Source organism: Streptomyces sp. NPDC041968, assembly GCF_055589025.1.
The window spans coordinates 57,672-113,935 of sequence record NZ_JBVJCB010000009.1; the positions used below are offsets into that span (position 1 = coordinate 57,672).

At 73.5% G+C, this 56,264-nt stretch carries 48 protein-coding genes and 3 pseudogenes (2 of these 51 cut by a window edge); 22 read left to right on the forward strand and 29 right to left on the reverse strand.

Annotated elements, in window-relative coordinates; genetic code table 11:
- From ACZ6EG_RS22105 to ACZ6EG_RS22125, 5 genes are all read right to left on the reverse strand, one after another.
- Window positions 1-1,274 carry the 5' portion of a glycoside hydrolase family 43 protein gene (locus ACZ6EG_RS22105; protein ID WP_391970433.1) on the reverse strand. The gene continues 229 nt to the left of window position 1, outside the view, so the window shows 1,274 of its 1,503 coding nt (coding positions 1-1,274); it begins with the start codon at window positions 1,272-1,274; the stop codon falls past the left edge of the window.
- A gap of 139 nt (window positions 1,275-1,413) precedes the next feature.
- Window positions 1,414-2,448 (reverse strand): ABC transporter permease, encoded by a 1,035-nt coding sequence (locus ACZ6EG_RS22110; protein ID WP_391970434.1) that lies wholly within the window; start codon window positions 2,446-2,448, stop codon window positions 1,414-1,416.
- Entirely contained in the window at window positions 2,445-3,407 is a 963-nt protein-coding gene (locus ACZ6EG_RS22115; RefSeq protein WP_391970435.1) for an ABC transporter permease, read from the reverse strand. The genes ACZ6EG_RS22110 and ACZ6EG_RS22115 overlap by 4 nt, the downstream gene beginning before the upstream one ends.
- The gene (locus ACZ6EG_RS22120) at window positions 3,400-4,959 is read right to left on the reverse strand and encodes a sugar ABC transporter ATP-binding protein (RefSeq protein WP_391970436.1); all 1,560 of its coding nucleotides are present in this window, start codon (window positions 4,957-4,959) and stop codon (window positions 3,400-3,402) included. Before ACZ6EG_RS22120 ends, ACZ6EG_RS22115 begins: the two co-directional genes overlap by 8 nt.
- A 71-nt stretch (window positions 4,960-5,030) precedes the next feature.
- Entirely contained in the window at window positions 5,031-6,125 is a 1,095-nt protein-coding gene (locus tag ACZ6EG_RS22125; protein WP_391970437.1) for an ABC transporter substrate-binding protein, read from the reverse strand.
- 467 nt (window positions 6,126-6,592) lie between these two features.
- On the opposite strand from ACZ6EG_RS22125, the gene ACZ6EG_RS22130 reads away from it, so the two are divergent.
- Window positions 6,593-7,027, forward strand: coding sequence for a VOC family protein (locus ACZ6EG_RS22130; RefSeq protein ID WP_391970438.1), 435 nt, complete (start codon window positions 6,593-6,595; stop codon window positions 7,025-7,027).
- Window positions 7,028-7,087: 60 nt separating this feature from the next.
- On the opposite strand, the gene ACZ6EG_RS22135 is transcribed toward ACZ6EG_RS22130, so the two are convergent.
- The gene (locus tag ACZ6EG_RS22135) at window positions 7,088-8,101 is read right to left on the reverse strand and encodes a LacI family DNA-binding transcriptional regulator (protein WP_356610298.1); all 1,014 of its coding nucleotides are present in this window, start codon (window positions 8,099-8,101) and stop codon (window positions 7,088-7,090) included.
- 293 nt (window positions 8,102-8,394) lie between these two features.
- On the opposite strand from ACZ6EG_RS22135, the pseudogene ACZ6EG_RS22140 reads away from it, so the two are divergent.
- Window positions 8,395-8,774: pseudogene (locus ACZ6EG_RS22140) on the forward strand (TetR/AcrR family transcriptional regulator); the annotation flags it as partial.
- 76 nt (window positions 8,775-8,850) lie between these two features.
- On the opposite strand, the gene ACZ6EG_RS22145 reads toward ACZ6EG_RS22140, so the two are convergent.
- Window positions 8,851-9,198 carry a VOC family protein gene (locus tag ACZ6EG_RS22145; protein ID WP_391970439.1) on the reverse strand — a complete coding sequence of 116 codons (348 nt, stop codon included), beginning with the start codon at window positions 9,196-9,198 and terminating at the stop codon, window positions 8,851-8,853.
- Window positions 9,199-9,324: 126 nt separating this feature from the next.
- Window positions 9,325-10,215, reverse strand: coding sequence for an SDR family oxidoreductase (locus tag ACZ6EG_RS22150; RefSeq protein WP_391970440.1), 891 nt, complete (start codon window positions 10,213-10,215; stop codon window positions 9,325-9,327).
- A 570-nt stretch (window positions 10,216-10,785) separates the two neighbouring features.
- Between ACZ6EG_RS22150 and ACZ6EG_RS22155 the strand changes: the two genes are divergently transcribed.
- Window positions 10,786-12,075: a hypothetical protein gene (locus ACZ6EG_RS22155; RefSeq protein WP_469606821.1), complete on the forward strand. Its 1,290-nt coding sequence runs from the start codon at window positions 10,786-10,788 to the stop codon at window positions 12,073-12,075.
- A 108-nt stretch (window positions 12,076-12,183) separates the two neighbouring features.
- Here ACZ6EG_RS22155 and ACZ6EG_RS22160 read toward each other — a convergent pair whose 3' ends face one another.
- The 3 genes from ACZ6EG_RS22160 to ACZ6EG_RS22170 form a co-directional block, all read right to left on the reverse strand.
- Entirely contained in the window at window positions 12,184-12,750 is a 567-nt protein-coding gene (locus ACZ6EG_RS22160; RefSeq protein ID WP_469606824.1) for a hypothetical protein, read from the reverse strand.
- Window positions 12,751-12,883: 133 nt separating this feature from the next.
- Complete coding sequence (locus ACZ6EG_RS22165) at window positions 12,884-13,735, reverse strand: phosphotransferase enzyme family protein (RefSeq protein ID WP_469606827.1); 852 nt, start codon at window positions 13,733-13,735, stop codon at window positions 12,884-12,886.
- 88 nt (window positions 13,736-13,823) lie between these two features.
- On the reverse strand, window positions 13,824-14,300 hold the full coding sequence (locus ACZ6EG_RS22170; RefSeq protein WP_469606832.1) for a MarR family winged helix-turn-helix transcriptional regulator: 477 nt from the start codon (window positions 14,298-14,300) through the stop codon (window positions 13,824-13,826).
- Between the two features lie 37 nt (window positions 14,301-14,337).
- On the opposite strand from ACZ6EG_RS22170, the pseudogene ACZ6EG_RS22175 reads away from it, so the two are divergent.
- The 6 genes and pseudogenes from ACZ6EG_RS22175 to ACZ6EG_RS22200 all read left to right on the forward strand — a co-directional run.
- Window positions 14,338-14,760, forward strand: a pseudogene (locus tag ACZ6EG_RS22175) (sigma-70 family RNA polymerase sigma factor family protein); the annotation flags it as partial.
- 161 nt (window positions 14,761-14,921) lie between these two features.
- Window positions 14,922-15,815, forward strand: coding sequence for an SDR family oxidoreductase (locus ACZ6EG_RS22180; RefSeq protein ID WP_391970445.1), 894 nt, complete (start codon window positions 14,922-14,924; stop codon window positions 15,813-15,815).
- A 106-nt stretch (window positions 15,816-15,921) separates the two neighbouring features.
- Entirely contained in the window at window positions 15,922-17,445 is a 1,524-nt protein-coding gene (locus ACZ6EG_RS22185; protein WP_391970446.1) for an SDR family oxidoreductase, read from the forward strand.
- 62 nt (window positions 17,446-17,507) lie between these two features.
- Window positions 17,508-18,881 (forward strand): cryptochrome/photolyase family protein, encoded by a 1,374-nt coding sequence (locus tag ACZ6EG_RS22190; RefSeq protein WP_469606836.1) that lies wholly within the window; start codon window positions 17,508-17,510, stop codon window positions 18,879-18,881.
- A gap of 157 nt (window positions 18,882-19,038) precedes the next feature.
- Window positions 19,039-19,350: pseudogene (locus ACZ6EG_RS22195) on the forward strand (cryptochrome/photolyase family protein); the annotation flags it as partial.
- A gap of 138 nt (window positions 19,351-19,488) precedes the next feature.
- Window positions 19,489-20,631: a polyprenyl synthetase family protein gene (locus ACZ6EG_RS22200; protein WP_391970448.1), complete on the forward strand. Its 1,143-nt coding sequence runs from the start codon at window positions 19,489-19,491 to the stop codon at window positions 20,629-20,631.
- A gap of 51 nt (window positions 20,632-20,682) precedes the next feature.
- Here the strand turns inward: ACZ6EG_RS22200 and ACZ6EG_RS22205 are convergent, their stop codons facing one another.
- The 4 genes from ACZ6EG_RS22205 to ACZ6EG_RS22220 all read right to left on the reverse strand — a co-directional run bounded on the left by ACZ6EG_RS22205 (window position 20,683) and on the right by ACZ6EG_RS22220 (window position 25,006).
- Complete coding sequence (locus tag ACZ6EG_RS22205) at window positions 20,683-22,254, reverse strand: FAD-dependent oxidoreductase (RefSeq protein ID WP_469606839.1); 1,572 nt, start codon at window positions 22,252-22,254, stop codon at window positions 20,683-20,685.
- Window positions 22,251-22,982, reverse strand: coding sequence for a class I SAM-dependent methyltransferase (locus ACZ6EG_RS22210; protein WP_391970450.1), 732 nt, complete (start codon window positions 22,980-22,982; stop codon window positions 22,251-22,253). Before ACZ6EG_RS22210 ends, ACZ6EG_RS22205 begins: the two co-directional genes overlap by 4 nt.
- Window positions 22,979-24,196, reverse strand: coding sequence for a lycopene cyclase family protein (locus ACZ6EG_RS22215; protein WP_469606844.1), 1,218 nt, complete (start codon window positions 24,194-24,196; stop codon window positions 22,979-22,981). The genes ACZ6EG_RS22210 and ACZ6EG_RS22215 overlap by 4 nt, the downstream gene beginning before the upstream one ends.
- Before the next feature lie 513 nt (window positions 24,197-24,709).
- Entirely contained in the window at window positions 24,710-25,006 is a 297-nt protein-coding gene (locus ACZ6EG_RS22220; protein ID WP_469606847.1) for a B12-binding domain-containing protein, read from the reverse strand.
- 709 nt (window positions 25,007-25,715) lie between these two features.
- Between ACZ6EG_RS22220 and ACZ6EG_RS22225 the strand changes: the two genes are divergently transcribed.
- Together ACZ6EG_RS22225 and ACZ6EG_RS22230 are read left to right on the forward strand one after the other, a co-directional pair.
- The gene (locus tag ACZ6EG_RS22225; protein WP_391970454.1) at window positions 25,716-26,375 is read left to right on the forward strand and encodes a hypothetical protein; all 660 of its coding nucleotides are present in this window, start codon (window positions 25,716-25,718) and stop codon (window positions 26,373-26,375) included.
- Window positions 26,376-26,510: 135 nt separating this feature from the next.
- Window positions 26,511-27,872 (forward strand): APC family permease, encoded by a 1,362-nt coding sequence (locus ACZ6EG_RS22230; RefSeq protein WP_391970455.1) that lies wholly within the window; start codon window positions 26,511-26,513, stop codon window positions 27,870-27,872.
- A gap of 16 nt (window positions 27,873-27,888) precedes the next feature.
- Here ACZ6EG_RS22230 and ACZ6EG_RS22235 read toward each other — a convergent pair whose 3' ends face one another.
- Window positions 27,889-28,680: a VOC family protein gene (locus ACZ6EG_RS22235; protein ID WP_391970456.1), complete on the reverse strand. Its 792-nt coding sequence runs from the start codon at window positions 28,678-28,680 to the stop codon at window positions 27,889-27,891.
- 97 nt (window positions 28,681-28,777) lie between these two features.
- Window positions 28,778-30,139 carry a phosphatase PAP2 family protein gene (locus ACZ6EG_RS22240; RefSeq protein ID WP_469606851.1) on the reverse strand — a complete coding sequence of 454 codons (1,362 nt, stop codon included), beginning with the start codon at window positions 30,137-30,139 and terminating at the stop codon, window positions 28,778-28,780.
- Window positions 30,140-30,347: 208 nt separating this feature from the next.
- Between ACZ6EG_RS22240 and malX the strand changes: the two genes are divergently transcribed.
- Window positions 30,348-32,006: a maltose/glucose-specific PTS transporter subunit IIBC gene (gene malX / locus ACZ6EG_RS22245; RefSeq protein WP_391970458.1), complete on the forward strand. Its 1,659-nt coding sequence runs from the start codon at window positions 30,348-30,350 to the stop codon at window positions 32,004-32,006.
- A 2-nt stretch (window positions 32,007-32,008) separates the two neighbouring features.
- A complete protein-coding gene (locus tag ACZ6EG_RS22250) occupies window positions 32,009-33,265 on the forward strand; it encodes a MalY/PatB family protein (RefSeq protein ID WP_391970459.1) in 1,257 nt (418 codons plus the stop codon).
- Here the strand turns inward: ACZ6EG_RS22250 and ACZ6EG_RS22255 are convergent.
- Complete coding sequence (locus ACZ6EG_RS22255; protein WP_469607328.1) at window positions 33,249-33,629, reverse strand: DUF2267 domain-containing protein; 381 nt, start codon at window positions 33,627-33,629, stop codon at window positions 33,249-33,251. The genes ACZ6EG_RS22250 and ACZ6EG_RS22255 overlap by 17 nt on opposite strands.
- A 260-nt stretch (window positions 33,630-33,889) precedes the next feature.
- Window positions 33,890-34,327: an Hsp20/alpha crystallin family protein gene (locus tag ACZ6EG_RS22260; RefSeq protein ID WP_469606861.1), complete on the reverse strand. Its 438-nt coding sequence runs from the start codon at window positions 34,325-34,327 to the stop codon at window positions 33,890-33,892.
- Between the two features lie 120 nt (window positions 34,328-34,447).
- Between ACZ6EG_RS22260 and ACZ6EG_RS22265 the strand changes: the two genes are divergently transcribed.
- Entirely contained in the window at window positions 34,448-35,119 is a 672-nt protein-coding gene (locus ACZ6EG_RS22265; protein WP_469606863.1) for a type III effector protein, read from the forward strand.
- 86 nt (window positions 35,120-35,205) lie between these two features.
- On the forward strand, window positions 35,206-36,003 hold the full coding sequence (locus ACZ6EG_RS22270; protein WP_469606866.1) for an alpha/beta fold hydrolase: 798 nt from the start codon (window positions 35,206-35,208) through the stop codon (window positions 36,001-36,003).
- An 81-nt stretch (window positions 36,004-36,084) separates the two neighbouring features.
- On the opposite strand, the gene ACZ6EG_RS22275 is transcribed toward ACZ6EG_RS22270, so the two are convergent.
- The 4 genes from ACZ6EG_RS22275 to ACZ6EG_RS22290 all read right to left on the reverse strand — a co-directional run bounded on the left by ACZ6EG_RS22275 (window position 36,085) and on the right by ACZ6EG_RS22290 (window position 39,519).
- Entirely contained in the window at window positions 36,085-37,101 is a 1,017-nt protein-coding gene (locus ACZ6EG_RS22275) for a DUF2891 domain-containing protein (protein WP_391970464.1), read from the reverse strand.
- Complete coding sequence (gene pcp / locus ACZ6EG_RS22280; protein WP_391970465.1) at window positions 37,101-37,751, reverse strand: pyroglutamyl-peptidase I; 651 nt, start codon at window positions 37,749-37,751, stop codon at window positions 37,101-37,103. Before pcp ends, ACZ6EG_RS22275 begins: the two co-directional genes overlap by 1 nt.
- Window positions 37,752-37,828: 77 nt before the next feature.
- On the reverse strand, window positions 37,829-38,803 hold the full coding sequence (locus ACZ6EG_RS22285; RefSeq protein WP_469606871.1) for a DUF979 domain-containing protein: 975 nt from the start codon (window positions 38,801-38,803) through the stop codon (window positions 37,829-37,831).
- Complete coding sequence (locus ACZ6EG_RS22290) at window positions 38,800-39,519, reverse strand: DUF969 domain-containing protein (protein WP_391970467.1); 720 nt, start codon at window positions 39,517-39,519, stop codon at window positions 38,800-38,802. The genes ACZ6EG_RS22285 and ACZ6EG_RS22290 overlap by 4 nt, the downstream gene beginning before the upstream one ends.
- 212 nt (window positions 39,520-39,731) lie before the next feature.
- Here ACZ6EG_RS22290 and ACZ6EG_RS22295 point away from each other — a divergent pair, with 212 nt between their 5' ends.
- The 4 genes from ACZ6EG_RS22295 to ACZ6EG_RS22310 all read left to right on the forward strand — a co-directional run bounded on the left by ACZ6EG_RS22295 (window position 39,732) and on the right by ACZ6EG_RS22310 (window position 42,517).
- Window positions 39,732-40,484 (forward strand): LamB/YcsF family protein, encoded by a 753-nt coding sequence (locus ACZ6EG_RS22295; RefSeq protein ID WP_391970468.1) that lies wholly within the window; start codon window positions 39,732-39,734, stop codon window positions 40,482-40,484.
- Entirely contained in the window at window positions 40,481-41,143 is a 663-nt protein-coding gene (locus tag ACZ6EG_RS22300) for a 5-oxoprolinase subunit B family protein (protein WP_391970469.1), read from the forward strand. Before ACZ6EG_RS22295 ends, ACZ6EG_RS22300 begins: the two co-directional genes overlap by 4 nt.
- The gene (locus ACZ6EG_RS22305; RefSeq protein ID WP_469606877.1) at window positions 41,140-41,994 is read left to right on the forward strand and encodes a 5-oxoprolinase subunit C family protein; all 855 of its coding nucleotides are present in this window, start codon (window positions 41,140-41,142) and stop codon (window positions 41,992-41,994) included. The genes ACZ6EG_RS22300 and ACZ6EG_RS22305 overlap by 4 nt, the downstream gene beginning before the upstream one ends.
- A gap of 100 nt (window positions 41,995-42,094) precedes the next feature.
- Window positions 42,095-42,517 (forward strand): DUF6003 family protein, encoded by a 423-nt coding sequence (locus tag ACZ6EG_RS22310; RefSeq protein WP_391970701.1) that lies wholly within the window; start codon window positions 42,095-42,097, stop codon window positions 42,515-42,517.
- A gap of 39 nt (window positions 42,518-42,556) precedes the next feature.
- On the opposite strand, the gene ACZ6EG_RS22315 is transcribed toward ACZ6EG_RS22310, so the two are convergent.
- From ACZ6EG_RS22315 to ACZ6EG_RS22325, 3 genes are all read right to left on the reverse strand, one after another.
- Window positions 42,557-45,148 carry an MXAN_6230/SCO0854 family RING domain-containing protein gene (locus ACZ6EG_RS22315; protein WP_469606881.1) on the reverse strand — a complete coding sequence of 864 codons (2,592 nt, stop codon included), beginning with the start codon at window positions 45,146-45,148 and terminating at the stop codon, window positions 42,557-42,559.
- Between the two features lie 294 nt (window positions 45,149-45,442).
- Window positions 45,443-47,020 (reverse strand): amidohydrolase, encoded by a 1,578-nt coding sequence (locus ACZ6EG_RS22320; RefSeq protein ID WP_469606884.1) that lies wholly within the window; start codon window positions 47,018-47,020, stop codon window positions 45,443-45,445.
- A 6-nt stretch (window positions 47,021-47,026) separates the two neighbouring features.
- Window positions 47,027-47,239 (reverse strand): MbtH family protein, encoded by a 213-nt coding sequence (locus ACZ6EG_RS22325; protein ID WP_356610260.1) that lies wholly within the window; start codon window positions 47,237-47,239, stop codon window positions 47,027-47,029.
- 89 nt (window positions 47,240-47,328) lie between these two features.
- Here ACZ6EG_RS22325 and ACZ6EG_RS22330 point away from each other — a divergent pair, with 89 nt between their 5' ends.
- From ACZ6EG_RS22330 to ACZ6EG_RS22340, 3 genes are all read left to right on the forward strand, one after another.
- Window positions 47,329-48,417 (forward strand): alpha/beta hydrolase-fold protein, encoded by a 1,089-nt coding sequence (locus ACZ6EG_RS22330; protein WP_469606888.1) that lies wholly within the window; start codon window positions 47,329-47,331, stop codon window positions 48,415-48,417.
- A gap of 158 nt (window positions 48,418-48,575) precedes the next feature.
- The gene (locus ACZ6EG_RS22335) at window positions 48,576-49,121 is read left to right on the forward strand and encodes a DUF6328 family protein (RefSeq protein ID WP_391970474.1); all 546 of its coding nucleotides are present in this window, start codon (window positions 48,576-48,578) and stop codon (window positions 49,119-49,121) included.
- Window positions 49,122-49,153: 32 nt separating this feature from the next.
- A complete protein-coding gene (locus tag ACZ6EG_RS22340; protein ID WP_469606894.1) occupies window positions 49,154-49,561 on the forward strand; it encodes a thiol-disulfide oxidoreductase DCC family protein in 408 nt (135 codons plus the stop codon).
- Window positions 49,562-49,638: 77 nt separating this feature from the next.
- On the opposite strand, the gene ACZ6EG_RS22345 is transcribed toward ACZ6EG_RS22340, so the two are convergent.
- The 3 genes from ACZ6EG_RS22345 to ACZ6EG_RS22355 form a co-directional block, all read right to left on the reverse strand.
- A complete protein-coding gene (locus tag ACZ6EG_RS22345; RefSeq protein WP_372486533.1) occupies window positions 49,639-49,716 on the reverse strand; it encodes a 50S ribosomal protein bL37 in 78 nt (25 codons plus the stop codon).
- A 153-nt stretch (window positions 49,717-49,869) separates the two neighbouring features.
- The gene (locus ACZ6EG_RS22350) at window positions 49,870-51,570 is read right to left on the reverse strand and encodes an ABC transporter transmembrane domain-containing protein (RefSeq protein WP_469606897.1); all 1,701 of its coding nucleotides are present in this window, start codon (window positions 51,568-51,570) and stop codon (window positions 49,870-49,872) included.
- A protein-coding gene (locus ACZ6EG_RS22355; RefSeq protein WP_469606900.1) for a non-ribosomal peptide synthetase crosses the window boundary here: on the reverse strand, window positions 51,557-56,264 show its final stretch. The gene runs 6,209 nt beyond the window's last position; the window shows 4,708 of its 10,917 coding nt (coding positions 6,210-10,917); its start codon lies beyond the right edge, outside the window; its stop codon occupies window positions 51,557-51,559. The genes ACZ6EG_RS22350 and ACZ6EG_RS22355 overlap by 14 nt, the downstream gene beginning before the upstream one ends.

Below are 56,264 nucleotides of genomic sequence, written 5' to 3' on the forward strand. Positions count from 1 at the left end.
GCCCGGCCCAGGACGACCCTGCCGTCGGGGCCGATGCCCGCGTAGTAGCCGGAGTAGCTGTCCCAGCCGATCGACGGCCGTGTCACCCGGAAGGCCAGACCTGCGTCGCCGCCGCCCGAGGTGACCGTGACGTCGGCGTCCTGGGTGAAGTCCGCGAAGTTCGTGTCGAGGAGCGCCTTGCCGCCCTGGGAACGGTTCACCCGGTAGCTTCCGTCACCGGCCGACCAGGAGCCGCCGTACGTCTTCCAGCCCAGCGCGTTGCGGTCGGCGAAGTTGTCCTTCACCTGCATCCGCACCCGGCGGATGGTTCCGTCCTCGTTGAAGTACAGGCGGTCGTAGGCGAGTTGCCGGTGGTTGCCGTCGGTCTCGCTGAGGGGGCGGCGGTGGTAGACGATGTACCACACGTCGGTGCCCGGCACGTTGACGACGGAGTGGTGGCCTGACCCCTTGGCGACGGCCGGGTCCTGGGCGAGCACTCGGTCGATCTTCCTGAAGGGGCCGGTGGGCGAGTCGGACATGGCGTAGGACACCGAGTAGTCCGGGCCGGTCCAGCCGCCTTCGGACCACATCAGGTAGTAGGTGCCGTTACGCTTGAACATGAAGGAGCCCTCGGTGTAGTTCTCCGGGGTGATCTCCTTGTAGGTCGAGCCGTCGGCGAAGGTGCCGAGGCTCGTCATGTCGGGGTTGAGCTTGACGACGTTGGCGTGGTGCCAGCCGCCGTAGTACATGTACGCCTGGCCGTCGTCGTCGATGAAGACGTCCTGGTCGATGGGTTGCGCGCCGTTGTGGAACCGGGAGACGAGCGGTTTGCCCAGGGCGTCCTTGTAGGGGCCCTCCGGCCGGTCGGCGACGGCGACTCCGATGCCGCCGAGCTCCGCGTCGCTCTGGATGTCGTTGGCGGCGAAGTACAGGTAGTACTTGCCGTTGCGCTCCACCGGCGCCGGCGCCCACAGGGCGTACTCGGCCCAGGGGATGTCCGCCGTCCTCAGGACGTCGGGGTGCCTGGTCCAGTGGACCATGTCGGTCGAGGAGAAGGCGTCGAGCCGGGTCTGCTCGGCGTAGCTCTTCGAGGTCGTCGGGTAGACCCAGTAACGGCCGTCGTAGATCTCGGTGTCGGGGTCGGCGTACCAGCCGTCGACGAAGGGATTGCCCGCCTCGGCCGTCGTGTACACGGGGGCGGCGACGGCGGGGGTCGGGGAGAGCAGGGCGAGGAGCCCGCCGGCGAGCAGCGAGGCACAGGACCTGGCGAGGAGCCCGGTCGTTCCGGCAGTCATGGCTGGGACCTCCATGGAGTGGGCACTGGGGCGGACGGTGGGGGGACGAGCTGGGGCCGCGTGCCACCGGACGGTCGCCCGACCGGAGCCGGACGCGGCAGCCGGGTGCCCGGGGCACGGTCACCGCGTCCGGTGCGTGTCACATCAGTTGCCGTCTGCGGCCCAGCCAGGTCTGGGCGATCACGACGAGCGCCAGGAAGGCGCCGCTCACGACCAGTTGGTACGAGGAGTCCAGGGATCCGATCTGGTTGATGACGTTCTGGATGACCTTCAGGAGCAGGACGCCCACCAGCGATCCGCTGACGTAGCCGAGGCCGCCGGTGAGCAGGGTGCCGCCGATGACGACGGCCGAGATGGCGTCGAGTTCCATGCCGTTGCCGAGGATGGTCACCCCGGACGCGAGCCATGCGGCGTTCAGCGCGCCGGCAAGACCGGCCAGCACTCCCGACAGGGTGTAGACGAGGATCTTGGTACGGGCCACGGGGGCGCCCATCAGGGCCGCCGCGTCCTCGTTGCCGCCGACCGCGTAGACGTGCTGCCCGAAGCGGGTGCGGCGCAGCACCACCGCGCCCGCGACGAACAGCGCCAGCGTGATCCAGACCGGGTTGCCGAGGCCCAGGGTGCTGCCCTGGCCGAGTTCGGCGAGGAAGGAGCCCTTGCCGATCAGGTAGGTGTTGGCGCCCTCGTCGGTGAGGGCCAGCATCAGTCCCCGCGCCCCCAGCATGGCGGCCAGGGTGACGATGAAGGGGGCGAGGCGGGAGCGGGCCACCAGCAGGCCGTTGACGACGCCGATCAGGCCGCAGACCAGGAGGGGCAGCAGCAGCGCCACCAGGGTCCCGTGCCGGGAGCCCCAGGCCGCGAGGACGCCGCCGAGTGCGAACAGGGAGCCGACGGACAGGTCGATACCACCGGTGACGATGACGAAGGTCATGCCGAGCGCGACGATGGCGAGGAACGCCGAACTCGTGGCCATGTTGGAGACGTTGTCGCCGGTGGCGAACGAGTCGAAGCTGAACGAGGCGACGATCGAGACGATCACCAGCACCGCCAGCGCGCCGTGCTGCTGGACCAGCGCACTCAGCCGTTCGGAGCGGGCGGAGCCGACCGGTCCCTCGGTGTCCGCGGCCGCGTTGCTCGCGGTGGTCACGGGCGTGTCCGTGTTCGTGACGGTCATCGCTTCCCTCGTCCCCGTGCCGCGTAGACCGCGCACACGATCACTATGGCCTGGGCGATCTGGGTCCACGACGGGGGCAGATCGTGCTTGATCAGGGTGGCGGTGAGCAGCTGGATGAGCACCGCTCCGGCCACGGTGCCGGCGATGTTGACCCGGCCGCCGGTCAGCGGGGTGCCGCCGACCACCACCGCGGTGATGGCGGACAGCTCCATCAGGTTGCCCAGCGAGGTCGGGTCGCTGGCCTGGAGCCGGGCGGTGGCCAGCACCCCCGCCACCGCGGCGAGCAGGGCGCAGGCGACGTACACGATGATCAGTACGCGACGCACCGGCAGGCCCGCGAGTTGCGCGGCGGGGCGGCTGTCGCCGATGGCCAGCAGTTGCCGGCCGAAGGTGGTGCGGCGGACCACGAACGCGACCAGCAGCGCCAGCACGGCGGCGATCAGGATGAGGTAGGGGACCCCGAGGACGTCACCTGAGCCGAGGGAGGCCAGCGCCGGGTTGTGCAGGTCCTTCAGCTGCGGGAGCAGCACCAGGGCCAGGCCCCGGCCGCCGACCATGAGGGCCAGCGTGGCCACGATGGGCTGGACCCCGACGAACGCGACCAGTGCTCCGTTGGCCAGCCCCGCCCCGGCGGCGAACAGGGCCACCACCAGGAGGGCGGGCAGCAGTCCGTAGCCGAGGTAGAGGGCCGTCACCGAGGCCGCCAGTGCCATCACCGCGCCGACCGACAGGTCGACGCCCTCGGTGCCGATGACCAGGGCCATGCCCAGCGCGACGATGATGACGGGCGCGACCTGCACGGCCTGGGTGCGGAAGTTCTCCGCGGACAGGAAGTGCGGGGTGATGACGATGTTGACGACCAGGAGCAGCGCCACGCCCGCGTAGACGCCGTAGGTCTGCAACCACTGGAGGAGGCGGGCCTTGTCGAGCGGGGCGGTGCGGAGGGTGGCTTCAGCCATCGGTGCCGGCCTCCTTCGCCGCGTCGGGTGCCGGGTCGCCGCCGGCGATCGTGCGCATCAGCCTGTCCTCGGTGACGTCGTCGCCGGTCAGCTCACCGACGACCGCACCGTCCTTCAGTACGACCACGCGGTCGGACCCTTCGATCAGTTCCTCCAGGTCGGAGGAGATGAGCAGCACGCCCAGGCCGTCCCCGGCCAGTTCGTCCACGAGTTTCTGCACCTCGGCCTTGGCGCCGACGTCGATGCCGCGGGTGGGCTCGTCCAGCAGCAGCACCTTGGGGTTCATGGCCAGCCAGCGGGCGAGGAGCACCTTCTGCTGGTTGCCGCCGGAGAGTTCGCCGACCTTCTGGTGCGGCGAGGACGCCTTGATGCGCAGCCGCTTGACGAAGGTGTCGACGATGCTGTCCACGCGGGCCTCGGAGACCAGGCCGAAGCGGGAGAGCCGGGGCAGCGCCGCGAGCGCTATGTTCTCGCGGACCGACAGCCCGGGGACGATGCCCTCGCTCTTGCGGTCCTCCGGCAGCAGGCTGATCCCGGCGCGGATCGCGGCCGGGGTGGAGCCGCCGCGCAACGGTACGCCGGCCACCGTGACCCGGCCCGCACTGCGGGCGAGGGCCCCGGAGACGGCCTTCGCCGTCTCGGTGCGTCCCGAACCGAGCAGGCCGCCGAGGCCCACGACCTCACCCGGGCGGATGCTGACGGAGACGTCGTGCAGCTTGTGCGGCACCGTCAGCCCCTCCGCGTGGAGGACGGGCTGGGCGTCCACGGCGTCGTGGTCGCCGGAGAACTTGGTCGCTCCCTCCTCGCGGACCTCCCCCAGGTCCCGGCCGAGCATGGTGGACACCAGGGAGAGGCGGTCCAGGTCGGCCAGCCGGCCGTGGTGCACGCGGCGGCCGTCGCGGAGCACGGTGACGGTGTCGCACACGGCGTAGAGCTCGTCGAGGCGGTGGCTGACGTAGACGACGGCGATCCCCGCGTCGCGCAGGCGCCGGATCACCGAGAACAGGGTCGCCACTTCGCGGGGTTCGAGCGAGGAGGTCGGTTCGTCCATGATGACGATCCGGGCGTCCGTCGCCACGGCCCGGGCCAGGGCGACCATCTGCTGGGCTCCGACACCGAGGGTGCGCAGCGGTTGCCGTACGTCCACCCGGACGCCGTGGGCGGCGAGTGCCTCCTCGGCCTCCCGGTTCATGCGGGCCACGTCCAACAGGCCGAAGCGGTTGCGTGGTTCGCGGCCCAGGTAGAGGTTGCGGGCCACGCTCAGCAGCGGGATGAGGTTGACCTCTTGGTAGATGGTCGAGATCCCGGCCCGCTGCGCCTCCAGCGGGGTGCCGAAGGAGACTTCGCGGCCCTGGAGGGTGAGGGTGCCCGCGTCGGGCCGGTGGACGCCGGTGAGGAGCTTGATGAGGGTCGACTTGCCGGCGCCGTTCTCGCCGATCAGCGCGTGCACCTCGCCGGGATGCAGGGTCAGGTCCACGTCGTCCAGGGCCCGGACGCCGGGGAAGGTCTTGCTGAGTCCGCGGACGGCGAGGACTTCGGCGGGGGGTGCCACCTGTGCCTCCAGGAGGAGAAGGGGTTCGGGAGCGGCGGAGGGGCCCGGAGTCTGCGGGCCCCTCGGGGTGGTCAGTAGGCCTTGCCGATGTCCTGCTTGGCGTTGTCCGCGTTGTAGGCGCCGTCCTGGATGATGATGTCCTGGGGGACTTCCCCGCCCTTGGTGAAGGTGTCGAGCGTCTGGAACGCCAGCGGCCCGAACCGCGGGTTGGACTCGATGACGCCGCTGATCCAGCCGTCCACGACGCCCTGCACGGCGTTGCGGGTGCCGTCCACGGTGACGATCCGGACGTCGCCCGCCTTCCTGCCGGCGCCCTTGAGGGCGGTCACCGCGCCGAGGCCCATCTCGTCGTTCTCGGCGTAGATCCCCTTGATGTCCGGCTTGGACTGGATGAGTTGCTCGGTGACCTGCTGGCCCTTCTCGCGGGCGAAGTCGCCGGTCTGCTCGAAGACGACCTTCAGGTCCGGGGCCTTCTCGGCGAGCCGCTCCTTGAAGCCCTTGGTCCGCTCGGTGGTGACGTTGTTACCGGCGGAACCGAGCAGGATCGCGACCTCGCCCTTGCCACCCGTGGCCTCGATCATCTGGTCGGCGGCGCGCCGGCCCTGCTCGACGAAGTCGGAGGCGATGAAGGAGACGTAGTCCTTGCAGGGGTCCGCGTTGATCTTGCGGTCGATCGTGATGATCGGCACCTTCTTGGCGGCGGCGGCCTGCAGCACCGGGTCCCAGCCGTCGGAGTTGAGCGGGGCGATAACCAGCAGGTCCGCTCCCTTGGCCAGCAGGTTCTGCACGTCGCTGATCTGCTTGGAGAACTGCGACTGGGCGTTGGCCGTCAGCAGCTTGACGCCCCGCTTCCCGGCCTCGTCCTTGATGGACCGCGTCTCCGCGATGCGGAAGGGGTTGGCCTCCTTCTCCGACTGGGAGAAGCCGACGGTGGCGTTCTTCAGGTCGATCTTCTCCGCCCCGTAGGCGTCGATGGCACAGGTCTTGCTGCCCGGCGCGGGCGTGACGACCTTCTGTTCCGAACCGGCGGCCGCGGTGGACTCCTGGTCGCCCGAAGCGTCGTCCTCCGACTTCGAGCAGGCGGTCGCGGTCAGGGCGACCGCGGCGGCCAGGGCCACGAGGACGGGACGGGCGAGGAGGTGCGGACGGTGCGTGCTGCGCTGCATGGTGACCCCGATCCGGGCGACTCTGAGAGGGAATTGGGGAGCCGCGCAGACGAGCAGAGGTGGCGCTACTCCCCCGCGGCCAACGTTGTCAGGTCCGCCGCAATGAGGTTTTACATCGTTGAAAGGGGGCTGTAAACCCCCTGTGCGCGACATGCGGGCGGGCCGCGCGGAACGGGACGGGGCGCGGACGTCCGGGTGACCTCGTCCTCGTCGCGGCATCCGGGTGCGAACGGAGCGCGTCCGACCGCTCCGCGGCCCGGCGCTTCGCGGTGCGCGCGAACTCCCGAATCGAAACGCGGACGGTCCCGCGGAGGCCGGCCGACGCCCGCCCCGCCGCGCCGGTGCGGACCCGCGTACGTGACCGACAGGTGACCGACCGGCACGGGAGGGGCGGGCCGTCCGCGTCGAGACCCCTCCGGGAGCGAAACGACGGAGACAGCGGTGAACTGCACCCCTACGATGACCCGATGACGTCGATCAAGCAGTTCCAGGTCACCTTCGACTGCGCGGAACCCGAGCGGGTGGCCCGCTTCTGGTGCGAGGTGTTGGGGTACGTCGTACCGCCGCCGCCGGAGGGGTTCGCCACGTGGGGTGACTACGACCGTTCACTGCCGCCCGAGCGCCAGGGGGCCGGGTTCGTGTGCTACGACCCCTCCGGCGTGGGCCCGCGCCTGTACTTCCAGCGCGTTCCCGAGGGCAAGGTCGTCAAGAACCGGGTGCATCTCGACGTACGGGTCGGCACCGGGCTGGTGGGGGAAGAGCGCCTGGCCGCCCTCGAGGCCGAGTGCGCGCGGCTGGTCCCGCTCGGCGCGGTGCGCGGACGGCTGCTGCTCGCCGACGACGAGAACGAGTCGTGCCTCACCATGCAGGACGTCGAGGGCAACGAGTTCTGTCTCGACTGAGCGCGCGCGGACCGCGGGGCCCGGGCGGCGACGGTCCCGTCGCCGTCGGGTCCCGTCTCGTCACACCGCGCCGCGGCCCAGTGTGCTCTCGCGCTCGACCAGGCGGTACTCCGCCCACACGCGCCGGGGTTCGGGAGCGGCTCCGCCGAGCCGGGCGAGCACCGACTCCACGGCGAGGCGGCCGATGGCCCCCTTGTCCGGCGAGACCGAGGTGAGGGTCACCGCACCGAACCGTCCCTCGACCACGTCGTCGAAACCGACCACCGCGATGTCCTCCGGCACCCGCAGTCCCCGCGCATGGAGCACCCGCATCGCGCCGATGGCCATCGGGTCGTTGTAGGCGAAGACCGCGTCGGGGCGCCTTCCCGCGTCGAGGATGCGGGTCATGGCCGCCGCGCCGTCGGCGTGCCCCCAGCCGTCGGTGGCGGCGACGAGCGCGTCGTCCACCGGGAGGCCCGCGGCCGTCAGCTCCTCGCGCCAGCCCCGTACCCGGAGTTGGGCGGGTTCGTTGCGCCCGCGCCGGGCGCCGATGAACGCGACCTCGCGGCGCCCGAGCCCGACCAGGTGCCGCACCGCCGCGCGCGCGGCGGCGACGTTGTCGATGGCGATGTGGTCGTACGGCAGGTCGTAGTCCCGTTCGCCCAGCAGCACCAGCGGCACGTTTCCCGCGCGGTCGCGCAGGTCCTCGGCCTCCAGCTCGATGGGACTGAGGATCAGCCCGTCGATGACCCGGGCCCGGAACCCCTGGCTGACCAGGAGTTCCTGCTCGCGTCGCCCGCCGGTGTGGTCCAGGAGCACGGTGTAGTCGTGCTCGGCCGCCGTGTCGATGACGGCCGCCGCGAGCTCCGCGAAGTAGGGGTTGCCCAGCTCGGGCAGGGCGAGGGCGATGATGCCCGTGCGTCCCGCGCGCAGGTGCCGGGCGGTCAGGTTGGGCCGGTAACCGAGCTCGTCGATGGAACGCTGGACGCGCTCTCGCATGGCGGGGGTGACGTGCCGGAAGTTGTTCACCACGTTGGAGACGGTCTTGATGGAGACCCCCGCGTGCGCGGCGACGTCCTTGAGGCTGACCCGCACGGCATTCCCTTCCTGAGCGACCCGACTCGGGGGGCCGGTGCGGAACCGGTGCCGTCACCGTGAGCCGTGCGCCGAGCCCGTGCGCTGGTTTTACAACGTTATACATCCGTTGTCGTCACGCTGACAAGGCACTGGTCACCCCGCGCGGCCCGGGTGAGCGGCGGCCGTCCGCGTGCCGGACGCGCCCCGATCGCGCCCCGCCGTCCAGTCGAGGTCGGACAGGTCGAGCACGAAGCGGCAGCGGATGTCGTTGCGCCCGGACGGTCGACGTCCGCGGCAATGCCGTGCCGTGCGTCGACCCGATCGACGCCGCCGATCTCGCCCACCGAACCGTAAGCCTGTACGAAGAGTATGTGCGGCGGCCCGATCTGATCCGACCGGCCCCGCGGGCACGTCCGAAGCGGCACCCGCCGGTCACCTGGTCGAGGACACCGACCGCCTCGACGACCCCGAGCCGCGCGCGATCGCCGAGGCCCAGGCCGCCGGCCTCGTCCGCCAGGGAGACCCCTTCGACGTCCTGGCCGTAGTCATCGCCATGTCCATGGCCTGGTCGCCGGTGGGTGACGCCTACGCGGCGACCGCGGAGGAGCCGGCCTCCGTGTACGAGCGGCGTCACGCGCTGCTGCGTGAGTGCGTGCGCCGGGCGGTGGCGACCGACCGGGGAGGCGAGTGAGCCCGTCGGCGGGCTCTTCCGGTCCTCCTCCCGCCCTTGCGGGAGTCCGGCGGTCCGGCCGCCGGACTCCCACGGGCTAGGTGACCGGGTTCTCGATCAGCGTCACGCGGTTGCCGTCGGGGTCGTGGACGGCGGCGAACCGCACGTTCCGCGCACCCTGCTGGATCGCCCCGGCGGTGATGCCACGGCCGGCGAGGTCCGACAGCGCCTGGTCCAGGTCGTCCACCACGAGGTTGACCAGCGACGCCCCGGCGCGCTCGGGGTCCTGGAACACCTGGAGCCAGCCGGACGGGGCGATGTGCCAGTCGGCCGGCCCCGCCATCGGCCTGGCGTCGGCCGGGCGCCCCAGGAAGCGCTCGTACCAGGCCACCGCGGACTCGATGTCGCTCACCGGGGCGACCGCGACGACGTGAGTGAAGAGCATGATGAGGGCCTTTCGCTACGGGGCGCGTCCGTACCAGGACAGACTCCCCGACCGGACGGGACTCGTCGCCGTTGCTGCGCCCGTCGCCATTGCTGCGCCCGTCGCCGGGCCGCGCCGAGAGCGGTGCTAGGGCAGGGGCGTCCCACCGGTCACGTTCATGATCTCCGCCGTGACATAGCCGGCCTCCTGCGAGGCGAGGTAGACGTACGCGGGTGCCAGCTCGGCCGGCTGCGCGGGACGTCCCAGCGGACTCTGCTTGCCGAACTCGGCCGTGTCCGGCAGTGTCGCCGGGATCAGCGGCGTCCACACCGGACCGGGCGCCACCGCGTTCACCCTGATGCCGCGTTCAGCGAGCATCTGGGCGAGACCTTGTGTGAAGGTCACGATCGCCCCCTTGGTCATCGCGTAGTCCAACAGGTGCGGGCTGGGCTTGTACGCCTGGACCGAGGTGGTGTTGATGACGCTGCCGCCCGCGGGAATGTGCGGCACGGCGAACTTCGTCAGCCAGAACATGCCGTAGAGGTTCGTCCGCACGACCCGGTCGAACTGCTCCGTCGGGATCGCCTCGATGCCGTCCGGCTGGGACATCTGGTAGGCCGCGTTGTTCACCAGGACGTCGATGCCGCCGAACTCCGAGACGGCCCGGTCGATGAGCGCCCTGCAGTTCTCCTCCGCGCGGATGTCGCAGGAGACGGCCACGGCCTTCCGCCCGGCCTCCTCCACCAGACGGGACGTCTCCCGGGCCTCGTCCTCCTCCTGCTCGAGGTAGGTGAACAGCACGTCGGCGCCCTCCCGGGCGAAGGCCAGTGCCACGGCCCGGCCGATGCCCGAGTCGCCGCCCGTGATGACGGTCCTGCGGCCCACCAGACGCCCCGACCCGCGGTACGACTCCTCACCGTGGTCGGGCGGCGGGTCCATCGGCCCGGTCCAGCCCGGATGCGGCTGGTCCTGCGCGGCGAAGTCGGGGCGCGGGTACTGATTCGTCGGGTCCTGCTGGTGACGCTGGTCGTCCGCCACGTCGGCCTCCTGTTTCTCGTGGAGCGAAGTCAGCGACCGTGTTCCCTGGCCGGGCGGTCCGAAAAGCCCCGGATCATCCGACCGCCGCCGCGCCCCCACGCCGGGCCCCCTTCGCGCCGGTCCGCACCAGGTCCGCACCAGGTGAGCAGGCATGGGCTGCCGACCGGGGCCGGGAGCCGGCGGTCGGCGGTCGGCCCGGCTGGTTCACCGACGCCCTGCACCTGCTCGTCGGCGGCGCTGACCCGCCACCTCCACGGCTACGGACCGGCATCCCCCGGGACCGCGCACGACGTCGGGCATCACATGGTGCCCGGCGACGACGGCACCACGGGCACCCCGTCCCGACGTGAGGCACGGAGTGAGCGTCCGTCAGCAGTCCTCGCAGGACTCCGCCCGGGTGGCGACGCCGCCCGGAGGGGCCTCCGTCCGCGTGGCCTGCCAGCTGCACGGCGCACCCGTGGAGTACGACGGCTACAGCAACGACGCAGGGTCGTACCCGCCCGACCACGGCGGCTGCGTCTCCCCCATCCGTAGCGACGTCCATGACGCCTGGCCTTCGGGAGTGCCCGCATGCTGACCCCTCCCACCTCCTGCCGCACCTCCGCCCCGCGCAGCGGAACGCGGTCCGCGCCCCTGCTGGCCGGCGCGGTGTGCCTGATCTCGCTGGCCGGTACCGCGTTGGCCTCGGCGCCGGCACCGGCCGCCGAGACCTCGTCGTCCGCGCCGGTGTCCTGGCAGCCGGACCTCTCCCGGACCGGAGCCGACGACGTCAACGTCCAGTACCGGGAGGGTGCCCTGAGGGTGCGTGACGGTTCCGTCAGCCCCGCGTCCCTGGGCCGTGACGGCGGTTACGCCTCCGCCGTACTGGAGTCGCATCACGTGGACCGGCCGGTGAACCGGGTCACGGTGACCCTCGACGCGACGGTGCCCGCGGCGGCGAGCGCCGAGGTCGACGTCCGGGGGCGGTCGGCCGACGGAGCGTGGACCGAGTGGCGGAGCGCGGCGACCGGCGCCGCGACGCAGCTGCCGCGTCGTGTCGTCGACGTCCAGGCCCGGCTCACCCTGTGGAACGCCGAGGGCGGAGCCACCGCCGCCGTGCGGGGACTGACCCTGACGGCGGACGACGCGGGCAGCGTCCCCGCCGGTCCCGAGCTGGCGGCCTCCGCCTTCTCGGCCAGGGTCTACGCCACCCGTGAGGGCCTGGTCGGGCACACCACCGCCAACGGTCACGTCATCCGCGAGGACGACCACTTCGTGGCACTGCCGTCGCGCCGGGCGCTGTCTCCGGCCGGCAGCGGCCAGTACTCGGTGCAGGTGTGCGGTCCGGTCCGCTGCGAGACGGCGCCCGTGTGGGACGTCGGTCCCTGGAACACCCACGACGACCACTGGAACCCCTCCGCACAGCGCGAGCAGTGGAAGGACCTGCCGAGGGGCCTGCCCGAGGCGCAGGCCGCCTACGAGGACGACTACAACGGCGGACGCGACGAGTTCGGCCGGCAGGTCGCCAACCCGGCGGGCATCGACCTGGCCGACGGAACCTTCTACAACGTGGGCCTCGACGACAACGGCTGGGTGACCGTCACCTACCTGTGGACGGACGGCGGGGGCGACACCACGTCCTTCCCGACGTCGGGCACCGACGTCGGCGTCCGGCAGCAGGCGACGACCACCTCGACCCGCGTGGCGAACCTGCCCGGTCCCACGACCGTGCGGGTGAGGTGCCAGGTCCACGGCCAACGCGTGGACCACGACGGTCAGAGCAACGACGCGTGGTCGTACCTGCCCGACTACGGCGGCTACGTCTCCAACGTCTTCATCGACGTCGCCGACGCCTGGCTCCCGGGCGTGCCCACCTGCTGACCCCGCGAGCACGCCACCGGGCGCCGCGAACGGCCCGCGGGACACGCGCCGGCCCGTCCGGGCGTCGCGCGCGTGCCCCGGTCCCGTGTCGCGGACCGCGGTGGCGCCTCAGCAGCCGCCGCAGTTGTAGTACGTGACGTCCCAGTGGTTGCCCTCGTCGGCGTACACGTTGCCGGAGCCGGATCGCCACTGCGGTGCGCCGTCACCGCGGACGCCGATGTAGGTGAAGGTGTTCTTGATGTAGGTGCCGACGCACGTGTACTTGCTGAAGTCCAGCTTGTAGCCGTTCCAGTGCGAGTAGGTGCCGGAGGCGTGCCCCGTCTCGGTTCCGCCCGTGACGTTCAGCGCACAGCCGCTGGCCCGCTTGAGGGTCTGGGCGCCCTGGGCGGTGGCGAGGTTGAGCTGGTCGAAGGAGGTGCAGGTCGCGTTGTTCCGGTTGGAGCAGTTGCCGGAGGACGACCAGGTGATGCCGACCTCGCGGAACATCGACGTCGCGGTGGCGTGGCTGATCTTCGTGGCCGCGAAGGCGTCGCCGGCGCCGCCGACGACCACGGCACCCGGTGCGGCCACCAGGGCGAGGGCCGTGACCACCGACCGGAGGCGCGTGCCAGCCGTGCGGTGGCGCCTTCGCTGCGGTTCCGTCGAGGTGCCACCGGGGACGGTCGGAGACTTCATCGGACCTCCATGCGGTACGTCATGCTGCCTGTGGGGTGGTTGAGCATGCGGTGCACGACGATGGTGCCCGAGGTCTACGCGCGTACGCCAGAGTGCGTCGGGACGGGCCGCACCGCTGCCCGCCGGCCGAGGGTCAGCCGTGGGCGCCCGGGCCGGTGTCGCCGACCGCCGCCCGGATCCGGCCGAGCCACTGAGTGCCGAGCCGGTGCCCGTCGGGGAACTGGTCGTCCCGGTCCCAGCGCCACGTCGTGACCATCGCCAGGACGAGCAGTCGGCACGTACGCAGCAACTCCTGGTCCGCTCCCGGGTAGTGGGCACCGACCTCCTCAGGCGCGTGGGCGAGGTCGAACTCGACGGGCCCGCGGCAGCACGTCTCGAAGTCGATGAACAGCGGGCCTCTCTCCGTGCCGAGGAGGTTGCCCGGGTGCGGCTCACCGTGCAGCAGTTGTTCGGGGCCGCCGCTCTCGCCGATCACCCGGCTCAGGCCGCTCAGCGTGCGGGCGAGCAGTTCCCGGTCCGTGTCGGCGAGCGCGGGGGTGCGGTCGCGGTCCGTCAGGAGCCGGCGTGCCTGCCCCACCCGGTCCGTGAAGTGCGGGGTCGGGACGTCGACCTTCCGCATGCCGGCGTGCAACCGTTCGAGCGCGGCGGCGTAGTCGGCCGGCGGCACCTCACGGGGTGCCACGGGCTCGTGGTGGGTCCACAGCGTCACCACGAAACCGTCGCGTTCGTGCACGCGGGGCTCCACCCGGGGGTCGGGAGCCGCCACCGGGCACCCGGCTTCGGCCAGCCGCAGGGCGAGGTCGACTTCGAACCGCGCGACCTGCTGGGCCTCGGGCGCCACCCGGGCCAGTACGTCGCCGGGGAGCAGGCGCACGGTGAGCTTGTTCGAGTCGTGGAGCACGACCGCGTCGCCGACTTCCAGGCCGAGCGACGCGGCGACCGCCACGGCCGCCGCCACCGCCCTCGAGGACTCCTCCGCCCGCATCCTTGCCCGCCCCTCTCCTCGTCGCCACGTCCTGACAAGCACCGTCGGAGCGGTGCCGAAGCGAGCGCGCGGCCGCTCCTGGTGCGGGTCACCTCCCCGCGGTACCGGCCGAGGGCGCGTCGGTCCGTTCCGCCGGCGGGACCTGGTGCGCCGCGAGCCTCTCCACCAGCCCGATGCCCCGTGCCAGCAACTCCCGCTCCTCGCCGGTCAGTTCCGCCTCGATGGCTCGCGCCAGCCAGTCCGCCCTGCGCCCCCGCTCCTCCTCCAGCAGCGCCTGCCCCTGCGGTGAGAGCTCGACGAGGCTCTTGCGGCCGTCGGTCGGACGCGCCCGGCGCGTGATCAGGCCCTGTTCCATGAGAAGTCCGACGGCTCGCGCCATGGACTGCGGGCGTACGCGCTGATCGGCCGCCAGTTCGCTGGTCGTCATCGCCCCGCTGCGGTCCAGCGCGCCGAGGACGGCCACCTGGCCGAGGGGCATCTGATCCTCGAGTTTCACGCGCCGCGTGAGCTTTCCCATCGCGGTGCGCGGTTCGGCCGCGACGGCGGTGGATTCCGGAAGGGGCATACCGAACCTTAACGCAGCCACTCTGCACAGCAGATCTCTGCTCGCCAGCCGCGCCCGCGGCAAGGTGCGGGCGACGGAGCGTCCGGCGGCCGTCGGCAGGAAGCAGCGGGACGTGGTCGAGGCCTTCCTGGCCGCGGCCCGCCGCGGCGACTTCGAGGGGCTGCTGCGGGTGCTCGACCCCGACGTGCGAAGGACCGTCGAGACCGCCGACGGCGTGATCGTCACCCTTGGCGCCACCGCGGTCGCCGCCGGCGCACGGCTGTCGGCCGACGCGGCGGTACGGGGGCGGGCGGTGCTCGTGAACGGCCGTCCCGGTGTCATGTCCTGGCGTGCGGACGGCACCCCGCTCTCGGTCGTCGCGTTCACCGTGGCGGAGGGCCGCATCACGGACATCACTGTGGTGGTGGACCCGGTCAGGCTCGCGGCGGCGGACCTGCCGGGCCCGGGGGCGAGGCGCTGAGGCCCTCGGGGCCCGGGAGCGGTGACGCGTCCACCGGGGCGAGAACCGTGTCCGCGGCACGGCGCCGGCCTCGCCCGCCCGCGCGGCAGCGGCCGGCATGCCCCCGTGCCGGTACGCGTCTAGCGTGGGCCGGGCAGGAGCCACCGCGAAAGGAACCTCCCATGCCCCTCGCCCGGAAGCCCTTGCACGGACGCGTCGCCGTCGTGACCGGTGCCGCGCGCGGTCTGGGAGCGGCCCTGGCACGGGTCCTGGCGGAACGGGGTGCGAAGGTGGCGCTGCTGGGCCGTGAGGAGCGGACCCTGGCCCCGGTCCGGGACTCGCTGCCGGGCACCTCCGCCGTCTGGCAGGTCGACGTCACCGACGACCGGGGCATGCGGGTGGCGGGCGCCGACATCCGCGCGCGGCTCGGCCCGCCGTCTGTCGTGATCGCCAACGCCGGTGTGGCCGAGGGCGGTCCCTTCGCCGAGTCGGACCCCGAGGTGTGGCGCCGCGTCGTGGAGGTGAACCTCATCGGCAGCGCCGCCACCGCCCGGTCGTTCCTGCCCGACCTGTTCGACACGCGGGGCTACTTCCTGCAGGTGGCCTCGCTCGCGTCCATCGGGGCGGCCCCGATGATGAGCGCGTACTGCGCGTCGAAGGCGGGAGTCGAGTCGTTCGCGCACGCGCTGCGCGCCGAGGTCGCCCATCGGCACGTGGGCGTGGGGATCGCCTACATCAACTGGACGGACACCGACATGGTGCGCGACGCCGACGAGCACGCCGTGCTGCGGGAGCTGCGCGGGCACATGCCGCCGCCGGCGCGCAAGGTGTATCCCACGGCGTACGTGGCGGGCCGGCTGGTCGACGCCGTCGAGCGACGCCGGCCGTCGGTCTACGTACCGGGATGGCTGCGCTCGACCCAGCTCGTACGCGCCGCGATGCCGCCGGTCGTCACCTGGCTGTCGCGGCGCGAGCTGCCCCGCCTCGCCGCCGACGAGCCGTTCTCGGCGACGGGGATGCTCGGCGCCGGCGGCCGCAGCGGACGGAGGACGGACGACGAGGCTCCGCCCGGTTGACGGGACGGCGGCGCGCGCGTCGTGCATCCGTCACGGGCGCGGAGCGCGAACAGGTGCTGAACACACAGAGGCGCCGGGTGGACTGGGACGAGCCGGAGGAAGGGCCGTGGAGACGAACGGACGGGGACAGCGGGACGAGGAGCGGCTGCACTGTCTGGTGACCGGCGCGTCCGGATACATCGGCGGACGCCTGGTGCCCGAGCTGCTGGCAGCCGGTCACCGGGTCCGGTGCCTGGTCCGCTCCCCCGGCAAGCTGCGCGACCACCCGTGGGCGCCGAACGCGGAGAAGGTGCGGGGGGACGTCACCGACGCGCATTCGGTCGCCGAGGCCATGCGCGGTGTCGACGTCGCCTACTACCTGGTGCACGCCCTCGGTTCCGGTGCCGGGTTCGAGGACACCGACCGTCGCGCGGCGCGGATCTTCGCCCGGCAGGCGCGTGCGGCCGGCGTCCGCAGGATCGTCTACCTGGGCGGTCTCACTCCGCGGAACGTGCCGGAAGGGTCGCTCTCCCCCCATCTGCGCTCCCGCGCCGAGGTCGGACGCATCTTCCTGGAGTCCGAGGTGCCCGCCACCGTGCTCCGGGCCGCGGTCGTCATCGGTTCGGGATCCGCCTCGTTCGAGATGCTGCGCTACCTGACCGAACGGCTGCCGGTCATGGTCACACCCAGTTGGGTGCACACCCGCACCCAGCCCATCGGGGTCCGCGACGTGTTGCGCTACCTGGTCGGTTCCGCCACCATGCCGGACGACGTCGACCGGTCCTTCGACATCGGCGGACCGGACGTGCTCACCTACCGCGAGATGATGCGGCGCTACGCCGTCGTCGCCGGGCTCCGGCGCCGGGTCATCGTGCCGGTCCCCGTGCTCACCCCGCGGCTGTCCAGCCACTGGGTCGGTCTGGTGACCCCCGTGCCGGCCTCCCTCGCCCGGCCCCTGACGGAGTCCCTGCGGCACGAGGTCGTCTGCCACGAACACGACATCGCCCGCTACGTCCCCGATCCCCCGGGCCGGCCGCTGCCCTTCGACGAAGCACTGGCCCTGGCCCTGCGGAGGGTGCGCGAGGCGCAGGTCGCCACCCGCTGGTCGTCCGCTTCCGTCCCGGGCGCCCCCAGCGACCCCCTGCCCACCGACCCCGACTGGGCCGGCGGCAGCCTCTACCAGGACGAGAGGGAGCTGTCCGTGGACGCGTCCCGGGAGGCGCTGTGGAAGGTGGTGGAGGGGATCGGCGGTGACAACGGCTGGTACTCCTTCCCGTCGGCCTGGGCGGTCCGGGGCTGGCTGGACCGGTTCGTCGGCGGTGTGGGACTGCGCCGCGGGCGACGCGACGCGGAGCGCCTGCGGGTCGGCGACTCGCTGGACTTCTGGCGCGTCGAGGAGATCGAGCCGGGACACCTGCTGCGGCTGCGGGCGGAGATGCGGCTGCCGGGACTGGCGTGGCTGGAGATGCACGTCGAGACGGACGACGCGGGGCGTACCCGCTACCGGCAGCGTGCGCTGTTCCACCCGCGGGGTCTCTTCGGCCACGCCTACTGGTGGTCCGTCTCCCCCTTCCACGCCGTCGTCTTCGGCGGCATGGCCCGCAACATCACCCGGGCCGCCGCACGCGGCCGACGCCCCGTCCGGCCCTAGGGCCCCGCACCACTGCACCACTGCACCACTGCACCACTGCACCACTGCACCTGGAGCCAGCCATGACCGTCGCGGTCGTCCTGTTCACCTCGGACCTGCGTCTGTACGACCATCCGCCGCTGCGCGCCGCGCTCGGGGCGGCGGACGAGGTGGTGCCGCTGTTCGTGCTGGATCCCGGCATCCACGCGGCCGGCTTCGACGCCCCCAACCGCCGGGCCTTCCTCGCCGACTGCCTGCACGACCTGGACGCCTCGCTGCGCCGTCGCGGCGGGCGGCTCGTCGTCCGCCAGGGCCCGGTCGCCCGCGTGGTCGGCGAGGTCGCCGCCGAGTCCGGGGCCGGCGAGGTCCACCTGGCCGCGGGTGTCACGGCCTACGCGCACCACCGCGAGGAACGGCTGCGTGAGCGGCTCGGCGACAGCGGTGTGGCCCTGCACGCCCACGACACCGTGACGACCGTCGTCGCCCCCGGCGCGGTGACACCGACCGGTTCCGATCACTTCGCCGTGTTCACGCCCTACTTCCGCCGCTGGTCCCAGGAGGCGCCCAGGGAGTCCCTCGGCGCACCGCGTACCGTGCGCGTCCCCGCCGGTGTGCGCGGCGACCCCCTGCCCGAGCGCGCGGAGGTACCGGACACCTCGCCGGGCCTGCCGGACGGAGGGGAGACGGCGGGTCGTGACCGGTTCTCGCGGTGGTCGCGGGCCGGGATGCCCGGCTACGAGGACCGGCACGACGACCTGGCGGGGGACGCCACCTCCAGGCTCTCGCCGTACCTCCACTTCGGGGCCCTGTCACCGGTGGAACTCGTCCACCGGGCCCGCGGACGGGGCGGCCCCGGAGCGGAGGCGTTCGTGCGGCAGCTGTGCTGGCGGGACTTCCACCACCAGGTGCTGGCCGCGCGGCCGAAGGCGCCCGCGGAGGACTACCGGACGCGCCACGACCACTGGCGGGACGAGCGGGACGCCGCCGAGGACATCGCCGCGTGGCGGGAGGGGCGTACGGGATATCCCGTGGTCGACGCGGCCATGCGCCAGTTGCGTCACGAGGGCTGGATGCACAACCGGGCGCGCCTGCTGACGGCCAGCTTCCTGACCAAGACGCTCTACGTGGACTGGCGGATCGGCGCCCGGCACTTCCTGGACCTCCTCGTGGACGGCGACGTCGTCAACAACCAGCTCAACTGGCAGTGGGTCGCCGGTACCGGCACCGACACCCGCCCCCACCGTGTCCTCAACCCCGTGGTCCAGGGCAGGCGCTTCGACCCGGACGGCGCCTACGTGCACCGCTGGGTGCCCGAGCTGAGGGACGTGGACGGGAAGAGGGTGCACGAGCCCTGGCGGCTCCCGGAGGACCGGCGCGCCACGCTGGACTACCCCGCCCCGCTGATCGACCTCGCCGACGGGCTGGACCGCTTCCGGCACGCCCGCGGCCGCGACTGAGGAGGCGACGGTGGTGCACTGGCTCTTCGGCGGTCAGCTCGGCCCGCACTTCCCCGCCCCGGACGGAGCGGGTCCCGGCCGCGGCACGCCCGTCCTGATGATCGAGGCCCGCTCCGTGTTCCGGCGGCGCCGCTTCCACCGGGCCAAGGCGCACCCGGTGCTCCCCGACGTGGTCGGGATGTCCCGGTACGCCGACGGCGGCCGGATGACGACCAAGCCCTACACCTCGGGCTGCGCCTACGTGCACCGCATGAGCGACCTGTGCGGGGGCTGCGCCTACCGGGCCGGGGACCGCACCGGCGATCACGCGTGCCCCTACACGGCGGGCTGCTGGGCGTTCCTGGACCGCCACCGGGACCTGCTGGCCGGCAACCACCGTGTCTCCCGGCCCGTACGGCAGCTCGACCGGCTCACCGACCTCGCCGAGGTACGCGCGTGGGGGCGTCCGCGCGGTGGCGGGCCGCCGTGAGGCACGCGCCCGGTGTCCCCAAAGGTGCGGGACCCGCGCGGGACCGGGCGGGTATCGGCGCATCCGCGGGAGGGCACTCGGCGGAAGCATCGTCGTACGGATGACCGGACGACGACCGGACGTGAGAAGGGGTTGTACATGCTCGGACCGCCGACGACGGCGCCCGCACCGGCCGGGACCGTCGAGGACCCTCTCGCATCGCTCGCCGCGACGGACGCCGTGGGCGGCGTCCTCCAGCAGGTCCTCGACGCGCGTCTGCGTCACTCCCGTGCGGTCGATCCCGTCTTCGCGCGGGACGTGGCCGACCGGGTGGCCGCGCTGGTCGCACGGGGCGGGAAGCGGCTGCGCACGGCCTTCGCCTGCTGCGGCTGGCGGGCGGCGGGCGGTTCGGGCGACCCCACGGCGGTCCTGCGCACCGCGGCCGCGCTCGAACTGCTCCAGGCGTGCGCCCTCGTGCACGACGACGTGATGGACGGGTCGTTGCAGCGCAGGGGCGCCCCGGCCCTGCACGTCGAGCTGGCCCGCGGGCACTGGGCCGCGGGCATGCACGGGTCGGCGGAGACGTTCGGGACCTCCGCCGCGGTGCTCGCCGGTGACCTGGCGCTGGTGTGGGCGGACGACCTGCTGACGGAGACGGCGCTCGGTACCCCGCACGGCCCGCGCCTGCACGAGGAGTGGCGGGCGATGCGCACCGAGATGGTCGCCGGGCAGTACCTCGACCTGCACGCCCAGGCCGCCCGTTCGTCCGGCGTCGACGAGGCCCTGGCCGTCGCCACCCTCAAGAGCGCGCTGTACACGGTCGCTCGGCCGCTCGCCCTGGGCGCGTCGCTGGCCGGGGCCGACGAGCACACGGTGGAGGCGCTGCGGGCCGCCGGCCGGTGCGCCGGGCTGGCGTTCCAGTTGCGCGACGACCTCCTCGGCGCCTTCGGCGACCCGGCGCTGACCGGGAAGCCGGCCGGGGACGACCTGCGCTCGCGCAAGCTCACCTACCTCCTGGCCGTCGCCCACCGGATCGCCGACGCGACCGCGGACCACGAGGCCGCCGCCGTGCTCGCGCCGGACGCGGACACCGGGTCGGACCTCGCGGTCGAGCGGGTACGGGCGGTGCTGGAGCGCACCGGCGCCCGGGAGGCGGTGGAGGCGAGGATCGGTGAGCTGGCGGCGGCCGGCCTCCGGCACTTCGCGCGCACCGGCGCCCCCCGGGCGGTGCGGCACGAGTTCGCGGCGCTGGTCGAACGCGCGACGGGCATGGCACCGCACCGCGCGGAGGACGTGTCCTGACCCGGCGCCGGGTCAGGCCGCCGTCCCCGGCGTGACGCGGGGCCGGTCCGGTCAGCGGCTGCCGGACCGCCCGGCGAGGGCGCCGAGGGTCCGCAGCGCGGCGGAGCGTCCCGCCCGGGGGACCGTCCACAGCACCTGTCCCCGTACGCCGCGTTCGGCGAGCAGGGCGTTCGCCGCCAGGAAGCCGGTGGTGGCGGCGCGTTCCATGAGGGCGACCGGCAGGTCGCAGCGGATCGCGTCGCCGGCCAGGGTCAGCCAGGGGTGGGGGGTCCGTACGGTGGGGCGCCGCCGGTGGGAGCCGACCGCGAAGAGCGGGCAGTCCGAGCGCCATTCGTGCCGGGCGTCCACGACACGCGCCTCGCGGGTCTCCGGGTACACCCGGTGCAGCCGGTCGACGAGCATGTCCTGCACCTTCTCCGGTTCCGCGCCGGTGTCCACGGCGTAGGCGTGCAGCTCGACGACCGAGCCTCCGTTCCGCTCGGCCCAGCGGCCGGCCTCGCCCTCGTACCGTTCCAGGACGCTGATGTTGTCCAGCCCGTCGTAACCGCTGGTGCCGAGGAAACCGGGACGGTCGGCGCGGACCGGTCGGTCGAGCCAGAGCCGGGAGACGAGGAAGGGCGGCGCGGTGCGCAGGGCGTCGACGTCGGCGCGCCAGCCGGGCGTGCCCAGACGGGGTGACGCGGTGACGAGCCGGCGCAGTCCCCCGGGGTCGAGGGCGAGCACCACGGCCTGGTGGTGCCGGGTGCCCGCGTCGGTGCGCACCCGCGCTCCTCCGTCGGCGAGGGGGTCCACGTCGATCACGGGCGTGCCGGTGCGGATGTCCGCCCCGAGGCGCTGGAGGTAGTCGCCCAGCGGATCCCAGAGCGCCTGGGGGAAGGGCTCGCCCGGTACGTCGAAGAGCAGCCCCTCGGCCGATCCGAGGAAGTAGATGTGGAACATCAGCAGCAGTTCGGCGGCGGAGAGTTCCCGCGGGTCGGCGAAGAAGCTGCGCGAGAACACCTCGAACGCCAGGTGGTGGGCTGCCTCCGGGAAGCGCACGCCGTTCAGGAACCCGGTGGCGGTGACCTCGTCGAAACGCTCGTAGACCTCCGGCACGCGCACGTCGAGCAGCGGCAGCGCCGCCCGGGCGTCCATGGCGGCCAGGTCCCGCCAGCCGAAGGTGGGGCTCAGGGCGACGAATCCGAGCGCGCTGAACGGCGGTGTCCTCGGGACTCGGGCGAAACTGTCCGTCAGGCCGCCACTGTGCTGCAGGGGGTAGTCGGGGAGCGGGGTGAGCCGTGCGAGGGACGGGTCGGTGCGCCGGAGCAGGCCGCGGAGGTTGTAGTACTGGCGGAAGAAGGCGTGGAACCCCCGGGTCATGGTCGCCGCGGAGCCGTCCGCCAGCCTGGTGGGCCGGCCGGAGAGCCGGCCGCCGAGGGCGTCCTCCCGCTCGTACACGGTCACGCGGGCTCCGCGCTCGGACAGCAGGGTGGCCGCGGCGAGACCCGCGATGCCGCCCCCGATCACCGCGACGGACGGCTCGTGCCCGCGCGGGAAGCGGTCCCTGCCGGGCGGGGGCGTCAGGATCTCGGCCTTGCGGTCACGGCCCCGGCGGGCGGCGCCGCCGGTGCGGTGGGCGGTCACCGGGAGTCCTCCGTCGCGGTGGCCGCGCCGTTGCGTGCCAGGAAGGTGTGCACGATGCCCGTCTGCCAGCCGGCGACCGGGGCGACGCGGACTGCGGTGAAGCCGGCTCGCCGCAGTCGGCCGGCGAAGGCGGGGGCGGTGTCGAAGGCGGTGACACTGTGCCGGAGGTGGCGGTAGAGGGCACCGTCCCCGGTGAGCGTGCCCGCCGGGATGACGACGCCGCGGCACACCGCCGACCACAGTGCCCGGTGCGTCGGTGAGCCGCTGAGGCTGTACTCGTGGACGGCGAGCCGGCCGCCCGGCCGCAGCAGGGTCCGTACGCTGCCGAGGACCGCGTCGGGATCGGTGACGTTGCGGAACAGGTAGGCGGCGAAGACCGCGTCGAAGGGGCCCTCACCGGACGTCGCGACCTCCTCCGCGGTCAGGTGCAGGAAGCGCACGCGTGCGGGCCACGGCTTGGCCAGCGCGCGGCGCAGCATGCCCGCCGACGCGTCCACCGCGGTGATCCGGGCGCGCGGCGCGGCCCGGAGCAGGGCGAGGGTGGAGGCGCCGGTGCCGCAGCCGAGGTCGAGGACGCGCAGCCCGGCTCCGTCGCCGGGGAGCCTCAGACGGCGGGCCGAGCGCAGGAGTTCGGTGCGGTAGCCGGGGTTGAGCGAGGTGAGGCGGTCGTAGGAGTGGGAGGCGCGGTCGAAGGCGCGGGCCAGCTCGTGGTCGCGCAGCAGGCTCATCGGTGGTTCTCTCCGTTTCTGGCGGCGGCGGTTCGGGAGCGGCGGGGAAGGAAGGGCAGTTCGACCGCCGTGCGGAGCATCGGACGGACGGGGGTGCGCAGCCCGATGCGCCATTCCTCGCCGGGCGAGGTGGCGCCGTCGAGGAAGCGCAGCAGGCGCTCCGCCGGGACGCGGCGGAACAGGTCGGTGAAGAAGGCCGGGCCGTCGATCCGCCCGGTGTCCAGGGCGCGCAGCAGTATCGCGTCCATGGCCAGCGCCCGCCGCCCGTGGGGTGCGGGGACGGTCCCGTGCCCTTCGCTCAGCGCGGCGGCGATGGCCCTGCTCTGCCGTTGCACCGCGGCGAAGGTGTATCCGGTGGCCGGGCGGGTGGCGCCCCCGGCGGTGCCGATGCGGAAGACCGCCTTGCCGGTCCGCCGGGGGAAGCGGGCGTCGGTCATCGGGATGCCGCCCTGCTCCGTCCGTTCCACGGTGAGCGGGCCGAGCCGCAGGACGTCGGTGCAGTAGTGGCCGAGCGCCGTCTCGTACGCCTCGGTGGTGAGCGCGGTGCGGGAGAACTCGGTGTACTCCACGAGCGCCCGGTCCGGGGCCAGCGGCAGGACGTAGCCGAAGGCGAGCCCGTGCGCCGGCTGGGGCACCCGGAAGTCCATCAGGTCCGCGACCGCGGGATCGAAGCGTTCGGTGGGAGTGCGGACGAACCAGCCGCGGAAGTGCTGCAGCAGCTGTGTCCGGGCCGGTGGCAGGGTGCGCAGCGGCCGCGAGTCGAAGACGCGACGGGCGCGCAGGATCAGGGGGCGTCCTCCGGGAAGGGTGCAGCGGATCTCGGCGCCTCCGGGAACGTCGCGCACCGTGTCCGCGGTCGCCCGCAGGAGGCGCCCGCCGGGTGAACGGGCCAGCCGGGCGTGGACCAGTCGCTCGAACGCCGTGGAGCGCACCATGCGGTACGTCAGGGGGGCCGGGTCGACGGTGACCTCCCGGCCGTCGGCGCCGTGCACGCGCAGCACCGGCCAGGAGGCGGTGACGGCGTCGTCGAGGTCGCCGGGGCCCTGGTCCCAGTAGCACCACGTGCGCTCCGCCGGGCGCGGTGGGCCGTCCGGCGGCTCGACCACGGTCACCGTGGCGGTGCCGGTCCCGGTCAGCCGGTGCGCGAGGCTGAGACCGGCCGCGCCGCCGCCGAGGACGACCACGTCGGAGGTGTGGTCGGGCGCGGAGGTCACCGGGTCCGCCCCTCGTCGGGCGTGCCGTCCGCGTTGGAGCGTCGCGCGGGTGCGGCCTCGGCTGCCGGTACGCCCCCGACGGCGCGGCGCGCCACCCGGCACGGGTCACCGCCCCCGCGCGGTGGCGGGGCGCACCTCGCGGGTCGGCCGGTACGTCCCGTGCCGCGGTGCCCGGTGTCGAGGTGTTCGGTGTCCAGGTGCCGGGGCCGGGTCTCCGGTGCTCCGGCACCCGTCATCCGCACACGCTCGCCGCTCAGTTCCACGCTTCGCTCCCGGCCCCGGGGTCGACGATCCACTTGCCATCGATCCCTGCTTCGGGCCGCCGACCGTCCACGGATGCGGCGACCTCCACTGACGTACCGACGCCACCAGTACCCCAGGACGGCGGTGACTTCCCGCGCGGCACGCCTGTCGGCCCGGTCCGATCCTGCGCCCGCGGTGACCGGGTGCCGGGTGCCCGCCGCCCGCTGCCCCGTCCGGCCGGGCGGGCGGGAGGGCGGGGGGGCGGGGGCGTCACGTCCAGGGCCAGCGGTCTGCTGGCGGTGGCGCGCGACTGCGCCCACAGCCCCACCGCGGCCGGCCCGGTCCTGCGCACCGCCGCGACACGTGCCAGGACAGGAAGTGCTCGACCCCGACGTACTTCTCGCCCCATGTCTCCCACTTGCGGCCGACGGCCTGGAGCGTCGGCACGATCACCTCGGTCCAGACGGCGATCAGACCGTGGTCCGCTGTCGAGGTGAGCAGCAGTTCGTCCAGTGCGGCGTCGAGCCGCAGGGCGGCACGGGCGATGCCCTTGCGCTCCTGGCGCACATCACCCGGCCGCAGCCCGCTGCCCGCCCGGCTGCGGCCGCGGGCCGGGGCGCTTGCTTCGCCGGGCCCCCAGGGGGGCCGGGGGCCGCGGCCCGCGTCTCGTCGCGGCGTGCCAGCGGGGCGGCCTCGGCGGGCGGCAGCCCGGTCGCCGTGAGCGCGCACGTACGCTCCAGCCGCGCCACGTCCCCGGGGGCCAGCGCCGGTGCCGCCCCCCGGTGTGCGCCGCGGGTCCGAGTCCGTAGCGGCGGTCCCAGGTACGGACCAGAGGTGTCGCGCGAGGCCCGGACGCCCCCGCACCCACGACGACGCCCGGCCGTCCGGCCCGCCGGCGGCGCGGCAGGCGGCGACCGGCTCACGCGGCCGGCCGGCGTCGTCGGACGCGGGAGCCTCGCCGCACGTGTCCTGGCCGCCGGTGCCGCTGTCGTCGCGGTGGCCCTCGTCGTCCGGCATCGGTCGGCACGGGCGGGTCGCGGGCCGGTCCGCGAGTCCGGCCGGCGGTTCTGGGACCGGGTTCGCACCGCCCACCGGACGGGTCCGGAACGCCGGCGTCCCTGACGTCCGGCGGGGAGCCCGAGAAGCTCTCCGCATCCCGTCCGGTCCTCCGCGACCGGCACCCCTGCTCGCGCACGGACGACCTGCCCGCCGCCCCCGCGGCCCCGGATGAGAGCATCCCACCGGGCCGTCGAACGGGGAGAGGGAGACGCGGAGCATGACTCCAGGGCGAGTGACCTACGAGGTGAGGTACGGGGTCTTTCCGCCGGCCGTCGTCAGCGGCGGCGGACCGGACGCCGGAGGAGGAGCCCTTCGGCTCTGCCCCGACGACCCCGCCCCCGCGCCGGACCGGTACCGCTCCGTCCGGGCCTTCCACGTCCTTCCCGACACGCAGGGGCCGTGGGCGCGCGTGGTCACCGAGCGGCCCCTGGGCCCGCGCGTGAGCGGGCACGCCGCCGTCTACCGGGTCGAGGATCAGTCCGGCGCGCCGCTCGGGCGGATCACGATGCGGCGCCGGCGCTCCTTCCGGCCCGGCCGGACGCGGTGGACCGTGGAACCGGCCACCGGTCCCGCCCTGCGGGGCTACCGGGGCCGCCTGGTGTGGTGGGCCCTGTGGTGGCCGGTCGGGCTGACGGTCAGCCTGCTGTGGGCGATCACGTCCATCCTCGGCGAGGGCGACGGCGGGTTCGGGCCGCCCCGCCGTGTGATCTGGCGGGACGGCACCGGGCGGGCCCATATCGTCTTCCGCGGCGTGGCCGACGACTACCGGGTGCTGACGCCCGGGTGGGACCCCCGTCTGGTCACCGCGCTGGTGGGGCTCCACCAGTCGTTCGACCCCTCCGAGGGCGCGGGGGCTCTCGGCTGGTACCAGGCGTGAACCGACACGGCCCCTGAGGCCGGATTCCCCCGCTCCCGACGTGTCGGGACCCGTTCCGCTGTGACGGTCGGTTACATGCATCTCGTCCGGCCCGCAGGGCAGAACCTTCTGCACACGGAACGGGAGGGGTGTCGCATGAGCACAGCCGAGCCGCGGACCACCGACGCACCGGACGGCGGGGCACCGTCGCTCAAGCGTGCCATCGGCCCCAAGTTGCTGATCCTCTTCGTCATCGGCGACATCCTCGGCACCGGGATCTACGCCACCACGGGCAAGGTGGCGGGCAAGGTCGGCGGCGCGCTGTGGCTGCCGTTCCTGATCGGGTTCGTCGTCGCGCTCCTCACCGCCGCCTCGTACGTGGAGCTGGTCGGCAAGTACCCGAAGGCGGCCGGCGCCGCGCTGTACACGCAGAAGGCGTTCAAGGTGCCGTTCCTGACCTTCATCGTCGCCTTCATGGTCATGTGCTCGGGCCTGTCGTCCGCCAGCGCGGCGGCCCGTGCCTTCAGCGGCGACTACTTCCAGGAGTTCACCGACGCGATCCCGCCGACCCTGATCGCGATCGTGTTCCTCCTCGCGCTCTCCTGCCTGGCGTTGCGGGGCGTGTCGGAGTCCGTGAAGACCAACGTGGTGCTGACGATCGTGGAGCTGACCGGGCTCCTGGTGATCCTCGGGATCGGTGCGTGGGCGGTGTTCAGCGGTGACGGGGAATCCTCCCGGCTGGGCGAGTTCGAGGGCTCGGGTACCGGATACGCGCTGATCACCGGGGTGCTCGGGGCGACGGCACTCGGCTTCTTCGCCTTCGTCGGCTTCGAGGACTCCGTCAACATGGCCGAGGAGACGCAGGACCCGGTCCGCACCTTCCCCCGGGCGATCTTCGTCGGTGTCGCCGTGACGGGCGTCATCTACGTCCTCGTGGCGCTGGTGTCGTCGCTGCTCGTGGACTACCGCACCCTGGAGGCGTCCAGCGGCCCGCTGCTGGAGGTCGTCAAGGCGGGCGGCGTCGACTTCCCGCCCAAACTGTTCGCCCTGATCGCGCTCTTCGCGGTCACCAACTCCGCGCTGATCAACATCATGATGGCCTCACGGCTCTGCTACGGACTGGCCAACGAACGGGTCCTGCCGCGTGCCATGGGCAAGGTGCTCCCCCGGCGGCGCACGCCGATCACCGGCATCGTCTTCGTCACCCTGCTCGCCCTCGGTCTGGTGTCGACCGGCGAGATCGAGGGCCTCGGCGACACCACGTCGTTCCTCCTGCTCTGCGTGTTCGCCGTGGTCAACGTGACGGTCCTGGTGCTCCGCAAGGACCGGGTGGAGCACCGGCACTTCCGTACACCGACGATCCTGCCGGTCCTCGGCGCGCTCACGGCCCTGGTTCTGGCGAGCCCCCTCGCGGAGCGGGCGGCGGACGTCTACATCCGCGCCGGCGTACTGGTGGCCATCGGCGTCGCGCTGTGGGGTGTGAACAAGCTGGTCATGCGGTTGCGCCCGGAGCGGTGACCTGTCACGGGTCCTCTCACGCCCGGGCCGGCGCGAGCACCACGAAGTCCGCGTTCGACGGATCGAGGCACAGGGCCAGCCGGCCGACGCCCTCCGCGTCCTCGGGACCCATCTGTACGCTGCCGCCGCTCCCGAGGACGGCGGCGACGGCGGCGTCGCAGTCGGTGACGGCGAAGACCGGGTGCCAGTACGGGCGGCCGTCCGCCAGGGCGAGGTCCTGCTCGCGCAGCTCCATGAGACCGCCGTGCATGCGCTCCTCGGGGAGACCCGCGGGCGTGATGAGCGAGTACGTGCCCCCGCCGCCCGGCATCTCCATGTCACCGAACTGCCAGCCGAGGACACCGCCGTAGAACTCCTTGGCCGCCGCCGCGTCGCTCGTGTACAGCTCCGTCCAGCACAGCGAACCGGGCTGGTCCACCAGCTCGACGCCCTGGGTGCTGCCCGGCTGCCACGCGGCGAACTGGCCACCCGCCGGATCGCTGTACTGGGCCATCCGGCCCCAGTGGTCCAGATCCATCGGCGCCACCCGGACCGTACCGCCCGCCTGCCGCACGGCCTGGGTCGTGGCGTCCGCGTCGGCGACGCGGTAGTAGACCATCCAGGCGGAGCGCGCGCCCTCCTCGGTGAGCCGGCCGATACCGGCGACGATCTTGCCGTCCTTGCGGAACATGCCGCCCTCGACGTCCTCCCCCATGGACTCGAAGTCCCAGCCGAACACGGCGCCGTAGAAGGCCGCGGCGCCGCGGACGTCGGGAGTGCCGAGGTCGAGCCAGCAGGGGGAGCCGGGGACGAAGTCAGTGGTGATCACGGCGGTGCCCTTTCGCAGTTTCCTGTCCGCTCCAGCGTGACACCGTGCGCGGACGCCCGCCCGTTGTCCGACTGGGCGGCAGGCGGCGTCGCCCGGCTCAGACGGGTTCGGGCTGCGGTGTGGCCGCCCTCGGTGCGGGGTGGGGTTCCGGTACGGCCTTCGACTCCCACGTCCCGGTGGTCCGCACATAGCCGAGGATCACCGAGGCCGTCACCAGGAGGAGCAGCGGTCCGGCCAGCCAGGGGCGGGCGGCCATCTCCCCGGGCAGGAAGCGGTACGACACCAGGAGCGCGGTGAAGACCGCCGCGCCGTAGGTGACGAGCCGGGTGCCCGAGCGGTCCCAGCCCCGCGCGAGCGAGCGCATCGCCGCCTCGACGGTGAGGGCGAAGACCACTCCGGCGAGGAGGTCCACGCCGTAGTGGTAGCCGAAGCCCAGCGTCGCGGCGAGGGTGGCGACCAGCCAGAAGGTGCCCGCGTACCGCATCGACCGTGAGCCGCCGCGGGAGTGGATGAAGAGCGTGGTCGCCCAGGCCGTGTGCAGGCTGGGCATGCAGTTGCGCGGGGTGACGGCGTCGAAGGGCATCGCGTGCGGGACGCCGAGGGACGGCGGCGTGTTCGGCCACACGTCGGCCAGGGCCCACTGGCCGCCGTCGGCGCCGAAGGCGTAGACCGGTCCGACGACCGGGAAGACCATGTAGACGGCCGGGCCGAGGAGGCCGATGACCAGGAACGTCCGCACCAGGTGGTGGGCCGGGAAGCGGCGCTCGGCGGCCACGTGGCGCAGTTGGTACAGCCCGACGAGGGCCGCCGCCAGCGGGAGTTGCCCGTAGACGAGTTCCAGGGTGTGGACGCCGACCGGTCCGGTGGCGTCGAGGAGGCGGCCGACCAGCCAGGAGGGGTCGCCCAGCGCGTGATCGGCGGTGGCCAGGTACTGGTCGAGCACCAGCGGGCGGGTTCTCGACGTGATGAGCAGCCAGGTGTCCCCCGTCTTGTGGCCCGCGACCAGCAGCAGGCCCAGTCCGGCGCCCTTGAGGAGCAGCACCCGTTCCCGGCCGGCCCGTCGGGTGACGGCGACGACTGCGCAGCCCAGCACCACCCAGAGCGCGCCGTTGCCGAAGTTCATCTCGGCGCCGACGGCCCACCGCACCAGCCAGAAGGCGAGGTCGACACCGATCGCGGCGCCGGCCGCGATGGCCCGTTGCCGCCAGGTGAGCACCACCATCGTCAGTGCCAGACCGGCGTACAGCAGCGGCCCCGAGTGCGGGGCGAGGATCACCTCGCGCGACTGAGCGGTGAGCGGCCCCGGGTGCCCCAGGTGTCGGGCGGCGCATTCCAGCGCCAGGAGGGACGCGAGGACCGCGACCCCCGCCGAGGCCAGCAGCCTCGTCCGCGGCCTACGCGGGACGGCGCGGGAGAGGCCGCGGCGCGGCGCGGGTATGCGCGTGGGTGTCTTCTTCAATTGTCTGGGCCATTTGCTCGATACCGGACACAAGATCACACATCACGGAGACGGACATGCGATTTCGAACATGCTAACGGTGCGGTGGGGCGGGTCCCGCCCCTGGTCGGAGCCATGGACAGTCGCCGACCCGCTGTGATGTGATCCGTCCGGCGGAACGGCCCCCTCCGTCCTCCCGTCCCCCCCCAGGCCCGAAAGTCCCGTTCACATGCAGAAGACCAAGGCCGCCCTCTGGGAATTCCTCCAGGGGCTCGGCAAGACGTTCATGCTCCCCGTGGCCCTGCTCGCGTTCTGCGGCATCATGCTGGGCATCGGCTCCTCCCTCTCCAGCGAGGCCGTCACTGACAACGTTGCCTTCCTCAGGGGCGAGGGCTGGCACCTCGTCTTCACCTGGATGGCCAACACCGGTCTGGTCGCCTTCACGTTCCTGCCCGTGCTCTTCGCGATGGCGATTCCGCTCGGTCTGGCCCGCGAGGACAAGGGTGTCGCCGCCTTCTCCGGGTTCGTCGGCTTCGCCGCCATGAACCTCGCGGTGAACTTCTACCTCACCGCCGAGGGTGTCGACTTCGAGGACGAGAAGGCGATCGAGCACTACGGCATCGCCGACGTGCTGGGCGTGCAGTCCATCGACACGGGCCTGCTGGGCGCCGTGGCCGTTGGCATCGTTGTCAGCCTGCTGCACCGGCGGTTCCGCACCCAGCGGATGCCGGACGCACTGGCCTTCTTCGGCGGGCTGCGCTTCGTCCCGATCGTGTCGGCGCTGGTCCTGAGCGTGCTCGGCCTGCTGATCCCGCTGGTCTGGCCGACCTTCAACGGCTGGATCACCGCCGTCGGGCGGGGCATCGGCCACACCGGGGTGTTCGGTCCGTTCTTCTTCGGCATGGGCGAGGTGCTGCTGCGGCCGATCGGCCTGCACCACATCCTCGTGGCGATGTTCCGCTTCACGGACGTCGGCGGTTCGGGAGCCGTGTGCGGGGACCAGGTCTCCGGCGCACTGAACATGTTCTACGCCCACCTGGAATGCTCGGCCGCGCCGAACGCCGCCGTCACCGACGCGACGCACTTCCTCTCCCAGGGCAAGATGGCCGCCTATCTGGGCGGTCTGCCGGGCGCGGCACTGGCGATGTACCACTGCGCGAACCGGCGGATGCGCCCGGAGATCAAGGCCCTGCTCGTGTCCGGTGTGGTGGCCTGCGTGGTGGGCGGCATCACGGAGCCGCTGGAGTTCCTCTTCCTCTTCGTCGCGCCGTGGCTGTACGCCCTCCACGCGGTCCTCGTGGGCCTCGGCTTCCTCACCGCGGCCGTGCTCGGCGTGTTCATCGGGAACACCGACGGCAACGTCATCGACTGGCTCGTCTTCGGCGTCCTCCAGGGCTCCTCGACCAAGTGGTACCTGATCCCCGTGATCGCGGCGGTGTGGTTCGCCGTGTACTACTTCCTCTTCCGCTGGGCCATCACCCGCTTCGACCTGAAGACCCCGGGCCGCGACGAGGCTCCGGCCCAGGACGGCCGGGAGCAGGACGAGGAGGCCGGCGGGCCCGTCGGTGCGGTCGATCCCGCGGGCGCGCCCGGCGCGACCGCGTCGGACGCCGCGGCGGAACCTGAACGCGTCCTGGTCGCGGGGAAGTACGACGCCGTCGCCATCCTCGACGCGATCGGAGGCGCCGACAACATCCGCTCCCTGGACAACTGCATCACGCGCCTGCGGATGACGGTCGGGGACGCCGGACGGGTGGACGAGGCGCGGCTGAAGCGACTGGGGGCGGTGGGGGTCATCAAGCTCGACGACCACAACGTCCAGGTCGTCATCGGCCCGCAGGTCCAGTCGGTGAAGGACGCCATCGCCTCGATGATCCCGGTGGGGTGACCATGGCCTCCTCCCGCGTCCCCTCCACCGGTCCGGCCCGCGACGCCTCGCGGGCGCCCTACGACTTCGACACCCCGGTCGACCGGCACGGCACCTGGTGCACCCAGTGGGACTACGTCGAGGACCGCTTCGGTGTGCCGGACCTGCTGCCGTTCACGATCTCCGACATGGACTTCGAGACCGCCCCGGAGATCCTGGCGGCGCTCCGCGGCCGTCTGGAGCACGGGGTCCTCGGCTACTCGCGGTGGCGCCAGGACGACTTCCTCTCCGCCGTCGTCCACTGGTACGCGACGCGGCACGCCACGGAGGTCGATCCCGAGTCGATCGTCTACGCGCCCTCCGTCGTCTACCAGGTCGCGCGGCTCCTGCGGCTGTGGTCGCGGCCCGGTGACGGCGTGGTCGTCCACACCCCCATGTACGACGCGTTCCCCAAGACGGTGGCGGCGGCGGGACGGCGGCTCCGGGAGTGTCCGGTCGACGACTGGGCGGAGTTGGAGCGGCTCCTGGCGCTCCCCGACACGGCCGTACTGCTGCTGTGCTCACCGCACAACCCGACGGGCAGGGTGTGGTCCGCCGGCGAGCTGGACCGGATGGCCCGGTGGTGCGCACGGTACGACGTGGCGGTCATCAGCGACGAGATCCACTCCGACCTGGCGTACGCCCCGCACGTCCACCGTCCCTGGGTACGGCACGGCGGCGAGGGGCGGTGGGCCGTGCTCACCTCGGCCTCGAAGTCGTTCAACGTGCCCGCTCTGACCGGTAGTTACGGCATCATCGGCGATCCCGCGTCGCGCGACGCCTTCCTCCGGCAGCTCAAGGAGGCGGACGGCCTGTCCTCCCCCGCCGTGCTCTCACTGGTCGGACACATCGCCGCGTACCGGGAGGGTGCGGCCTGGCTGGACGCCCTGCGCGCTTACCTCGCGGGCAACCTCGCGATGGTCGCCGACCGGCTGCACGAGGAGTTCGGGCAGCTCGGCTGGGAGCCGCCGCAGGCCGGTTACCTGGCCTGGATCGACCTGCGGCCCCTCGGCGTCGACGACGACGCGCTGCAGCGTGAACTCGTGGAGGTGGAGAAGGTGGCCGTCATGCCCGGCGCCGCCTACGGCGCTGCGGGACGGGTGCGGCTCAACGTCGGCTGCCCCCGGTCCAAGGCGCGGGCGGGCGTCGAGGCCCTGGTGCGCGCGCTGCGCCGGCTCACGGCGGCGGGGCCGCACGCCGCCCCCGCCGCGGACCGGGGCCCGGTCACGCCGCCTGGATGAGTTCGGCGCGGCCGAAGAGGATGCCGTAGCCGGACGGGAGCTGGGCGATGACGCGGTCGAGCAGGTCGGGACCGGCGAGGCGGGCGACCACCCCGAGGACGGAGCCGACGTCCCAGCGCGTCGTGGCGAGGGAACCGCCGGTACGGTCGGCGAGGTCCCGGACGAAACCCCAGCCGGTCATCGGTTCGGCCACGGGCGCCTCCGCCGCGAAGATCCGCGCGGCCTCCCGGGGCAGCCGGGCCGCCAGCTCGACGCGCTCCTCGCCGGTGACCCGGCGGCCGAGGGCGGCCAGCACGGCGGTCACGACCTCCTCGGCCCGCTCGCGCGTGGCGTAGGCGCCGTTGTAGCGGACCTGCTCCAGCATCCGGACGTACGGCGTGTCCGGTTCGGCCGTGGCTGTGGCTGTGGCCGCCGCCGGAACCCGGGCCGTCAGGGACTGCATCGGTGAGGGATCCTTCCTCGTTCGTGGTGGAGGCTTCTCGTCGTGGGAGCCGGGGTGCCGGACGGCCCGCGGCGGTGGGCGACGGAGCCGGGGCAGCGCCGGTGCGCAGGCTGCCGCGGGCGCGGCGGAGGAGGCGGGGCGCGGGGCGTGCGGTCCTCCGCCGCTGCCGGTGCGGCCGCCGCTCAGCCGGAGATCTCCTTGCGGTCCGACGCGCCGGCGATGGAGATCTTGCGGGGCTTGGCCCGCTCGGCGATCGGAACACGCAGGGTGAGCACGCCCGCCTCGTAGTCGGCGGTGATGTGCTCGGTGTCGAGGGTGTCCGCCAGCATCACCTGCCGGGAGAAGACGCCCAGGGGGCGTTCCGACAGCTCCATCTGCACGCCTTCGCTCTTGGGAGCGGGGCGGCGTTCGGCCCGGACGGTCAGCATGTTGCGTTCGACGTCGATGTCGATCGCTTCCGGGTCGACACCGGGCAGATCGAGGGCGATCACGTACGAGTCGCCCTCCCGGTAGGCGTCCATGGGCATCGCCGAGGGACGGGACCAGGTGCCGGTCGGACCGCCGAGCAACTGCTGGGCGATGCGGTCGAACTCACGGAAGGGGTCGGTGCGCATCAGCATCGGAACACCTCCTACATCGAGCGGATTCGCTCATGCGCTGTTTCTGTATCTCTTGTAGCATGTCATCGAAACGATGACAAGCGACGACGTCATCCAACGGGTGACACCACGGAGGTGGCCATGACCGCTGAGCCCCGGGAGGCCGGTGCACGGCCCGCGTCCTTCCTCGCCGCCCAGGCGGCACTGGCGGTGATCGAGCAGGCCGTACAGACCGCGCAGCGACCGCGCAGCACCGAGCGGAGCGGCACCGAGGTCGGCTCCGACCAGGCACTCGCCGCGCTGCTGCTGCTGCGCGAGGTGCGCGACCAGCTCGCGGGCTGGGAGACGGGACTGATCGAGACCGCCCGGGACGCGGGCGCGAGCTGGGCCGACCTCGCCCGTCCCCTCGGTGTCGCCAGCCGGCAGGCCGCCGAACGCCGGTACCTTCGGCTGCGGCCCGGAGCCCCCGGCACCACCGGCGAAGAGCGCGTGCGGGCCACCCGGGACAGCCGGGCCGCCGACCGCGCCGTCACCGCCTGGGCACGGGGCAACGCGGCCGGCCTCCGCCAGCTCGCCGGCCAGGTCGCCGCCCTCGCCGAGCTGCCGGCCGAGGCCCGCACACCCCTCGTACGGGCCCTCGGGCACGACGACGCCGCCGGTCTCCTCGGCCCGCTGACCGGCGCCCGTGAGCACCTTCCGGACGATCACGCGGAGCTGGCGGCACGCCTGGACACCGTCGCCCGCAGCGCGGACCGGCTCCGCCGCGCCGGGACGGGCGAGCGGAGCGCTCCGGAAGGAGGTGCGGCCCGCTGAGCGGCGCGACCGTGCCGCATTGCGGGCCCGGGGGAGGCGGCGGAGACTGGCCGGGAGACGACCGCGGCCGGAGAGGGCCTGGAGCGATGGGCGACTACGCCGACCTTCCTGGTGTCAGGACCTGGTACGAGACCGAGGGGACCGGTGATCCCCTGGTCCTGCTGCACGGCGGCTTCTGCACCAACGACACGTGGGGTGCGCTGCGCCCGGACCTGGCCGCGGTTCACCGCCTCTTCCTGCCCGAGCGGCGCGCGCACGGGCACACCCCCGACGTCGAGGGGCCGCTGTCGTACGAGGCGATGGCCGACGACACGGTGGACTTCCTGGAGACGGTCGTCGGGGAGCCGGCGCACCTGGTCGGGTGGAGCGACGGGGGTGTCGTCGCGCTGCTCGTCGCGCTCGCGCGTCCCGACCTCGTGCGGAAGGCCGTGGTGATCGGGGCCAACTTCCGCCCCGCCCCCGAGTGCTTCGCCGAGCCCGCGATGCTCGACGCGATGACGCCGGACGGCGAGGACCTCGCGTTCTTCCGCGAGCTGTACGAGGCCGTGACGCCGGACGGCGCGGACCACTGGCCGGTGGTGGCGGCCAAGGTCGTCGACATGTGGCGCACCCAGCCGACGCTCTCCCCCGAGGACCTGGCCCGGATCGAGGCGCCGACCCTCGTCGTGGTCGGGGACGACGACCTGGTCACGCTGGAGCACACGGTCGCGCTCTACCGGGCGGTTCCGAACTCCCAGCTGGCCGTCGTCCCCGGTGCGTCCCACGTGGTGCCGCTGGAGAAGCCGGACGCGGTGAAGCGGCTGGTCCTCGACCACCTGGCGCAGGACGCGGTCGAGACCCTGATGCCGGTCCGCCGCGCGACGGCGCCCGCCCGGACGGCCTGACCGGACGGCCTGACCGGGTGGCTTCAGGAGCCCCGGGAGGGACGCGCCACGGCACGGCCGTCGCCGCGGGACGCGCCCGGATCACCGGTCGGCGGCGACCGGGTCCAGGGCCAGCGCGGCGAACGTGGCCAGCCAGTGGTCGGTGGTGAAGTCGCCGCGCTCCACCGCCGGCAGGCCCGCCGCGAGGTGCTCGTCGGCCGCTGTGTCCAGGCGGCTGCGCACCGCGCCGTCCGGCAGGGCGTCCGCGAGGGCGCGGAGAGCGGCGGCCCTGCTGAGCGTCAGCCCGAGCAGATGGCCGATCTGCGGGTCCGCGTGGTCGGAGACGACCGGCACGTCGAGCGGTGGGCAGGGGGCGCCGGTGCCCAGCGCGGGCAGGAAGCGGTCGAGCCAGGCCGGGAAGTCCCCCTCGGGGAGCACCCTGCGCATCGTGTCGGCCTCGGTCAGCGCCGGGGAGAGGAAGTCCTGTCCCGACGGCTCCCAGTGCGCGGGCGCGTCGTGGTCGTCGGCGAACCAGGCCAGCAGGCGTTCCCGTACGGCCCGGTCGGTGGCGGCCGACAGCTCGCCCGAGTCGAGCGCGAGGCCCAGCGCGAAGGCGCTGTTGGGATGGTTGCCGTGGCGCACCGGATACGTGGCCTTGGGCAGCCAGTCGGCCAGCAGGTCGTCCACGGCGGCGACGGCCGGTTGGAGCGCCCCGGCCCAGCGGGTGCCCGCCTCGCCGGGGAGGGCGCGGCACTCGGCGGCGAGGGCGAGCAGCCAGGCCCAGCCGTAGGGCCGCTCGAAGGAGGGGCGGGCCCGGAGGTAGGCCGCCTCGACGGCGAGGTTCTCGGGGGTGAGGTGCCGGTCGAGTACGTCGACGGCCGGTCCGGTGCCGGGCAGGGCGGGGGGACCGCCGTGCCGCCGCAGCAGCCGGACGAGCAGCCAGTGCATGTGCACCGAGGAGTGCCAGTCGTAGGCCCCGTAGAAGGCGGGGTGCAGGGACCTGGGCTCCGGGTGTTCGTCGGGGGCGGTGATCAGGTGGGCGGGGAAGTTGGGGTACTCGCGGGTGATGTTGGCGAGGGCGATCCCGGCGAACCGGGACGCGTGGGCGCTGAGCGGCATCAGTGGGTGGCTCCTTCGGTGACCTTCAGGTCCCGTCCCGCCGGCGTGCGGGCGGCGGTGGCCAGCAGCGCGCGCAGGCCGTGGGCGACGGTGGCGGGCGGCAGGGACGGAGCGGTCCCGTCGGGGACCTGTTCCGGCGCCCAGGGCACGTGCACGAAACCGCCCCGTACCCGCGGGAACTCGGTGGCGATGAGGTGGCCGAGGCCGTAGGCGACGTGGTTGCAGACGAAGGTGCCGGCCGTGTGGGAGACGGCGGCCGGCACCCCGGCCTCGCGCATCGCGGCGACGCAGGCCTTGACGGGCAGGGTGGAGAAGTAGGCGGCGGGGCCGCCCGGGACCACCGGTTCGTCGACGGGCTGTCGGCCGGCGTTGTCCGGGATGCGTGCGTCGTCGACGTTGATGCCGACGCGTTCGACGGTGACGCCGGGCCGCCCGCCCGCCTGGCCCAGGCAGAGCACCAGGTCGGGGGTTTCGGTACGGACGGCGTCCCGCAGGGCGTCGAGGGACGTGCCGAACGCGCAGGGCAGTTCGACGGCGCGGACGGTGAGGCCGGCGGGGGGCTCGGCGGCCACCAGGGTCGCCGCCTGCCAGGACGGGTTCACGCTCTCGCCGCCGAAGGGGGCGAAGCCGGTGACGAGGACACGGGGCATGGGCGTTCCTTGCGGGGTCGGGCGGCCGTGGGGCGGGGCGGCTGTGCGGGGTCGCGGGGGCCGGTCGGAGTCGTCCCTCAGAAGGCGAAGAGCCCCATGATGACGGTGCAGCACCCGAGGAGCGCGATGCCCGTGGGCAGCTGTGCCTTGATCGGCCCGTACTGGTCCTTCAGCTCGAGCAGGGTGGCCGGGACGATGTTGAAGTTGGCGGCCATCGGCGTGCAGAGCGTGCCGGCGAAACCGGCGAGCATGCCGATCGCGAGGACGGCGGGCTCGTTGCCGTGCATCTGCTGGATGAGGACGGGCCAGCCGATCGCCGCGGTCATGACGGGGAACGCGGCGAAGGCGTTGCCCATGATGACGGTGAACAGGAACATGCCCACGCAGTAGGCGATGACGGCCAGGTACCGGGAGTCGTCGGGCAGGACCCTGTTCATGATGTCCCCCACCTGGGTGCCGACCCCGGCGGCGGCGAAGATCGACCCGAGGACGGCCAGCAGCTGGGGCAGCAGCAGGGCGGAGCCCATCGCCTCCAGCATGGAGCGGCCGGACCGGATCGGTACGGACACCTTCCTCTCGCCGGTGACCAGCAGGCCGACGACCAGCGCGGCGATGCAGCCGAGGCCGAGGCCGAGCAGGGTGGCCTTGCCCGTCTCGAACAGTCCGGACTCGTCCAGGACGGAGGCGCAGACGATCGCGACGAGGGGGATGGTCAGCGCGGGGATGAAGATCTTGCTGCCGAGCCGGGCGGCGGAGGCCTCGCGCTGCTCGTCGGTGGTGGTCACCGGGACGCCCTTGCCGAGGAAGTCGAACCCGGCGAGCACGATCAGGGCGAGGACCGCGACGCCGAGCGGTTCGGCGGGCAGGGTCCAGCCTCCGTTGCCGGCCGTGGCGTCGGCCACGCCGGTGCCGTAGGGGAAGGTGAGGCCGAGCAGTCCCCAGAACGCGGCGGAGGTCCAGCGCTTGGGGTTGCTGCGGTCGGCGGCCATCTGGACGGCCATGACGACGAAGACCAGGCCTATCAGCCAGTACAGCCATTCGACTTTGATCACTTGTCGGCCCCCTCGGGAAGCGGCAGGTCGTGCTCGGCGGCGGCGAGGGCCATCTCGCGCTCCAGTTGCCGGTCCATGATCAGCAGCCGGGCGCCGTGGATGACGAAGGCGCAGACCGCGAGCGGGATCGCCCACAGGGCCAGCTGGGTCGGTTCGATCTCCTGGTGGTAGGTGGAGTTCACGAAGCCGGTGATCAGCAGGATGGAGCCGATGGCGATGAAGCAGTCCTCGCCGAAGAAGACGCCCACGGTGTCGGCCGACGCGGAGTAGGACCGCACCTTCTCGCGCAGCCGGTCGGGGAGCTTCGCCCCCATGGTGCGTTCCGCGGCGGCCTCCGCCATGGGGGCGACCAGGGGCCGGACCGTCTGCGCGGGGCCGCCGATGCTGTTGAGGCCGAAGGCCGCGGTGACCTGGCGGACGAGCAGGTAGACCGTGAGGAACCGGCCCGCGCTGAGCTTGCCCAGGCGGCCGATGAGAGTGCGCGCCTGCTCGCGCAGGCCGTAGCGCTCCAGCAGGCCGATCACCGGGAGCACGATGGCGTAGACGGTGACCGAGCGGCTGTCGGCGAAGGACCGGCCGAAGGCCGCGAGGACCTCCAGCGGGTTCATCCTGCCGAGCAGTCCGGTGACGACACCGGCGACGCCCACCACGAGGACGGGGTTGCGGCGCGTGACGAATCCGAGGATCACCACGACCACACCGAGAAGAACGATCATTCGGTGGCCTTCTTCAGGCGAGGGGGCAGAGCACGCATCCGGGACTGGCGGAGCCGGGGCTTCATGCTCCCGGACCCTGACCCCGGATACGTGGCAGATGCACGGACACTAGCGATCGTTCAACGATCTAACAAGGGGTCGATTTCATGGCAGCCTCACGGGCGGTCGGCCGCCTCTTGTCGGATCGTTCAACAATCGTCTACGTTCAGAGGGTGATCGACCTCAACGCAGATCTCGGTGAGGGCTTCGGCCGCTGGACCCTCACCGACGACGACGCCCTGCTCTCCGTCGTCACCAGCGCCAACGTCGCCTGCGGATTCCACGCGGGCGACCCGTCGGTGATGCGCCGCGTCTGCGGGCTCGCCGCCGAGCGCGGGGTGCGGATCGGGGCACAGGTGTCCTACCGCGACCTGGCGGGCTTCGGGCGGCGCGCGATGGACGTGCCCGCCGACGAGCTGACGGCCGAGGTGGCGTACCAGATCGGGGCGCTCAGGGTGTTCGCCGAGGCCGCCGGCGCCGAGGTCGCCTACGTGAAACCGCACGGCGCGCTCTACAACCGCACCGTCCACGACGCCGAGCAGGCGGGGGCCGTGGTGGCCGGCGTGCGGCTCGCCGGCGGTGCGCTGCCGGTGCTCGGGCTGCCCGGATCCCACCTGCTCGCCGCCGCCCGGGACGCCGGCCTCACCGGGGTGCCCGAGGCCTTCGCGGACCGCGCCTACACGGCCCGGGGCACCCTCGTCCCCCGGCGCGAGGACGGCTCCGTGGTGACCGACGAGGACGCGGTGGTGCGGCGCGCGCTCACGATCGCGGTGGACGGCACGGTCGAGGCCGTCGACGGCACGACGGTCGCGGTCGCCGCCCGCTCGCTATGCGTACACGGCGACACCCCGAACGCGGCCAGGATCGCGGCCCGGGTGCGCGAGGCGCTGGCGGCGTCCGGGGCCGGGATCGGGGCCTTCGCGTGACGGGGAGCCGGACGGTCACGACGCGTCCCGCCGGCCGCCGCGCGCTCCTGGTCGAACTGCCCGACGCCGAGCACACCGCGGCCTTCCACACCGAGTTGCTCCGCCGGCGCGCCGCCGGGTCCCTGCCGCCCGTGGCGGAGATCGTGCCGGGGGCGCGGACGGTACTGCTGGACGGGGTGGCGGACCCGGAGGCGCTGGCCCGCGAGGTCTGCGGCTGGGAGGTGCGGCCGGGGGGCGACGACGACGGCGACGTCGTGGAGATCGCCGTCCGCTACGACGGTCCGGATTTGGCGGACGTGGCGGACCGGTGGGGAGTCGCCCCCGGCGAGGTCGCCGCACTGCACACGGCGCCCACGTACCGCGTCGCGTTCTGCGGCTTCGCACCCGGCTTCGGCTACCTCACCGGTCTGCCCGAGGAACTGCACGTGCCCCGCCGGGCGACTCCCCGGACCCGGGTGCCGGCCGGCGCGGTCGCACTCGCCGGGCCCTACAGCGCGGTCTACCCGCGCTCCACGCCGGGCGGCTGGCAGCTGATCGGCGCCATGCCCGACCCGGGGCGGCTGTGGGACACCGCGCGGGACCGGGCGGCGCTGCTCACCCCGGGGACGCGGGTGCGCTTCGTCGCGGCACCCGACGTTCCCGCCGGGGCCACCGGATGACCGCGCTCACGGCCGTGCGCTCGGGCGCGCTCACCACGGTGCAGGACGCGGGCCGACGCGGCCACGCCCACCTGGGCGTGCCCCGCTCCGGCGCCCTCGACGCACCGGCGATGCGGCTCGCCAACCGCCTGCTCGGCAATCATCCCGACGCCGCCGTCCTGGAGACCACCCTCACCGGCTGCGCCCTGCGCCCCGACCGTGCCGTCACCGCCGTGGTCGGCGGTGCGCCCTGCCCGGTCACCGTGGACGGGCGGCCCGCGGCCTGGGGTGCTCCGGTGCGGGTACCGGCCGGCGCGGTCCTGGACGTGGGAGTTGCGAGCGCGGGCGTGCGCTCCTACGTGGCGGTGGCCGGGGGCGTCGCCGTCGAGCCGGTGCTCGGCAGCCGGTCCACGGACCTGCTCTCGGGGCTGGGCCCGCTCCCCCTGCGGGACGGGGACGTCGTCCCGGTGGGCACCCCCGCCCGGCCGGTGGCGCTGCCCCCCGCCGCCCCCTGGCCGGCACCGCCCACCGAACTCGTCCTTCCGGTACGCCCGGGCCCGCGCGCCGACTGGTTCACCCCCGCCGCCCTGCGCACCCTCACCTCGGCCACGTACCGCGTCTCCCCGCACAGCAACCGCATCGGGCTGCGCACCGAGGGGCCGGCCCTGGACCGCGTGTCCACGGGGGAACTGCCCAGTGAGGGCATGGTCCTGGGCGCCGTGCAGGTCCCGCCCGACGGACGCCCGGTGATCTTCCTGAACGACCATCCGACGACCGGTGGCTATCCGGTGGTCGCGGTCGTCGCGGAGCCCGCCCTGGCGGCGGCGGCCCAGGCGGTGGCCGGGACGCCGGTGCGCTTCACGCCGGGCTGACGTGCCGGGCAAAGCCGCCGGTGGGCCCACCGGTGAGGCGGCCGAAGGCGGGTAGAGGGGAGGCACTCAGGACATGACCTTCTCCCGGGAGGAACCGAGGATGACCGACGACGCCTACCTCGTTCTGCTGGACGGCACCGCCACGACGCTCGGGGTACCTCCCGCGGCGATCGGCGACCTGGCCTGCATGGAGACCCCCGCCGTGCGGGCGTGGCTGGACGCGCAGGGCGTCGGCGCGTCGTCCGCCGGCCTCCGCCTGGTGCCGCCGGAGGACACGGCGGCCGTTCCCGAGGACGCGGAGCGACTGCCCGTCCCGCTGAGCGAGGAGGAGCTGAGCCGGGTGCGCCACCAAGCCGCTCCGGAGAGCGTCGCCCGGCTGGAGGAGGAACTGCTCGCCTACCGCACCTGTGCGGACGGTCGCGAGGCGCTGCTCGCCCGCGCGTTGGCGGCCGGTGTGCCGGCGCACCGGGTCGCGCAGCTCACCGGGGAGGACCTGTCGGCCGTCCGGGCGACGGCCGTGTGACACGGTCGGTGGTCGCCCGGTGGACGGTCCGGGACCGGTTCACCCCAACTCGGCGACCAGGTCGCCGGCGGTCACGCGGGTCAGGGTCCGCGAGGCGTCCCCCGGCCCCGGGAAGACGCGGTACGTCGTGCCCGTGGCCCTTCCCGCGTCGATGTCTCCGTGCACCGTCGCGAGGAACACCCGCTTGCCGGCGGCCAGTCGGGCCGCCGCACCGTCGGGGTCGGAGTGCGTGAGGCACGCGTCGCTGTCCTCCGTGGACGCCACTCTGGTGGCGAACTCCCGCGTGGTCTCCCCCAGTCCCCGCCGGTACCTCAGCAGCGCGGGTTCCGGCCCCCGGAGGGTCACAGCCACCTCGGGGGAGCGTGCCGCCGCCCGCCACACCGCCAGGTCCCACAGGGTGACCCGGCTGCCGGAGGCGAACTGCTCCCACACGTGCCGGGCCACCGTCGCCAGTCCGTCGCCGCCGTGCGAGCCGATGGACTGGAAACCGCTCGCGGACGGCAGGTGGGTGTCGGTCCACAGCGTCCGGCGGCGGCCCAGGTCCACGATCATCGGCAGGCACACCCGCGAGTCGCCCGCCAGGTCGAACCGCTGACGCACCGTCCGCGGATCGTACGACGCGTCCCGCGGCCCGTGGGCGGGCAGGGCCATGAAGCCCGCGAAGGCGTCCGGCAGCTCCTCGAACGGCACGTTGTTGAAGCTGAAGACCAGCGGGACGGCGTAGGCGTCCCCTCGTCGGGTCAGTCGTTCCAGATCGAGGTCCACGTACTCGGTGGCGCCCCGCGGCGCCGGAGCCGAGGTGAGGTCGCCGGAGTGGACCGCGGCGTCCACCCCGTGGACCAGGTGCGTGTAGTCGCACAGCCCGGTGAACTTCCAGGCCGCGTCGAAGAACGCGACGGAGAGGTCGAGGTCCGTCCGGTTGCCCCGTGGTTCGGTCCAGTGCAGGAACAGCCGGAGCAGCGCGCCGTCGGGGAGCACCTGTGCGCTGCCCCGGCCCAGGGCGACCAGCGCCTTCGCGGCGGTCCGCTCGGTGAACGGCACGGTGAGGTCGGCCAGGCCCGCGTCCAGGACCGACAGTTCGTACGACGGCCCGGCGGCGAACCGGCGCAGCACCTCCCCCTCCAGCAACGCGACCGCCGCCGACACCAGCCCGGCGGGCAGCGGGGCCCGCCGCTCCGCGACGGTCAGGGCCCGGGTCACGGCCCCGCGCGGGAAGAACACGCGTCGGCGGCCGATGCGGTCCTCGGTACGCACGCGCAGCGCCCCGAGGGCCGACAGCAGCGGCCCTGGGCCCACCTTCGGGAGCCCGCGCAGGAGGGCCTTCTCCAGGTCCGCTTCGAGGACGTCGTCGGTGTGCAGGCACAGCAACTGGTCCAGGCGGCGCACGAGTTCGCCGGGGCGCTCGCCCGCGAGGCTCGCGGCACGGCCGGCGTCGCCCTCGGCCACCGCCTGCTCCAGACGTCCGGCCCAGGTCGCCGGGCGGATCCGGCTCCCGTCCACCCGGACGGCGTCGGGGTGCGCGGCGGCCGCGTCGAGCAACGCGGCACCGAAGACGGTGCCGGGGTCCACGGGGGTGGCGCGGAGCACCGCGAAGGCGAGGGCGGCACGCGGATGCCGGGTGTGCCGCTCGAAGGGGTGCAGGGCCTCCGCGGCTCGCTTCCACGCCGTGGGGTGCCGCAGCACGTCCTCCACGAGGAACGGTGTCGGCAGGCCGTCGAGGAGCGTGAGCAGCAGTCGGCGCAGCGGGCGCGGCAGGTTCGTGAACCGTGTCGGGGTCACCAGCCCGGGGTCGCCGTCGCAGACCACGGCGAGCAGCCGCAGCACGTCGGTGGCGGTGGTGAGCCGCTCGGCGAGCAGCTCCCGTACCGGCACGCCGTCCGCGGCGTCGCGTACGAGCGTTCCCAGCACGAGTGCCTTCGTCTCGCGGACCGGGATGTCGCGGGGCAGCTCGCCGCGGCCCGCCGGTGTGAGGGGCAGCAGGGTCAGCAGGTCGTCCCGGTCCTGCGGGGACAGGGGCGTACGACGGGCCAGCAGGGCGTCCACCACGTCGGTGGCGTCGGCGGCCCGGTCGGTGCCCAGCCGCAGCAGACGCAGCGGGCCGGGCACCGGCGCCTTCGCGGCCCCGACGGCCCGGACCGGCCGCAGGAAGGGGTCGTCGGCGTCGATCCGGCGGTGGCACACCGGGCACCCCGCGTAGTCCGCGCCGTCCCAGCACAGCCGGCACACCAGGTGGGCGCACGGCGAGACGGGGTGTACCGTGCGCGCCTCGCCGCACAGCACGCAGGGGTGCTGCGGTTGTTGCAGCAGGAAGGCGAAGACCCGGTCCACGTACAGCGCCTCGGTGTCGCGCGGCACGGTGCGCGGGAAACGGCGGAAGAGCGGGGTGTGGGTGCGGTCGGAGCCGAGCAGGTCGTCGGCCAGCCCGACCAGGCGGACGTGCGCGGCCGCCAGTTCGTCGGTGGCCAGGGCGCCGAGCGCCGCGTGCAGGGGAGCGGAGAGAACGTGTCCGCGGCCGAGCAGTTCGGCCTCGAGTCGGCGCATCGCCGGTCCCGTTCCGCCGGCGGCCGGGGACGCCCCGTCGACGTACGCGTTCTGGACACGGCGCAGCAGTACGGACTCGGCAGTGAGCAACGGGGAGATCCTCCACGACGTCCGGGGAAGGGGAAACGGGGACGGAGAGTGGGCGCGCGGGTCTTTTCGAGAGGTTGAGAAGGATGCACGCCGGGGAGCCGCCCCCGTTGCCCTCATCCCACCACAGGCACGCGTGAGCGCCAACGCATTTATGACCGCGTCCGGCGCCGGCGGCGGTCCGGACCAGCCCAGCGCTTCGCAGGCCCGTCTGTCGACCGGATTTCCCGGTGGCGCGCGTCGCCGGGCTGCCGATCGCGGCACCGGCCCACGGCGGTGGACCCGCGTCGGCGGGTCCTACCGCGTCGAGTTCCCGGCGACGCGTCCGTCGACGTAGGTCGCCACCACCTCGATGGCGCCGATGCGCGACGGGGCGACGCGCGTCGGGTCGTCGCCGAGGACGACCAGGTCGGCCCGTTTGCCCGGGGTGAGGCTGCCCAGGTCGTCCTCCCAGTGGCAGGCGAAGGCGCCGGCGACCGTGTAGGCGCGCAGGGCCTCGGCGACGGTGATGCCCTCGTCGGGGCCGATCGTGCGGCCCGACCCGGAGGCGCGCTCGACCATGAACTGGACGGCGCGCAGCGGCGACCCGTCGGCGACGGGGCGGTCCGAGCTGCCCACCAGGGGGATGCCGTGGTCCAGGAACGCCCTGCCGCGGTAGAGCCAGGGCGCCCGCTCCTCGCCCATGATCGCCGCGTAGTCGTCACCGAAGTGACGCAGGAAGGAGGGCTGTACGACCACGCTGACGCCGAGTCGCGCGAGGCGCGGGAGCTGGTCGGGGCGGATCAGGCCGGCATGCTCGACGCGGTGCCGGGCGCCGGGCCGCGGCCGCAGGCGCTGGGCCCGTTCCAGGGCGTCCAGGGCGACGTCGGCCGCGCGGTCGCCGATGGCGTGGACGGCGAGCTGCCACCCGGCGAGGTGACCGTCCACGATGGTGCCGGCGAGGACGTCGGGGTCGTCCTGCAACTGGCCCGCGTGGTCGAGTCCTTCGTACGGGCGGGTGAGCGCGGCGGTCCGGGCCATCATGCCGCCGTCGGTGAAGACCTTCAGCGCCCCCACGGACAGCCGCCCGTCGCCGAGGCCGGTGCGCAGACCCAGGTCGAGGGCGCGCGGGATGCCGTCGTCCCGGTGGGCGGCGACCGGGCGAAGGCGGTCCGCGGACACCATGAGCTGCACCCTGAGCGGCAACAGGTCACGATCCCGGGCGAGTTGGTAGGCGCCCAGCTCCAGAGGCCCGTGACCGAGGAGGGTGCCGCCGATACCGGCCTCGGCGCAGGCGGTGACCCCCTCGGTCAGGCAGACGCGGGCGGCCCGCCCGATCGCCTCGGCCAGCTCTTCCTGGGAGTACGGCAGGCGCAGCGCGCGGGCGGCACCCATGGCACCCTCGGCGAGGAAGCCGTCCTCGTGCGGGACGTCGGCCGGGAGCAGGTCGAGAACGGCGGAGTTGACCAGGCACCCGTGCCCGGAGTCGTGCGTCACGTACAGCTTGCGGCCGTGGCTGACCCGGTCGAGTTCGGCGGCGGTCAGGTGCCGGCCCAGGGCCCGCTGGTCGTAGCCGGCGATGCTCACCCAGGCGCCCGGAGTGCCCTCGCGCGTGACGGCCTCGTCGATGGCGGCGAGCGCGTCGTCGACCCGGGTGTGTCCCGCGATGCTCGGCGTGCGCTGCTTGAACCCCGTCCACGCCAGGTGGACGTGGGCGTCGATGAAGCCGGGCAGGACGGTCGCGCCCTGGAGGTCGATCACCTCGCGCGCGGGAAGCGAGGTGACGGCGGCGTCGAGCCCCACGATCCGGCCCCGCCAGACACCCAGGTCGTGGGCGACGGGGTGGTCCGGGTCCATGGTGAGGAAGCGGGCGTTGGTGAGTCTGGCGCAGAGCATCGGGCCTCAGGCGTCCATGGCCTCGGCGAGGGAACGGGGGCGCAGATCGGTCCAGTTGGCCTCGACGAACTCCAGGCAGGCGTCCCGGGTGTTCTCCTCGAAGGCGACCGTCCACCCTCCGGGCACCTCCGCGAAGGAGGGCCAGAGCGAGTGCTGGCCCTCGTCGTTCACCAGGACGAGGAAACGGCCCTCGGTGTCATCGAAGGGGTTGGTGCTCATTCCGCGGTACCTCCCGACACGTTAAGTTAGGCTCGCCTAAGCGGAGTTGAGCTTAGCCTTCTCGCTTTCCGCTCCACAAGGAGACGTTCATGAGCCCGATGGAGGACGACTTCGCGGTGTTCGGACTGTCCGGTGTGCCCGGCACCGACTCGTTCTGGGCGGCGGCGCGGGCACCGGTCTCACGGCCCGACGGCGACGGCTGGGTGACCCTGTTCCTGCGGCGCGGGCACGAAGCGGCGACCGTCGGCTTCGAGAGCTGGTCGGCGCCGGTCCCGCTGCGGCGGTGGGGCGACACGGACTGCTGGTACGCGCACGTGCGCATGCCCGCACGGCTGCGGGTGACGTACCAGTTCCTCGTCGACGGCTCGGCGTACGCCGATCCGCTGAACCCGGCCGGTGCGGGTGGCGAACGGTCCATCGCGGCCACCCCGGACGCTCCGGCCCAGCCGCACTGGCCCCTCGTCGACGCCACCGGGGTGCTCCCCCTCCCCCGCACCCGGATCCGCTGGTCCGGTCGACGGCTCGGTGGGCGCCGCACCGTGCGCGTCCATCCGGTGGGCGGTGGCGGCCCGCTGGTCCTGTTGCTGGACGGGGACGACTGGCTGTACCTGCACCCGGCGATGACGGCGTTCGAGTCGGCCGTGGCAGCGGGCGACATGCCTCCGGTCACCCTCGTCTTCCTGCCGGCCGCGGACCGGGCGGCCGAGTTCGGGTGCCGGCCGGAGTTGTGGGAGGCGGTCGGGGAGGAACTGCTGCCCCTGGTGGCGGAGAGCGGCGTGCGCGCCGACCCGGACCGGATGGTGGTCGCGGGACAGAGCCTCGGCGGACTGAGCGCGTTGTACGCGGCCCTGGAGTTCCCCGGTCTGGTGTCCCGCGTCGCCTGCCAGTCGGCGTCGCTGTGGTGGACGCCCGACGCCCCGGACCGGGCCGACCCCCTGGCCGGCCCGGTCGGCGGCGCCCTCGCGGCGCGTCTGCGGGCGCGTCCCGACCTGTCCGCGCTGCGGATCGCGTTCGACGTGGGAGAGCACGAGCACCGGATGCTCCCCCACTGCGGCCTGGTGGAGTCCCTCACCGAGCGGGCCGGCGCGACCGTACGGGTCTCGCGGTCGGCGTCGGACCACGACCGGGCGGGCTGGCGCCACGCCCTGCTCCGGGACGTCGGCTGGGCGCTCGCCTAGCGTCGTCGCCCTCGGCGCCACCCGGCGTCGCCCAGGACGCCGGCCCGGAATCCGCCGGGTGGTCGAGGGCCCCCGGGTACCCGCTCCGACCTGCCCGGTTCCGGTGCATGCCCCCGCCGCGAACGGGCAGATGAACGGTCCGACACAGGAGGGTGAACATGACCACTACCGCCGAACCGACCGACGGGGCACGGGCCGGTCGATGCGACGCATGTGACGGCCGTGCCTCCACCGACGAACTCGAACCGCCCGAGACGCCGCGCGAGCGCGTCAACCGAAGATGGAACGAGATCATGCAGGAGACGCGCGTCGCGCAGACAGGCGTGCAGATCCTCTTCGGCTTCCTGCTGAGCGTCGCCTTCACACCCCACTTCCGGTCCCTCGACACCTTCGACCACGTGGTCTACGTCGTCACGGTCGTCCTCGGGGCGTCGGCCACGGCCTCGCTGATAGCGCCGGTCTCCCTCCACCGCTTCCTGTCCGGGCAGCGCATGAAGGACGAGATGGTCGAGATCGCGCACCGTCTCATGATGTGCGGCATGGTGCTGATGGCGTTGACGATCGGCTGCACGCTCCTGCTCATCCTGCACGTCGTCGTGCCCGGCGTGCTGGCCGAAGTCCTCACGGGACTGGTGATGTTGTGGTTCGTCCTCTCCTGGTACGCCCTGCCCCTCTGGTTGCGCCGGCGCTCGGCCCGGAAGTGAACCGAGAGGGAGGGAGGTGCACCATGGGACGTATGCGGACCCGGCCTGTGCTCGTCTTCGACGGGGGCTGCGGCTTCTGCACCACCGCGGTGCGTGTCATCGAGCGGAGGGTGCGGCCCCGCTGCGAGACCGTCCCCTGGCAGCGGTCCGACCTGGCGGAGTACGGCGTGAGCGAGGAGCGTGCGCGGCGGGAGGTGCTCTGGGTGACGCCGACCGGGTCCGTCCACGGCGGAGCGCAGGCCGTGTCGAAGCTGCTGCTGAGCGCCGGCGGCGGCTGGAGCGTGGTCGGAGCGGTGCTCGCCCTGGCGCCGGCCCGCTGGGCGGCCTCCGGTGTGTACCGGCTCGTGGCGGCCAACCGCCGACGGCTGCCCGGCGGAATTCCGGCCTGCGCGCTGCCCGACGCGGGCGCCCGTCGGGCGGGGGCCGGCCAGGAGGCGTAGGGACCCGTCGGGCGCGTCCGCGAACGCGAACGCGCCCGGGTGGGCGGTGTCGGCCGCCCACCCGAGACCGGGCCGTCTCAGCTCTGCGGACGGCGGCCGTGGTTCGCGCCGTTCTTGCGGCGGGCCTTCTTCTTGCGACGTCGCTTCGAGGACATCGAAACCTCCTTTGTTTCTCGTATTGCCACACGCTGTGCACCGGTATGTCGCCACCGGTGATCACAGAGCCCCTTTCCCAGGGGCGTCGGCGCAAACACCCCAAACGACTGCAATAGGGTGGTGCACGTCACGGGCCCGGGGCGTGCGTGTGCTCACCGCGCCACCGCCAGGCAGTAGTCCTCGTCGGTGGCGAGCAGGTTGCGGTGCGTGTCCTCGGCGGTGATGACGCCGTCGTCCAGCACGAGGACCCGGTCGGCGGCGTCCAGGAGGGCCGGACTGCTGGTGAGCACGAGGGTGGTGCGGCCCCGGCGCAGCTTCGCGACCTTGCGCGCGACGAGCTGCTCGGTCACCGCGTCGACGGCCGTGGTCGGGTCGCGCAGGACCAGGACGTCGGCGTCGGCGGCGAGGGCACGGGCCAGGGACAGCCGTTGGCGCTGTCCGCCGGAGAGGTTGGCGCCGCGGTCGCGGACGGCGTAGTCCAGCCCTTCCGGATGCAGGGCGACGACGTCGGTCAGCATGGACGCCTCGACGGCCTCCGGGACCGTCCGGCTGGTGTTCGACGGGTCGATGTTCGAGCGCAGGGTGCCCGCGAAGATCTCCCCGTCGTACGGGTTCACCAGCATGAGCGCGCGGGCCGCCTCGACCGACAGGTCCGCCAGGTCCCGGCCGCCGACCCGTACCGCGCCCTCGTACGCCTCGGGCGGGACGTTCAGGGCGAGGACCGCGGCGAGGTCGGCCGCCGCCCGCGGCTGGTAGGCGGCGATCGCGACGAACTCGCCGGCGGACACCCTGAACTTGACCTTCCGCAGGGCCCCGTGGCGTACGCAGTCGACCTCCAGGTCGCCACCTGCGGCCGGCTGCCCCGATCCCGGGTTCGTCACCGGGGGCGCGGCCAGGACGAGCGCCATCCGCTCGGCGGAGGCGCGCGCGATCATCACGTACTTCGGCATCTCGGAGAAGAGCCGGAGCGGCTCCATGATGAACTGCGCGAGCCCCACGGCCATGACGAGTTCCCCGATGGTGATCCGCCCCTCGAAGGCCAGCACGCCGGCCGTCAGGGTCACGGCGGCGGCGAGCACCGCGTTGAGGGCCAGCGCGGTACCCGCGTACGCTCCGTTCACCCTGGCGACGGTGACCGCCTGCCGCTTCGCCTCGGTGCTGACCTTCCGGTAGGACCGGAACGCCGCGTGGTTGCCGCCGAACCCGTGCAGGGGCCGCAGCCCGATGATGAGGTCGGCGACCTTGGCACCCGCCCGTGCCACCCGCGCCTGCTGTTCGCGGGTGCTGGAGCCGATCCGCTTGGACATCACGCTCAGGACGGACAGGATCGCGACGGTCCCCACGATCACGAGCACCCCGAGCCGGAGGTCGGCCAGGCCCAGTGCCAGCGCCGCGATCAGCACCGCGACCAGCGAACTGATCAGCAGTGGCACCACCTCGATGATGTCGGCCGTCTGGTCGGCGTCCTCGGTGGCGATGGTCAGCACCTCGCCGGACTTGAGGTCCACGTCCCTGGCCACCGGCTGGAGCCCGCACTCCGCGACGCGGACCCGCCAGCGGTGCGCCTCGGTGGTGTTGGCCTTCTGCAGGATGCGCATCCCGAACCGCCACGACAGCGAGACGGTCGTGATGATCACGGCCAGGGCGGCGATCGACAGGCCGAGCGAGCCGGGGCTCCGGTCCCGCATGGTGTGTTCGACGATGAGCCCGAGCGCGATGGGGAAGGCGGTCTCACCGGCCTGGTAGAGCCCCATCAGGACGGTGCCCGAGGCCATGGCGCCGATGTTGCGGCGCAGCGCGGTCCGCAGGATGTCGGACCCGGGGCGGGTCCGCTGCGTGTCAGAAGTTCTCATCGAGGTGACGGGCAATCGCTTCCGGGGTTCGCAGGGTGAACAGATCGCGGATCGTGATCACTGGACCGTACTCGCGGCGGAGCAGCCCGGCCAGCCGCACCGCCAGCATGGAATGGCCCCCGAGGGACACGAAGTCACTCACCGCGCTCACCTCGTCGTCGTCCAGGTCCAGGGCCTCGGCGAAGAACGCGCACACCGCGGTCTCCGTCCCGGTCGCCGGGCCGCGCTCCCCCGCCGTGGTCAGCGCTCCCAGCGGCTTGGCCTCGGGCAGCGCCTTGAGGTCGGCCTTGCCGTTCACCGTCAACGGGACGGCGTCGACCCGGGCGTAGTGCGTCGGGCGCAGGAAGTCCGGCAGCGCTGCGCCCACTTCGGCGGCCACCTCGGCCAGGTCGGCGCCGTCCAGCACCAGGTAGGCGGCCAGTCGGTGGGCTCCGTCGACCTGCGGGTCGGGCTGGGCGACCGCGGCGGCGAACCGCACCGCGGGGTGCGCCGAGAACACGGCCTCCACTTCTCCGAGTTCGACCCGGTGCCCGCGGATCTTGACCTGCTGGTCGGTGCGGCCGAGGTACGTCAGGTTGCCGTCACGGCGGCGGACCACCAGGTCTCCGGTGCGGTACATGCGGTCGCCGGGCGCGCCGAACGGGCAGGCGACGAAGCGGTGCGCGGTCTGGGCCGGCTGTCCGAGATAACCCCGCGCGATGCCGATGCCCGACACGTACAGCTCACCGGGGACGCCGTCCGGCAGCGGCCGCAGCCAGGGATCCAGTACGTACACGTCCGTGTTGTCGATCGCCACCCCCACCACCGGGTCCTGGCACTCGAAGGTGCCGACGCCGAGGGTGTTGATGGTGTACTCGGTGGGTCCGTACAGGTTGTAGCCGACCGTTCCCTCGGTCTCGGCAAGGCGCCGCCACAGCGTCGGGGTGACGGCCTCGCCGCCCAGCAGCACGAGCGCGGGCCGCCTGCCCGGGTCGTCGAGCAGGCCCTCGCCCAGGAGTTGCTGCGCGTAGGTCGGGGTCACGTTGACGACGTCGATGCCGTGCGCGAGGCAGTACGCGACCAGCGCGGGCGCGTCCCGGCGGAGTTCCTCGTCGCAGATGTGCACCTCGTGGCCGTCGGCGAGCCACAGCAGCTCCTCCCACGACATGTCGAAGGCGAACGACACGGTGTGCGCGACCCGGAAGACCCGGTGGCCGTGCTCGGCCAGTACCGGTTCGAAGATGCGGCGCCGGTGGTTGATCAGCATGTTGGTGAGTCCGGCGTACTCGGTCACGACGCCCTTGGGCTTCCCGGTCGATCCGGAGGTGTAGATCGTGTACGCGGGGTGCCGGAGCCGGTGCGGGTCGCCGGGCGCGAACGTCACGAGCGGCTCGGCCGGTGGCAGCGGACGGTCCAGTTCGATCAGGTCGCCGGCCAGCCGGGGCGCCACCGCGCTCACCGTGAGGGTCACGGCGGGGCGGGCGTCCGCGACGATGGCGGCGATCCGCTCGTCCGGGTGGTCCAGCTCCAGCGGCACGTACGCGGCACCGGTGCGCAGCACGGCGAACAGCGCCACGATCGAGTCGAGGGAGCGTGGGATCGCGAGGCCCACGGTCGTCTCCGGGCCGATGCCGCGCCGGGCGAGCACGCCCGCCACCGTGCGGCTGCGGTCCCGCAGCTCGGCGAAGGTCATGGTCGCGCCGTGCGCGACGAGTGCCACCCGCTCCGGGTCGCGGTCCGCCGCCCGGTCGAACCGGTCGACGACGGTGTCCGTCCCGACGTCGGTGCGCTCGGCGGGTTCGGGCACCGGTCCGAGGCCGCGCAGTGCGCCGAGCGGTCCGGTCGCGCCGGCCAGGTCGTCGAGTACGCGCAGGTAGTCGTCGAGGAGGCGGCGGGCCTGCGGGGTGTCGTCGTCGCGGTACTCCAGCTTCACGGTGAGCCGTTCTCCGGGCGTGACGACCCAGGTGAACGGATAGTGGGTCGAGTCGTCGGCCCGCACGGAGGTGATGCCGTGCCGGGCGTTCATCTCGGCGAAGGCGTTCAGGTCCAGGAAGTTCTGCAGGACGAACAGGTTGTCGAACAAGGTGTCGTGCCCGGCGGCCCGCTGGATCTCGCCGAGGCCCAGGTGCTCGTGCTCCATCGCCTCGACACGGGCCGCCTGTACGGCCGTCAGGTACTCCCGGACGGTGTCCCGGGGCCGTGCCCGCGTCCACAGGGGCACGGTGTTGAGCAGCACGCCGACGACGTCGGCGAGTCCCGCGCCCTCCCGGCCGGAGACGGTCACACCGAACACGGCGTCGTCGCGGCCGGTGCGGGCGCCCAGGAGGAGGCCGAACGCGCCGGTCAGCACCGAGTTCAGGGTGACCCCGTGCGTCCTGGCCGCCTCCCGCAGCCGTGCGGAGGCTTCGGCGGAGAGGGTGTGCACCAGCGCCCGCGGCAGGTCGTCGGAGAGGGCCGGCGCCGGTCCGGCGAGCAGCGTCGGACCGGACAGGCCGGTCAGGTGTTCCGCCCAGAAGCGTTCCGATGCCGCGGTGTCCTTGGCGTCGAGCGCCCGCGCGTGGTCCTCGAAGCCCGGCGCGGCCGGGAGGGGGGCCGGTGGCTCCCCGGCGAGGACGGCCTCGTAGGCGTCGAACAGGTCCCGCAGGACGATCTCCCGCGACCAGCCGTCCCACAGCAGCAGGTGGTAGCTGAGCAGCAGCGCGTCGCGGTCGCCGGGCAGGCGCACCACGGTCAGCCGGATCAGTGGCGGCTCGCCCGGGTCGAACCCGGTTGCCCGGTCCCGTTCCCGCAGGGCTTCGGCCTCCTCGTTCGTCGCCACCGCGACCGTGCGGACGTCGACCCGCCGGCCCGCCGCGAGGACCTGCACGGGGTTTCCGTCCTCGCCCGTGGTGAAACCCGCGCCCACGGCCGGGTGCCGTGCGATCACGCGGGCCATCGCCTCGGACAGCGCGCCGGGGTCCAGGCGCCGGTCGAAGGTGAACCAGCTCTGCGCGACGTAGTGTCCGGCCGGCCCCGCCAGCTGCGCCTGGAAGAACAGGCCCCGCTGGAGCGCGGTGACCGGCGCCGTGCGCTCGGCCGTCGCGGAGGCGTCCGCGACGCGTTCGAGCGCGTGGCGCCAGTGCGCGGTGATCTCGTCGGGTACGCCGTCGGCGAGGGTGAACACCGCGTGCAGGCTGCCGGTGGCGTCGTCGGTCCAGGCGTTGACCTCGACGGCGTACGGGCTGCCCTGGTCGCCACCGGTGAGGCGCGGCGTCTGGGACTCGCCGCCTCGCCCGAGGTAGTTGAACAGTACCTGCGGGCGGGTGTCCAGAAGCGGGGCGGTCTGCGGGTTGAGGTACCTGAGCAGGCCGTAGGCGACGTGCGCGGATTCGTCCGGTTGGCGCTCGGCCAGCTCGCGCGCCGCCGCGACGGGGTCGGTGTGCGCGGTGAGCCGCACCGGTGCGATGGAGGTGAACCAGCCGACCGTGCGGGTGTAGTCGTGGTGGTCGAGGGCCGGCACCCGACCGTGCCGTTCCAGGTCGACCGCGAGGTCGGTGGGCGTCGTCTGGAGGTGTGTCAGCGCGGTGCGCAGGGCGCCGCACAGCAGCTCGGTGAGGCCGACGCCGAGCGCGGCGGGCGCGGTGCGCGTCACCCGGTCGCTCGTTTCGGAGGCGAGCACGACCCTGATATCGCGTCGCGCTCCACCGAGGGCGGGGAGCAGCGCGGGGGCCCGGAGTGTGGTGAGCCAGTGGTCCAGATCGTCGGTGGCGTGGGTGGCCCGGTGGGTGAGGGCCCGCGCGTACTCGGTGTAGGACGTCGTCGGCGGTGGCAGGGGCGCCCCGCGCAGGGCGGTGGCCAGGTCGTCCAGGAGGATGAGCCAGGACACGGCGTCGACGGCGAGGTGGTGTGCGGTGACGACCAGGGTCCGGGTGGCGTCCAGCCACGAGAACGCGACGACGTGCCCCGCCTCGGCGTCGAGCCGGCCGGCGTCGTCGTCGGCCACCGCGGTCGCGTCGGTGGCGTCGCTGCGGGCGACGGTGACCTCGCGGGAGGGCTCCGTGCACAGCGACCACACCCCGTGGTCGACGCGCAGCCGCAGGCGCAGGGCCGGGTGCGCGGCCACGACGGCGCGCGCGGCACGCTCGGCGTCGCTGAAACCGGTGCCCTCGGGGGCCCGCACCGTCCTGGCCTGTGCGAAGCGGGTGAGTGAGCCGCCCAGGTCCCGCTGGCGCAGGATGATCGGGGTGGGGGGCAGCGGGCCGTCCTCGGGGCCGGCGGGCGGGACGGGGGCGGCGGGCGGGGCGGCGGCGGACACGTGTGCGGCGAGGGCGCGCGGTGTCCTGAGCAGGAACACGTCCCGCGGCGTGATCGGCAGGCCGAGCGCCCTGGCCCGGTTGATGACCGTGATGGCGACGATGCTGTCGCCGCCGGCGCGGAAGAAGTCGGTGTCGGCGTCCACGGCGGTGCCGGGCAGCGAGTCGGCGTAGATGTCCACCAGGCCGGCGAGTGCCGCCCCGGCGGGGCGTGTCACCGCTCCCGGCCCGGGTGTCGATGTGTCCCCGACCGCCCGGGCGGCACGCTCGGCGAGGGCCTTGCGGTCCAGTTTTCCGTTGACCGTGAGCGGCAGCGCGTCGAGGGGCAGCGTCCGGCTCGGGACCATGTGCGCGGGGAGCTTCTCGGACAGCAGGGCGGCGAGGTCGGCGGGCACCCCGCCCACGAGGTGCGCGATCAGGTGG

Bases quoted from the DNA above. Each gene is read 5' to 3' on its own strand.
- ACZ6EG_RS22110 (WP_391970434.1), bottom strand. From the start codon at position 2,448: ATGACCGTCACGAACACGGACACGCCCGTGACCACCGCGAGCAACGCG.
- ACZ6EG_RS22115 (WP_391970435.1), bottom strand. From the start codon at position 3,407: ATGGCTGAAGCCACCCTCCGCACCGCCCCGCTCGACAAGGCCCGCCTC.
- ACZ6EG_RS22125 (WP_391970437.1), bottom strand. From the start codon at position 6,125: ATGCAGCGCAGCACGCACCGTCCGCACCTCCTCGCCCGTCCCGTCCTC.
- ACZ6EG_RS22130 (WP_391970438.1), top strand. From the start codon at position 6,593: ATGACGTCGATCAAGCAGTTCCAGGTCACCTTCGACTGCGCGGAACCC.
- ACZ6EG_RS22145 (WP_391970439.1), bottom strand. From the start codon at position 9,198: ATGCTCTTCACTCACGTCGTCGCGGTCGCCCCGGTGAGCGACATCGAG.
- ACZ6EG_RS22155 (WP_469606821.1), top strand. From the start codon at position 10,786: ATGCTGACCCCTCCCACCTCCTGCCGCACCTCCGCCCCGCGCAGCGGA.
- ACZ6EG_RS22160 (WP_469606824.1), bottom strand. From the start codon at position 12,750: ATGAAGTCTCCGACCGTCCCCGGTGGCACCTCGACGGAACCGCAGCGA.
- ACZ6EG_RS22165 (WP_469606827.1), bottom strand. From the start codon at position 13,735: ATGCGGGCGGAGGAGTCCTCGAGGGCGGTGGCGGCGGCCGTGGCGGTC.
- ACZ6EG_RS22170 (WP_469606832.1), bottom strand. From the start codon at position 14,300: ATGCCCCTTCCGGAATCCACCGCCGTCGCGGCCGAACCGCGCACCGCG.
- ACZ6EG_RS22180 (WP_391970445.1), top strand. From the start codon at position 14,922: ATGCCCCTCGCCCGGAAGCCCTTGCACGGACGCGTCGCCGTCGTGACC.
- ACZ6EG_RS22190 (WP_469606836.1), top strand. From the start codon at position 17,508: ATGACCGTCGCGGTCGTCCTGTTCACCTCGGACCTGCGTCTGTACGAC.
- ACZ6EG_RS22200 (WP_391970448.1), top strand. From the start codon at position 19,489: ATGCTCGGACCGCCGACGACGGCGCCCGCACCGGCCGGGACCGTCGAG.
- ACZ6EG_RS22210 (WP_391970450.1), bottom strand. From the start codon at position 22,982: ATGAGCCTGCTGCGCGACCACGAGCTGGCCCGCGCCTTCGACCGCGCC.
- ACZ6EG_RS22225 (WP_391970454.1), top strand. From the start codon at position 25,716: ATGACTCCAGGGCGAGTGACCTACGAGGTGAGGTACGGGGTCTTTCCG.
- ACZ6EG_RS22230 (WP_391970455.1), top strand. From the start codon at position 26,511: ATGAGCACAGCCGAGCCGCGGACCACCGACGCACCGGACGGCGGGGCA.
- malX (WP_391970458.1), top strand. From the start codon at position 30,348: ATGCAGAAGACCAAGGCCGCCCTCTGGGAATTCCTCCAGGGGCTCGGC.
- ACZ6EG_RS22250 (WP_391970459.1), top strand. From the start codon at position 32,009: ATGGCCTCCTCCCGCGTCCCCTCCACCGGTCCGGCCCGCGACGCCTCG.
- ACZ6EG_RS22255 (WP_469607328.1), bottom strand. From the start codon at position 33,629: ATGCTGGAGCAGGTCCGCTACAACGGCGCCTACGCCACGCGCGAGCGG.
- ACZ6EG_RS22260 (WP_469606861.1), bottom strand. From the start codon at position 34,327: ATGCTGATGCGCACCGACCCCTTCCGTGAGTTCGACCGCATCGCCCAG.
- ACZ6EG_RS22265 (WP_469606863.1), top strand. From the start codon at position 34,448: ATGACCGCTGAGCCCCGGGAGGCCGGTGCACGGCCCGCGTCCTTCCTC.
- ACZ6EG_RS22270 (WP_469606866.1), top strand. From the start codon at position 35,206: ATGGGCGACTACGCCGACCTTCCTGGTGTCAGGACCTGGTACGAGACC.
- ACZ6EG_RS22275 (WP_391970464.1), bottom strand. From the start codon at position 37,101: ATGCCGCTCAGCGCCCACGCGTCCCGGTTCGCCGGGATCGCCCTCGCC.
- pcp (WP_391970465.1), bottom strand. From the start codon at position 37,751: ATGCCCCGTGTCCTCGTCACCGGCTTCGCCCCCTTCGGCGGCGAGAGC.
- ACZ6EG_RS22290 (WP_391970467.1), bottom strand. From the start codon at position 39,519: ATGATCGTTCTTCTCGGTGTGGTCGTGGTGATCCTCGGATTCGTCACG.
- ACZ6EG_RS22305 (WP_469606877.1), top strand. From the start codon at position 41,140: ATGACCGCGCTCACGGCCGTGCGCTCGGGCGCGCTCACCACGGTGCAG.
- ACZ6EG_RS22310 (WP_391970701.1), top strand. From the start codon at position 42,095: ATGACCGACGACGCCTACCTCGTTCTGCTGGACGGCACCGCCACGACG.
- ACZ6EG_RS22320 (WP_469606884.1), bottom strand. From the start codon at position 47,020: ATGCTCTGCGCCAGACTCACCAACGCCCGCTTCCTCACCATGGACCCG.
- ACZ6EG_RS22325 (WP_356610260.1), bottom strand. From the start codon at position 47,239: ATGAGCACCAACCCCTTCGATGACACCGAGGGCCGTTTCCTCGTCCTG.
- ACZ6EG_RS22330 (WP_469606888.1), top strand. From the start codon at position 47,329: ATGAGCCCGATGGAGGACGACTTCGCGGTGTTCGGACTGTCCGGTGTG.
- ACZ6EG_RS22335 (WP_391970474.1), top strand. From the start codon at position 48,576: ATGACCACTACCGCCGAACCGACCGACGGGGCACGGGCCGGTCGATGC.
- ACZ6EG_RS22340 (WP_469606894.1), top strand. From the start codon at position 49,154: ATGCGGACCCGGCCTGTGCTCGTCTTCGACGGGGGCTGCGGCTTCTGC.
- ACZ6EG_RS22345 (WP_372486533.1), bottom strand. From the start codon at position 49,716: ATGTCCTCGAAGCGACGTCGCAAGAAGAAGGCCCGCCGCAAGAACGGC.
- ACZ6EG_RS22350 (WP_469606897.1), bottom strand. From the start codon at position 51,570: ATGAGAACTTCTGACACGCAGCGGACCCGCCCCGGGTCCGACATCCTG.